This window comes from Pseudodesulfovibrio pelocollis, assembly GCF_030282845.1.
Taxonomy (GTDB): domain Bacteria; phylum Desulfobacterota; class Desulfovibrionia; order Desulfovibrionales; family Desulfovibrionaceae; genus Pseudodesulfovibrio; species Pseudodesulfovibrio pelocollis.
The window spans coordinates 1-43,567 of the sequence record NZ_JASTWE010000033.1 but is presented as its reverse complement, the minus strand read 5'-3'; the positions used below and the strand labels follow the sequence as shown (position 1 = coordinate 43,567).

38 protein-coding genes are annotated in these 43,567 nt (G+C 65.5%); 17 read left to right on the top strand and 21 right to left on the bottom strand.

Translation table 11 applies throughout. The features are described 5' to 3' along the window. Positions 1–339 (top strand): tetratricopeptide repeat protein (locus QQS14_RS11980; protein WP_285907236.1); only part of this gene is annotated, 339 nt, incomplete at its 5' end. Between the two features lie 6 nt (positions 340–345). Here QQS14_RS11980 and QQS14_RS11975 read toward each other — a convergent pair. After that, on the bottom strand, positions 346–1,551 hold the full coding sequence (locus QQS14_RS11975) for an aminopeptidase (protein ID WP_285907235.1): 1,206 nt from the start codon (positions 1,549–1,551) through the stop codon (positions 346–348). Between the two features lie 125 nt (positions 1,552–1,676). On the opposite strand from QQS14_RS11975, the gene QQS14_RS11970 reads away from it, so the two are divergent. Continuing rightward, complete coding sequence (locus QQS14_RS11970; protein WP_285907234.1) at positions 1,677–2,657, top strand: YheT family hydrolase; 981 nt, start codon at positions 1,677–1,679, stop codon at positions 2,655–2,657. A gap of 27 nt (positions 2,658–2,684) precedes the next feature. On the opposite strand, the gene QQS14_RS11965 is transcribed toward QQS14_RS11970, so the two are convergent. From QQS14_RS11965 to QQS14_RS11940, 6 genes are all read right to left on the bottom strand, one after another. After that, entirely contained in the window at positions 2,685–3,125 is a 441-nt protein-coding gene (locus QQS14_RS11965; protein WP_285907233.1) for a hypothetical protein, read from the bottom strand. Positions 3,126–3,148: 23 nt separating this feature from the next. Next, the gene (locus tag QQS14_RS11960; protein WP_285907232.1) at positions 3,149–3,523 is read right to left on the bottom strand and encodes a hypothetical protein; all 375 of its coding nucleotides are present in this window, start codon (positions 3,521–3,523) and stop codon (positions 3,149–3,151) included. 14 nt (positions 3,524–3,537) lie between these two features. Then, the gene (locus QQS14_RS11955; protein WP_285907231.1) at positions 3,538–4,716 is read right to left on the bottom strand and encodes an MFS transporter; all 1,179 of its coding nucleotides are present in this window, start codon (positions 4,714–4,716) and stop codon (positions 3,538–3,540) included. 77 nt (positions 4,717–4,793) lie between these two features. Continuing rightward, positions 4,794–7,391, bottom strand: coding sequence for an ATP-dependent chaperone ClpB (gene clpB, locus QQS14_RS11950; RefSeq protein ID WP_285907230.1), 2,598 nt, complete (start codon positions 7,389–7,391; stop codon positions 4,794–4,796). A 117-nt stretch (positions 7,392–7,508) separates the two neighbouring features. After that, positions 7,509–7,844, bottom strand: a complete 336-nt coding sequence (locus QQS14_RS11945) for a chaperone modulator CbpM (protein ID WP_285907229.1) — start codon at positions 7,842–7,844, stop codon at positions 7,509–7,511. A gap of 12 nt (positions 7,845–7,856) precedes the next feature. Then, a complete protein-coding gene (locus QQS14_RS11940) occupies positions 7,857–8,813 on the bottom strand; it encodes a DnaJ C-terminal domain-containing protein (protein WP_285907228.1) in 957 nt (318 codons plus the stop codon). Between the two features lie 149 nt (positions 8,814–8,962). Between QQS14_RS11940 and QQS14_RS11935 the strand changes: the two genes are divergently transcribed. Both QQS14_RS11935 and QQS14_RS11930 read left to right on the top strand, forming a co-directional pair. Then, complete coding sequence (locus QQS14_RS11935; protein WP_285907227.1) at positions 8,963–9,520, top strand: BON domain-containing protein; 558 nt, start codon at positions 8,963–8,965, stop codon at positions 9,518–9,520. Positions 9,521–9,579: 59 nt separating this feature from the next. Next, positions 9,580–10,896, top strand: coding sequence for a BPG-independent phosphoglycerate mutase family protein (locus tag QQS14_RS11930; RefSeq protein WP_285907226.1), 1,317 nt, complete (start codon positions 9,580–9,582; stop codon positions 10,894–10,896). Positions 10,897–10,972: 76 nt separating this feature from the next. On the opposite strand, the gene QQS14_RS11925 is transcribed toward QQS14_RS11930, so the two are convergent. Further along, on the bottom strand, positions 10,973–11,722 hold the full coding sequence (locus QQS14_RS11925; protein WP_285907225.1) for a rhomboid family intramembrane serine protease: 750 nt from the start codon (positions 11,720–11,722) through the stop codon (positions 10,973–10,975). Next, on the bottom strand, positions 11,719–13,497 hold the full coding sequence (locus QQS14_RS11920) for a dephospho-CoA kinase (RefSeq protein WP_285907224.1): 1,779 nt from the start codon (positions 13,495–13,497) through the stop codon (positions 11,719–11,721). Before QQS14_RS11920 ends, QQS14_RS11925 begins: the two co-directional genes overlap by 4 nt. Positions 13,498–13,674: 177 nt before the next feature. Between QQS14_RS11920 and upp the strand changes: the two genes are divergently transcribed. From upp to QQS14_RS11900, 4 genes are all read left to right on the top strand, one after another. Next, positions 13,675–14,301, top strand: a complete 627-nt coding sequence (gene upp, locus QQS14_RS11915) for a uracil phosphoribosyltransferase (RefSeq protein ID WP_285907223.1) — start codon at positions 13,675–13,677, stop codon at positions 14,299–14,301. 95 nt (positions 14,302–14,396) lie between these two features. Then, positions 14,397–15,767, top strand: a complete 1,371-nt coding sequence (locus tag QQS14_RS11910) for a uracil-xanthine permease family protein (RefSeq protein WP_285907222.1) — start codon at positions 14,397–14,399, stop codon at positions 15,765–15,767. A gap of 148 nt (positions 15,768–15,915) precedes the next feature. Beyond that, positions 15,916–16,674, top strand: coding sequence for a glycosyltransferase family 2 protein (locus QQS14_RS11905; protein WP_285907221.1), 759 nt, complete (start codon positions 15,916–15,918; stop codon positions 16,672–16,674). Positions 16,675–16,800: 126 nt separating this feature from the next. Next, positions 16,801–17,637 (top strand): mechanosensitive ion channel family protein, encoded by an 837-nt coding sequence (locus QQS14_RS11900; RefSeq protein ID WP_285907220.1) that lies wholly within the window; start codon positions 16,801–16,803, stop codon positions 17,635–17,637. A 51-nt stretch (positions 17,638–17,688) separates the two neighbouring features. On the opposite strand, the gene lpxB is transcribed toward QQS14_RS11900, so the two are convergent. Continuing rightward, the gene (gene lpxB, locus QQS14_RS11895; RefSeq protein ID WP_285907219.1) at positions 17,689–18,846 is read right to left on the bottom strand and encodes a lipid-A-disaccharide synthase; all 1,158 of its coding nucleotides are present in this window, start codon (positions 18,844–18,846) and stop codon (positions 17,689–17,691) included. 121 nt (positions 18,847–18,967) lie between these two features. On the opposite strand from lpxB, the gene QQS14_RS11890 reads away from it, so the two are divergent. Further along, positions 18,968–19,885 (top strand): Gfo/Idh/MocA family protein, encoded by a 918-nt coding sequence (locus tag QQS14_RS11890; protein WP_285907218.1) that lies wholly within the window; start codon positions 18,968–18,970, stop codon positions 19,883–19,885. A 74-nt stretch (positions 19,886–19,959) separates the two neighbouring features. Here the strand turns inward: QQS14_RS11890 and QQS14_RS11885 are convergent, their stop codons facing one another. From QQS14_RS11885 to QQS14_RS11865, 5 genes are all read right to left on the bottom strand, one after another. Next, entirely contained in the window at positions 19,960–20,556 is a 597-nt protein-coding gene (locus tag QQS14_RS11885) for a BON domain-containing protein (protein ID WP_285907217.1), read from the bottom strand. Positions 20,557–20,792: 236 nt separating this feature from the next. Then, positions 20,793–22,433 (bottom strand): ArnT family glycosyltransferase, encoded by a 1,641-nt coding sequence (locus QQS14_RS11880; RefSeq protein ID WP_285907216.1) that lies wholly within the window; start codon positions 22,431–22,433, stop codon positions 20,793–20,795. 5 nt (positions 22,434–22,438) lie between these two features. Then, on the bottom strand, positions 22,439–23,062 hold the full coding sequence (locus QQS14_RS11875) for a phosphatase PAP2 family protein (protein WP_285907215.1): 624 nt from the start codon (positions 23,060–23,062) through the stop codon (positions 22,439–22,441). Between the two features lie 9 nt (positions 23,063–23,071). Next, a complete protein-coding gene (locus QQS14_RS11870; protein ID WP_285907214.1) occupies positions 23,072–23,383 on the bottom strand; it encodes a hypothetical protein in 312 nt (103 codons plus the stop codon). A gap of 108 nt (positions 23,384–23,491) precedes the next feature. Further along, positions 23,492–25,273 carry a motility associated factor glycosyltransferase family protein gene (locus tag QQS14_RS11865; protein ID WP_285907213.1) on the bottom strand — a complete coding sequence of 594 codons (1,782 nt, stop codon included), beginning with the start codon at positions 25,271–25,273 and terminating at the stop codon, positions 23,492–23,494. A 201-nt stretch (positions 25,274–25,474) separates the two neighbouring features. On the opposite strand from QQS14_RS11865, the gene QQS14_RS11860 reads away from it, so the two are divergent. Then, positions 25,475–27,772, top strand: a complete 2,298-nt coding sequence (locus tag QQS14_RS11860) for a cysteine synthase (RefSeq protein WP_285907212.1) — start codon at positions 25,475–25,477, stop codon at positions 27,770–27,772. 106 nt (positions 27,773–27,878) lie between these two features. Here the strand turns inward: QQS14_RS11860 and QQS14_RS11855 are convergent, their stop codons facing one another. Further along, positions 27,879–29,138 carry a glutamate-5-semialdehyde dehydrogenase gene (locus QQS14_RS11855; RefSeq protein WP_285907211.1) on the bottom strand — a complete coding sequence of 420 codons (1,260 nt, stop codon included), beginning with the start codon at positions 29,136–29,138 and terminating at the stop codon, positions 27,879–27,881. Between the two features lie 327 nt (positions 29,139–29,465). Between QQS14_RS11855 and QQS14_RS11850 the strand changes: the two genes are divergently transcribed. From QQS14_RS11850 to QQS14_RS11830, 5 genes are all read left to right on the top strand, one after another. Beyond that, positions 29,466–30,119, top strand: coding sequence for a YfgM family protein (locus QQS14_RS11850; protein ID WP_285907210.1), 654 nt, complete (start codon positions 29,466–29,468; stop codon positions 30,117–30,119). Positions 30,120–30,157: 38 nt separating this feature from the next. After that, positions 30,158–31,993 (top strand): indolepyruvate ferredoxin oxidoreductase subunit alpha, encoded by a 1,836-nt coding sequence (gene iorA / locus QQS14_RS11845; RefSeq protein ID WP_285907209.1) that lies wholly within the window; start codon positions 30,158–30,160, stop codon positions 31,991–31,993. Between the two features lies 1 nt (position 31,994). Next, the gene (locus QQS14_RS11840) at positions 31,995–32,591 is read left to right on the top strand and encodes an indolepyruvate oxidoreductase subunit beta (protein WP_285907208.1); all 597 of its coding nucleotides are present in this window, start codon (positions 31,995–31,997) and stop codon (positions 32,589–32,591) included. An 11-nt stretch (positions 32,592–32,602) separates the two neighbouring features. After that, entirely contained in the window at positions 32,603–34,183 is a 1,581-nt protein-coding gene (locus QQS14_RS11835) for a sigma-54-dependent Fis family transcriptional regulator (protein WP_285907207.1), read from the top strand. A 108-nt stretch (positions 34,184–34,291) separates the two neighbouring features. Continuing rightward, positions 34,292–35,941, top strand: a complete 1,650-nt coding sequence (locus tag QQS14_RS11830; RefSeq protein WP_285907206.1) for a glycosyltransferase family 2 protein — start codon at positions 34,292–34,294, stop codon at positions 35,939–35,941. Positions 35,942–36,010: 69 nt separating this feature from the next. Here the strand turns inward: QQS14_RS11830 and QQS14_RS11825 are convergent, their stop codons facing one another. Together QQS14_RS11825 and QQS14_RS11820 are read right to left on the bottom strand one after the other, a co-directional pair. Continuing rightward, positions 36,011–36,562 carry a hypothetical protein gene (locus tag QQS14_RS11825; protein WP_285907205.1) on the bottom strand — a complete coding sequence of 184 codons (552 nt, stop codon included), beginning with the start codon at positions 36,560–36,562 and terminating at the stop codon, positions 36,011–36,013. A gap of 164 nt (positions 36,563–36,726) precedes the next feature. Further along, entirely contained in the window at positions 36,727–38,352 is a 1,626-nt protein-coding gene (locus QQS14_RS11820) for a glycosyltransferase family A protein (protein WP_285907204.1), read from the bottom strand. A gap of 104 nt (positions 38,353–38,456) precedes the next feature. Here QQS14_RS11820 and QQS14_RS11815 point away from each other — a divergent pair, with 104 nt between their 5' ends. Together QQS14_RS11815 and QQS14_RS11810 are read left to right on the top strand one after the other, a co-directional pair. After that, positions 38,457–40,193, top strand: coding sequence for a glycosyltransferase family 2 protein (locus tag QQS14_RS11815; RefSeq protein WP_285907203.1), 1,737 nt, complete (start codon positions 38,457–38,459; stop codon positions 40,191–40,193). Positions 40,194–40,231: 38 nt separating this feature from the next. Then, complete coding sequence (locus tag QQS14_RS11810; protein ID WP_285907202.1) at positions 40,232–40,555, top strand: hypothetical protein; 324 nt, start codon at positions 40,232–40,234, stop codon at positions 40,553–40,555. A gap of 95 nt (positions 40,556–40,650) precedes the next feature. Here QQS14_RS11810 and QQS14_RS11805 read toward each other — a convergent pair whose 3' ends face one another. The 3 genes from QQS14_RS11805 to QQS14_RS11795 form a co-directional block, all read right to left on the bottom strand. Then, positions 40,651–42,504 carry an ATP-binding protein gene (locus tag QQS14_RS11805; RefSeq protein WP_285907201.1) on the bottom strand — a complete coding sequence of 618 codons (1,854 nt, stop codon included), beginning with the start codon at positions 42,502–42,504 and terminating at the stop codon, positions 40,651–40,653. A 180-nt stretch (positions 42,505–42,684) separates the two neighbouring features. After that, positions 42,685–42,915 carry a cold-shock protein gene (locus tag QQS14_RS11800; RefSeq protein WP_345782800.1) on the bottom strand — a complete coding sequence of 77 codons (231 nt, stop codon included), beginning with the start codon at positions 42,913–42,915 and terminating at the stop codon, positions 42,685–42,687. A gap of 45 nt (positions 42,916–42,960) precedes the next feature. Then, the coding region (locus QQS14_RS11795; RefSeq protein WP_285907199.1) for an ATP-binding cassette domain-containing protein at positions 42,961–43,567 on the bottom strand (607 nt) is incomplete at its 5' end.

Below are 43,567 nucleotides of genomic sequence, written 5' to 3'. Positions count from 1 at the left end.
ACACTAGATATCAAGGAGCGCGTCCTCGGCAAGGACCACCACGAGGTGGCGGCCACATGCAACAACCTCGCTGGCCTCTACTACCAACAACAGCGGTTTGACGAGGCAGAGGGGCTCTTTCAAAGAGCCCTGGATATCAAGGAGCGCGTCTTCGGCAAGGAGCATTACGATGTAGCCATGACCCAACTCAATCTGGCGCTCTTCCATACAGCCCAAAACAACCCTGCCGAGGCGAAACCCCTGGCCCTGACGGCCCTGGCCACTTTCTCGAAGGTTTTCGGCCCGGACCACGAGTACACAAAAAAAGCGCAGGCACTCGTGGATGCGCTGCATGAATAGGTCGGTTCAGACCCGAAACTCCCCGCCCTCATAAATCAGCTTCGGCTCGCCGGTCCTCAAGATGGCCGTGACCCGTTTGGGTTGGGTGTTGACCAGGTCCCAATGCATGTCCGAGGCGTTGAAGCCGAGGGTCGCGGCCAGCTCCGGGGTGAGCAGCTCGGGGGGGCCGGTGAAGCTTTCGAGGACCGAGCCGCCCAGGGCGAGGTGGCAGTTGCCGCTTGGGCCGCCGAAGTTCTCGTCGAGCAGGGTGTGGGCCATGAAGCGGTCCACGCGGGAGAAGCGCTTGTCGGTCAGGGAGAACTCGCCCACCCGGCGCGCGCCGGAATCCGAATACATCTGATTTTGCAGGAAGACCTGGCCGCGCCCGGCCTCGACCCTGGCGGCCACGCCGTCGGTGAATTCGAGGGCCGCGCCCATGACCAGATGGCCGTAGCGCAGGGTGGGCTGGTCCGCATAATAGGTGCCGGACACGCCGCGCGCATCGGGCGCAAAGTATATCTCGTAGCCGGGGATATTGGCCCCGCTCACGCCCACGAAGCGGCGGTTCTCGCCCATTGGCACGGTCAGGTCCACGTCTGCGGACTCCACGTGCAATCGGGCGATGCCCAGCCCATCGAGCCATGCGCAAATCTCACTGACCTCGCGATGCAGCCGCCGCCACTCGCGCACCGGGTCGGGCATGTTCAGCCAGCAGGCGCGCAGCACGGCATGGGCGTATTCCTCAAGGGCCATGCCCGATGCCTCGGCCAGGGCCTGGGTGGGATAGAGACAGGTGGTCCAGCCCAGGGTGCCCGCGAGCCTGCGCCGCTCCAGGATGCGCCGATTGGGGCCGTCGGCCTTGCGGGCCTCGGCAATGGTGCGCGGGTCCACGGTCTGGAGGTGGGTCAGGTCTTCGGGGGCCAGGATGTTGATGGCCCCGGCGGCCCGGGAATAGAGCTCGGCCACGCCCGGCTGCTGGAAGACAAGCTGGCCGAAGCTGGAGTTGAGATAGCGCTCCATCTCCATGTAGGGCGTGGGCATGGCCACGGGCACGGGCATGAAGTGGGCGTCCATGAGCCGCGAGTACACGGCCTCGGCCAGGGCCAGCCCCGGGATGTCGTAGCGGATGAGGACCACATCGCCATTGCGCAGGGGCGCGGTCCGGGTCTGCGCCAGCGCCCAGACCATGACCTCGGCATAGTTCTCCAGATCAACGGCGTCGAAAAGCGGCACACAGACTCCTTGGCTTGCGAATACTTGCCGGGGCTTGCGGGGCGGCCCGTGCCGTCCCTGTTCCACACACTCTGCCCGGCCACTCGGATTTTGACAACCGGCTGGTTCGGACGTACCTCTCTCAAATGCCTGTTTTACCCACGCCTGACTACCGCCCCCCGCTCCCCTTTCGCAGCGGCAACCTGGCCACCCTCTACCCGCCGCTCATGCGCCGCATCCCGGCCTGCTCGCCTCGGCCCGAGCGCATCGAGACCCCGGACGGGGATTTTCTGGATGTGGATTTTCACCCGAGCCGCATCGGGTCCACGCGCAGGCTGGCTGTCATCAGTCACGGGCTGGAGGGCAGCTCGCGCCGAAAGTACGTGCTGGGCATGGCGGCCATGGTCACGGACCTGGGCCTGGACGCGGCCTGCTGGACCCAGCGCGGGTGCGGCCTTGAGCCAAACCGGCTGCCCCGGCTCTATCACTCGGGCGAGACAGGCGACCTGCACACGGTGATCGCCCACAGCCTGGGCACCGGCCAGTACGACGAGGTGGTGCTCATCGGCTTCAGTATGGGCGGCAACCAGATTCTCAAGTATCTGGGCGAGGCCCCGGACCGGGTGCCGCCCCAGGTCAGGGGCGCAGCCGTCTTCTCGGTGCCGTGCGATCTCTCGTCGGCCGAGCGGGTCATCAGCCGGGCCGCCCTGGGCATCTATCTGGAATACTTCATGCGCGGCCTGCGGGCCAAGGTGCGGGCCAAGGCGGTGGAGTTTCCCGACATCTACGACGCGTCGCGGCTCAGGGGCATCGACTCCCTGCGCCGCTTCGACGACCGCTACACCGCGCCCATCAACGGCTTTTCCGATGCCGAGGACTACTACGCCCGGTCAAGCTGCGCCCGCGTCCTCGACGACGTGCGCGTGCCCGCCCTGCTGGTCAACGCCCGCAACGATCCCTTCCTGACCAGCCGCTGCCTGCCCGTGGCCCAGGCCCGGCGCAATCCGTCCCTGCTGCTGGAGATGCCCCGCTACGGCGGCCACGTGGGCTTTGTGGCCCCAGGCAACGCCTATTGGTCGGAAACGCGCACCCGCCGATTTCTGGTCGAGCTGCTGGGACTGGGCTGAGGGCCGCCCGGCGCTTCTGCGGCGCGGCTACTCCCGAGGCCGGTGCTCCAGCACCCGCCTGGGGATGGGCGGAATCTTGTCCGCGCAGATGGCCATGAGCTTGCGCCGCGCTTGCTCCCAGGTCTGCTCGGTAAAGAAGAAGGTCTGCGGGATGGCGCGGACATTGCCGTCATACATCGTGATGAGCAGGCCATCTGCGTGGATCGGCAGCCACCGGGAAGCATGCCTGCGCCGATGCTCCTCGAAGGAAACAGCGGCCGCAAAGGTCAACTGAACCTGACAGCCGATGTCCCATCGCTGGTTTTCCGAATCAAGGTCATCCATGTCCGGAAAAAGCTCCACCAGGATCGACTCCACCCGGTCACAGGCAAGGATGAACGGCGCAGGTTCGTCTGCCTGCGCCAGACCGGGAAATCCCGCAGCCAGGGCCAGGAGGAGAAAGAGCTTTGGCAGGGTGCCTGTGTGCATGATCCTCAAGGCTCTGCCCCGCTTCACGGGATATGCGATGTGACTTTTTCGGGACACAGGCTCATTGCCGCATCCAGAGCCTCTGTCGGTGTTGCCCGCTCAATCGCAAACCAGTCTCCACCTGTGGAAATGGCAACTTTGGGGAGTTCGAGAGCTATGGCTTCAATATGTATCAGAATTGTGTCACGAGGACAGTCGGCAAGGACTTCCTTCAAATCGCTCTTTGTCGCATCCACCACCACGCTTGCGACATACAGCGTTTCTGTTTTTCCCCCGGGCAAATGCCGCCTCCCTTTGCCCACGTCAATCGCCACCACGCTTTCGCACGGCACATTCGCTTCACATGCCCACGTGACTTTGGCTGGGGTCAGCAACCACATAAGGATCATTGCAGCCATCAGGAGCATCCCCTTCATTCGCCTAACCCCGCCCGCTCCGGCCGCCGTCCAAAAAACCGGAGCATGACCCAGAGGATGGTCAGGGGCACCAGGGCGCCGATGACCGCGAGCTGGCCGACAAAGGCGGGCTTGGAGGGCCAGTCGAGCCCGATGAGGGCCATGGACCCGGCTCCGACGAAGAAGATCATGAAGGTCAGGATGGACGAGGCCGCGCCGATGTCGGTTTGCACTTGCTCAAGGCACATGTTGTTGCTGATGGGCCGAGACACGCCGATGGAGAAGGTGATGCAGAACATGAGCGCGGCCATGGTGACGGGCGAGGGCGCGCCGAACACGGCCAGGGCCGCCCCGGCGATCAGCACCCCGAAGAGCGAGACGAACAGGACGCGCACCGAGCTGACGGACACGGTCAGCCGGGTGCAGGCAAAGGAACCGAGCATGATCCCCAGGGCATTGACGGCGAAATAGGTGCCAAAGGCGTGCTCGGACACGCCGAATCCGGTGATGTAGATGTCCGGCGAGCCGCCGATGAAGGCGAAATGGGGCAGGACCATGATCGAGAAGGCCAGGGTCAGGGCCATGAACCGGCCGTTGCCAAGGACCATGCGGTAGCGGCCCATGACGGCCAGGAAACCGCCGCTGGTGAACTCGGTCAGCGGCTCCTTGAGGCGCGCCGCGCCATAAAGCGCCACCAGGGCCAGCACCCCCTGGCAGGCGAAGATCCACCGCCACGACGCCACCTGGAGCATCAGCCCGCCCAGAAAGGGCGCGAGCATGGGGCACACAGCCAGGATGACCCCGATATAGCCCAGGATTTTCTGACGCATGGGCCCCTCGTACAGGTCCTTGGACAGGGCAAGCGAAAGGGCCGAGGCGGCTGCGGCCCCGGCGGCCTGGACCACCCGGGCCACCACGAGCATGGTGATGGAATCGGCCACGGCGCACAGGCCGCAGCCCACGATGAAGAGCGTGATGCCCCCAAGGAGCACCGGGCGGCGGCCGAAGCGGTCCGAGAGGGGACCGTGCACCAGCAGGAACACGCTGAAGGCCATGAAGAAGACCACCAGCGACATGTTGGCCTCCACCACCGAGATGCCCCACAGCACCTGTAGCGTGGGCAGTGCGGGCAGATACATGTCCGTGGAAAGGGCCGGAAAGGCGGCGAGCATGGAAAGCAGGAGCAGGTTCGGCATCAGCGGTATCCTTGAAAATAAGACACCCTGTCATCGCGACAGGGTGCCTTTCTGATACGCCCCAAGATTTTGAAACGCTAGCTGAAAATCAGCTCCCCGTCGCGTTCGTCCACGGTGACGGTGGCGCCGTCGGCCAGTTCGCCGGAGATGATCAGCCGGGCCAGAGGCGTTTCCAGGCGGGTCTGGATGTAGCGGTGCAGCGGCCGCGCCCCGAAGTGGGGGTCGTAGGCGGACTGGGCGATGAAGGCCCGGGCCGCGTCGGTCATGGTCAGCCCGATCTTGCGGTCGGCCAGCCGACCCCGGAGACCGTCCACCATCAGGTCCACGATGGCCATGAGCTGGTCGAGGCGCAGGGGCTTGAAGAGCACGGTCTCGTCCACGCGGTTGAGAAACTCGGGCCGGAAGTGGCGGCGCAGCACCTCCATGACCTGATCGGCCACACCCTCGCGGAACCCGCCCTGCTCGTCGATGCCGTCGAGCATGTATTCGGCCCCGAGGTTGGAGGTCATGATGACGATGGTGTTCTTGAAGTCCACGGTGCGGCCGTGGGAGTCGGTCAACCGGCCGTCGTCGAGGATTTGCAGGAGCACGTTGAACACGTCGTGGTGCGCCTTTTCGATCTCGTCGAAGAGGACCACCGAGTATGGCTTGCGGCGCACGGCCTCGGTCAGCTGGCCGCCCTCGTCGTAGCCCACATAGCCGGGGGGCGCGCCGATGAGCCGGGCCACGGTGTGCTTCTCCATGTACTCGGACATGTCGATGCGGACCATGTTGTTCTCGGAGTCGAACAGGGCCGAGGCCAGGGTCTTGCACAGCTCGGTCTTGCCCACGCCCGTGGGGCCGAGGAAGATGAAGGAGCCGATGGGCCGGGACGGGTCCTTGAGCCCGGCCCGGGCGCGCAACACGGCGTCGGCCACGGCCTGCACGGCCTCGTCCTGGCCGATGACCCGCTCGTGCAGCACATCGGGCAGCTTGAGCAGCTTCTCGCGCTCGCCCTCCAGAAGCCTGGCGACCGGGATGCCGGTCCAGCGGGCGATGACCTGGGCCACGTCATCCGGGCCGACCTCCTCCTTGACCATGCGCGGCACATCGCCGGACTCCAGCGCCTCGTTGCGCTGGGCCAGCTCCCGCTCAAGGGTGGCCAGGGTGCCGTATTCCAGCTCGGCGGCGCGGTTGTAGTCGTGGATGCGCTTGGCCTCCTCGATGGCCCGGCGGGTGGACTCGATCTCCCCTTTGAGGGAACGCAACCGCTCGATGCCGGACTTCTCGTTCTCCCACTGGGCCAGCAGGGCGGACTGGCGCTCCTTGAGTTCGGCCAGGTCCTTTTCCAGCTTGCCCAGCCGCTCGCGCGACGCCTTGTCGGTCTCGCGCTTGAGGGCCTCGCGCTCGATCTCAAGCTGCATGATGTGGCGGTTGGCCTTGTCCAGCTCATAGGGCTGGGAGTCGATCTCGGTACGGATCAGGGCTGCGGCCTCGTCGATGAGGTCGATGGCCTTGTCCGGCAGTTGGCGGTCGGTGATGTAGCGGTTGGAGAGCACGGCGGCCTCGACCACCGCGCCGTCGGAGATACGCACGCCGTGGTGGACCTCGAAACGCTCGCGCAGGCCGCGCAGGATGGAGATGGTGTCCTCCACCGAAGGTTCTTCCACCAGCACGGTCTGGAAACGGCGCTCCAGGGCCGGGTCCTTCTCGATGTACTTGCGGTACTCGTCGATGGTGGTGGCGCCGATGCAGTGCAGTTCGCCGCGCGCCAGCATGGGTTTGAGGATGTTGCCCGCGTCCATGGCCCCGTCGGTCTTGCCCGCACCCACGATGGTGTGCAGCTCGTCGATGAACATGATGATCTGCCCGGCCGACTCCTGGACCTCCTTGAGCACGGCCTTGAGCCGCTCCTCGAACTCACCGCGATACTTGGCCCCGGCGATGAGCGCGCTCATGTCGAGACTGAACACGGTCTTGTCCTTGAGCCCCTCGGGCACGTCCTGGGCCACGATGCGCTGGGCCAGCCCCTCGGCGATGGCCGTCTTGCCCACGCCCGCCTCGCCGATGAGCACCGGGTTGTTCTTGGTGCGCCGCGAGAGGATGCGGATGACGCGCCTGATCTCGCTGCCCCGGCCGATGACCGGGTCGAGTCGGCCCTGGCGGGCCTCCTCCACCAGATCGCGGCCGTATTTCTTGAGAGAGTCGTAGGTGGCCTCGGGGCTGTCAGAGGTGACGCGCTGCTTGCCGCGCACCTCGCTCAAGGCGGCGAGCACCTTGTTGGCGTCCAGGCCGAACTGCTTGTTGACACGGCCCACGCCCGTGGACGGCGGCTCGTTCATCAGGGAGAGAAAGACGTGCTCCACCGAGACGAACTCGTCCTTGAGGCGGCGGGCCTGATCGTCGGCCGCCACCATTACGGACTGGAGCCGCTGGGTGACCAGTATCTGATCGGGCCGCGCGCCGGGTCCGGAGACGCGGGGCAGCCTGGCTATCTCGGCGTCCACCGCGCCCAGGTAGGCGTCCGGGGCCGCGCCGAGCCTGCGGAGTATCTGGGGCACCAGCCCCTGGTCCTGCGCCACCAGGGCGTGCATGAGGTGTTCGCAGTCCACCTGCTGGTGGCCGTGGCGGATGGCGAGGTTCTGGGCCTCGGACACGGCCTCCTGGGTCTTGCGCGTGAATTTGTTGGGGTCCATGCGTGGTCCTCCTTGTTCACCTGTTCAAGTGGCGACTGGCTCAACGGAGCGAAACATCGTGCCCGGGCGGGCTGGTCATGCCCGATGGCCCGGCCCTGCCCGGCCCTGCCCGATGGATCAGACAAGCCGCCTGAGTTCCTCTATTTCCTTTTCCAGTTCCTCGATGCGCTCCAGCAGGTCCACGATGATGGACCCGCCGTCAAAGGAGATGTCGAGGTCCTTGACCAGCCGCATCAGCTTGTGGATGCGGTAGACATCGCGCAGCCGGAAGAGATACTCCGCCGCCCCGGTCCTGGCCGGGGTGATCCAGCCGAGGTCCACCAGCTCCGCCACCTGGGCCGGTTCGATGCTGGTCAACTCCACCAGTTGCGCCCAGGCCACGTATTCGCTTCGCTCCGGCAGGTTCAGGCCGGGCAGCCGCATCATGATCTGTTCCAGTCGTTTGGTGGTCATGGTCGATATCCTCTAGAAATTCCTGGGTGTGAAGGACGAAGCCTCCTTGAGTTCCTCCCACAGTCGCCGCTCATCGCCCGAGAGCCTGTCGGGCGACTGGATCATGATGCGCACGTACTGGTCGCCGCGCCGCGCGCCGCTGCCCAGCCCGCGCCCCTTGATGCGCAGCTTCTTGCCCGAGCCGATGCCCGGCGGAATCTTCATCTCCACCGGACCGTCCAGGGTGGGGATGCGTACCGTGGCCCCGAGCACGGCCTCCCACGGGGCCAGGGGCAGGTCGAGGACGATGTCGTTGTCCTTGACCTTGTAGAGGTGGTGCGGCATGAGCCTGATGCGCAGGTACAGATCGCCCCTGGTCCCGCCGCTCAGGCCGGGGTTGCCCTGGCCCGCCAGCCTGATCTTCTGGCCGTCCTTGACCCCGGCGGGCACCTTGACCTCCAGGGTCTTGGTGGTCATGCGCGGGATGCCGTCCGGCCCGGCCACCTGCTCCTGCAGGGTGATGGACTTGGTGCCGCCCTGGTAAGCCTCCTCCAGGGTCAGTTCGTACACGGCCTCGGAATCGCTGCCGCGCCTGGGGCGCGAATGGAAGCCTGAGCCGCCGAACCCCTGGGAGAAACCGCCCTGCTGGAAGCCGCCGCGAAAGCTCCCGCCACCCCCGCCGAAGATGGTCTCGAAGAAGTCCGAGAAGCCCGCACCCTCGAAGTTGACGTTCTCGTAGCCCGGCGGGGGCTGGAAGTTCTGCCCGTGCTCCCAGTCCGAGCCGAACTGGTCGTAGAGCTTGCGCTTCTTCTCGTCTTTGAGCACCTCGTAGGCCTCGTTGATCTCCTTGAACCGGCCCTCGGCCGCGGCGTCGTTGGGATTGAGATCGGGGTGATACTTGCGGGCCAGCTTCTTGAAGGCCTTGCCGATCTCATCCTTGGTCGCGGTCCGGGACACGCCAAGCAACTTGTAATAGTCTTTGTATTCCATGGGGCAAAGATTCCTCTGCTTGGTCAAAAAACATTTTATTGAATCAGGATTGTAAGGTAATATGCTTTCAAAACGTGTCAAGAAAGGAACCGGTCCTGACCCGACATTTTTTCCACAATCTTTTCCACAGCCGACAAAGGAACAGTCCGATGACACACGCCTCCAAAGCCATCCCCTGCGTCCTGCTCATCACCCTGGCCCTGGCCTGCGTCGCCTGGACCCCGTGGGGGGCCATCTACGGCAGCGCCCGAGACGAGCGCAGCGTCGGCGATCAGGCTGCGGACAAGAAGATATCCCTGACCATCAAGGGCGCCATGGCCGACCGCGACGCGAAGATGGCTCTCAAGATACACGTCTATTGCTTCCTGCGCCACGTCTACCTGGTGGGAGCCATTGATGATCGGGACTTCCGCGACTTTGCGGTGGAAACCGCCAAAGGGACCGAGGGTGTCTCCCAAGTCTACACCCACCTGGTGAACGAGACCGACACCATGAGCGCCGACCTGGAGATCGCGGCCAGGGTGCGCGCCGCCCTGATCGCGGAAAAGGCGCTGAGTTCCACCCAGATCGAAACCGAGACCATGAACGGCGAGGTGGTCATGGTCGGCATGGTGCGCAGCGAGAAGGATGCCCAACTGGCGGTGCGCATCGCCCGGGGTGTTCAGGGCGTGCGCAAGGTGACCTCCTACCTGATCCCGCCCAGATAGCCCAAGGCCCGGCACACGACAGCCTACACGCGAACCAACCACATCCATTCGGAGAGACCGTGCCAAAGACCTGTGTCATGATCGTGCTTGACGGCCTGGGCGACCGGGCCCATGGAGAACTCGGCCACCAGACCCCCTTGCAGGCGGCCGAAACCCCGACCCTGGACCGCCTCGCAGCCCTGGGCAGCACCGGGCTGTACCACGCGGGCAAACTGGGCCGCCCCATGCCCAGCGAGGACGCCCACTTTGCCATGTTCGGCTCACCCAGGGAGGAGTTTCCCGGGCGCGGACCGCTGGAGGCGCTGGGAGCCGGGGTGGACCTGGACGACGACATCATCGCCATGCTCGCCTATTTCACCTGCGTGCTCGAATCCCTGGAGGGCCATCTCATCGTCAAGCACGACCGCATCTGCGGCACGCCGGACGAGATCGACGCCTTTCACGCGGCCGTGGCCAATTATTCGCGCGACGGCATCGCCATCGACCTGCACCGCACCGGCGGCATGTCCAGCGTGCTGACCATGCGCGGCGATGTTTCGCCCTACATCACCGACTGCAACCCCATGGCCGACGGCCGGTTCGTCGCGGCCGTGCGGCCCCTGGCCTCCCACGCCGACGACCCTGCCGCGGTGCGCACGGCCGGGGCCCTGGCCGAATACCTGCGCTGGGCCTACGCCCGGCTGTGCGAGCTGTCGCAGAACAAACAACGGGTGCGCCAGACCCTGCCGCCCATCAACGGGCTGGTCACCCAGCGCGCAGGCAGGCTCACCTCCCGCGTCACGATGCGCGACCGCTACGGGCTGCGCGCCCTGTCCATGGCCAGCGGCTTCATGTACAAGGGCCTGGCCGCCTATCTGGGCCTGGATTTCCGCAAGGTGCGCGACAGCCGCGACCCGGCCCGCGACCTGGCCGAGCGGGTGCGGCTGGCCACCGAGTGTGTGGACCGCTACGACCTCATCCACATCCACCACAAGGCTGCCGACAGAGCCGCCCACACCAAGAGCCCCCGGGGCAAGGTCAAGGCCATCGAGGCCCTGGACCGGGGCCTGGGCGAGACCGTGGACCCGCTGCTGGCCAACGAGGATGTCCTGCTGGTGGTGACTTCGGACCACTCCACCCCGAGCCGGGGCACGCTCATCCACTCGGGCGAGCCGGTGCCGGTCCTGTTCGCGGGCGAGGGCGTGCGGCGCGATGCAGTGGCCGCTTACGACGAGGTGAGCGTTGCGGGCGGTGCGCTGGGCCTGTTGCGCGGCGACGAGATGATGCACATGATCCTCAACTACCTGGACCGAGCCCGCATGGTCGGCACACACGACTCGCCCAACGCCCAGGAATTCTGGCCCGGCGACTACGACCCCTTCCTGGTCCGACCCTAGCCGCGACAGGCCGGACGTCAGCGGGAAAAGCCGTGGAATGAAGCGGCACGGGCCAGAGCGGGCACCCCGCTCCGGTTTACTCGTCGTCCAGCTCAGGGGCGTCATCAAGTTCCGGGTCATAATCCTTGGTGGTCGGATTGTAGCAGTAGCGGCAGCGGCCGGGCCGCCGGAACCAGTGGATCAGGCCGCTTCCGGCCACGAAGCCGCCCACGTGGGCCCACCAGGCCACGTTCTGGGCACCTTCGGCGCTCGAGATCAGCCCGGCCACCAGCTGGGACAGGAACCACACGGCCAGGAAGAGGCCTGCGGGTATCCGCAGGAAGAGCGGTATGAAGAGGATGGGCACCAGGGTCAGCACCCGGCCGTGGGGATAGAGCATGATGTACGCGCCCATGACACCGGCCACGGCCCCGGACGCGCCGATGATGGGCACCGACGAGGACTGGCCGAAGAGCATCTGTAGCCCGACTGCGGCCAGCCCGCACAGCAGATAGAAGATCACGAAGCCGGAATGGCCGGTGACGTCCTCGATGTTGTCGCCGAAGATCCAGAGCATCCACATGTTCAGAATGACATGGACCCAGCCGCCGTGCAGGAACATGTAGGAGACCAGCGGCCAGCCCAGGGTCTCGGGATACCCGGCCCCCATGGCCCAGGAAGGCTCGAAGAACCGGGCCGGGACCACCCCGTGGACATGAAAGAGATGGGCCAGGGAGCGCGGGTCAAGCCCGAGGCTGTATAGAAAGATCGCCGCATTGAGGAGGATGATGACCGTGACCGCCACGGGCAGGGTCACCCGGGGCACGTTGTCCCGGATGGGTATCATTGATCGTCGTCCTCACCCGGGTCCGCAGACCATTCGCCCTCCCCGATCCCGTCCGCCTCTTCCGCCTCGTCCCCCTCGGCCTCCTCGGCCATCAGGGCCAGTTCTCCGGCAGCTTCGCGGTCCATGGTCGCGGCCAGCTCGGGCCACAGGCCGTCGAGCCAGGCTCCGGTCCCGGCCATGCGCTCCTCGAACCGGGCCAGGGCCAGTCCGTGCAGCCGGACGGCCTCGGCCTCCAGCCGGGCCAGCCCGGCGTCGTTGTCCAGAACCACGTGACAGGCGGCCAGCTTGTCCGCTTCGGGCCATTGCCAGGAGTCGAACACGGCCAGGGTCTCGGCGTCCAGGCCGCGCGCCCGGAGCAGTTCGCCGGTGCGCAGGGCGTCCGGGCAGCGCACCCCGGCCACCATGTCCACCATCCCGTCGGTGTGCCAGCCGCCTTCAAGCAGCAGCGGCACCTCGGCATAGGCCACGGGGGCGTCGCGATGGGCGCGGAAAAACATCTCGCACTGGTGGCGGACCATGGGATGGATCATGTCCATGACCTCGCGCCGCAGCCCGCCTGACCCGCGCATGGCCGCAAAGAGCGCGGGCCGGTCCACCCCGCCGTCCTCGCGCAGGTACGCGCCGCCGAACCGGCTGCCGAGCATGGATGCGCCGTCGCCGCCCGGCTCGTAGAGCCAGCCCACGGCCTCGTCCGCGCTGAAGCAGGGATGCCCGGCCCGGCGCAGGAACCCGAGCAGGGCCGACTTGCCGCTGCCCGGCATGCCCACGATGCCCACCCGCAGGCACTCCCGGGGCAGGGCGGCCAGCAGGGAGCAAAAATCATCGGGCGGCTCGCGCCACAGGATGAGCGGCGCGGCCGTGGCCGGATGGCGCAGGGCAAGATGAAAGGCATGGAGCATCTGGCGCGGGGCCAGCCCGGCCAGCCTGTCCGGCCTGCGCGACCACTCGGCGTTCTCGCGCGAACCGTAGGCCGCGTCCCCCAGCAGGGGATGGCCGATGTGGGCCATGTGGACCCGGATCTGGTGGGTGCGTCCGGTGTGGATGCGCACGGCCACAAGGCTGGCCAGGCCGCGCGGGCCGGTCCACAGCACCCGGTAGTCGCTCAGGGCCTCGCGTCCGCCCCTGGGGGTCACAGCCATGCGCGTCTTCTGGTTCGGATGCCTGCCGATGGGCTCGTCGATACTCCCCCTGGCCGGGTCGGGCCGCCCGTGGACGATGGCCAGATAGACCTTGCGCACCCGGCGCGCCGCGAAATCGGCGGCCAGCCGCAGCCTGACAGCCTCGGTCCGGGCCACGGCCATGAGGCCCGAGGTGTCCTTGTCCAGCCGGTGGACAATGCCGGGCCGCTGCCTGTCCATGCCCGAGATGTCGGCCGCCATGTCCGGCCAGCGGTGCAGCAGGTGATTGACCAGGGTCGGCCCCGGCTCGCCGGGCGCAGGGTGGGTGGTCAGCCCGGCCCGCTTGTCGATGACCATGAGATGGTCGTCCTCGAAGACCATGGCCACCTCGCCGGGCACGGCCCTGGCCTCGTCATCGACCGCGGGCGCGCCGCCGTCGCCGATGCGCAGGGTCTCGCGGCCCGTGAGGACATGCTTGCCCCGGGTCACGGCCTCGCCGTCCACCAGGGCCAGCCCGGCCTCGATCCACTCCCTGACCCGGCCACGCGACACGCCCTCGCCCGCCAGCTCGCGCGCCCAGAACTTGTCGAGCCGCACCCCCTGATCGGACGGCTCGGCCATGCGCTCCCAACTTCGTTTTTCCGCTTTCGTGCTCATGCCCCACGATATACCGGGAATCATTGGAAAGTAAAATTCATTTTCCCGCGAGTTCCCGCAGGCGGCCAATTTGGCCTTGACCCGACCGGGTCTGGGGACTAGAAAAGGAAAGTTTTGCGCAGGCGGCATGAAGCCGTCGTTCTATATCCAACCCACATCGCACAAAGGGGAAGTTTCGTGGCCCTACACGTGGTTGACCACCCGCTCATCCGGCACAAGATCGGCATTCTTCGCAAGCATGACATTTCCACCAGCCGCTTCCGCCAGTTGGCGAACGAGGTCACCCGGCTCCTGACATACGAGGCCACCAAGGACTTCGAGACCGAGAAAATCACCATCCAGAGCTGGGCCGGTGACGTGGAGGTGGACTCCATCAAGGGCAAGAAGGTCACGGTGGTGCCCATCCTGCGCGCCGGGCTGGGCATGATGGACGGCGTCTTCGACATGATCCCCGGGGCCAAGGCCTCGGTGGTGGGCTTCTACCGCGACGAGGAGAGCCTGGAGCCGGTCCAGTATTACGTCAAGCTCGCCAGCCAGATGGAGGAACGCACCGCCTTGATCCTGGACCCCATGCTGGCCACCGGCGGCACGCTCAATGCCACCATCAAGCTGCTCAAGGACTCGGGCTGCAAGTCCATCCGGGGGCTGTTTCTCTGCGCCGCGCCCGAGGGCATCGAGCGCATCCTGAGCGAACACCCGGATGTGGAGATATATGTGGCCGCCGTTGACGAGAGGCTCAACGACATCGGCTACATCATCCCCGGCCTCGGAGACGCCGGGGACAAGATATTCGGCACCAAATAGGGAGTCGGGCACGCCGGGCGGCGTGCCTTTTTTTTGGGGGAGTCATATCGGGGCCGGCGGGGGCGTCGGCCGCAACCACGAGGAGGAGTCGAGAGATGCGTGACGTTCATTCCACTGAATACAGTTTCAAGCCCAAGGACGCGCTGCTGGGCGCCCAGATGCTCTTCGTCGCCTTTGGCGCGCTGGTGCTGGTGCCCCTGCTCACCGGCCTCGACGCCAACGTGGCCCTGTTCACGGCGGGCGCGGGCACCCTGGTCTTCCAGGTCATCACCCGGGGCAGGGTGCCCGTGTTCCTGGCCTCAAGTTTTGCCTTCATCGCGCCCATCATCTACGGCGTGCAGACCTGGGGCATCCCGGCCACCATGTGCGGCCTCTTTGGCGCGGGCGTGCTCTACATGATCATCAGCCTGCTGGTGCGCATCTTTGGCGTGGGCATGCTGCGCCGCATCCTCCCCCCGGTGGTCACCGGCCCGGTGATCATGGTCATCGGCCTGGTCCTGGCCCCGGTGGCCGTGCACATGGCCATGGGCCGCACCGGCGACGGCTCGGCCTGGCTCGTGCCCAGCGCCACGGCCATGATCATCGCGGGCGTGGCCCTGGTCACCACGGTCTTCGCCTCCCTGCTCGGCCGGGGCTGGATCAAGCTCATCCCCATCCTGCTCGGCATCGTGGCGGGCTACACCACCTCGCTGGTTCTTGATTTCACCGGCTTCACCGCCGCCACCCAGGCCGTCTTCGACCCCGGCCAGCTGCCCAACTGGACCGGGACCGCCCTGATCGGTTTCGACGCGGTGGCCAAGGCCCCGCTGCTGGCCGTGCCCAACTTCGTCTTCCCGGAATGGAGCGCCGAAGCCCTGCTGTTCATCGTACCCGTGGCCATCGCCCCGGCCATCGAGCACTTCGGCGACATCCTGGCCATCGGCGGCATCTCGGGCAAGGACTACGTCAAGGACCCGGGCATCCAGCGGACCATGCTCGGCGACGGCGTGGCCACCTCCCTGGCCGCCACCCTGGGCGGGCCGCCCAACACCACCTATTCCGAGGTCTCGGGCGCGGTGGCCCTGACCCGCGCCTTCAACCCGGCCATCATGACCTGGGCGGCCATCACGGCCATCGTCCTCGCCTTTGTGGGCAAGCTCGGCGCGATCCTGTCCACCATCCCCACCCCGGTCATGGGCGGCATCATGATCCTGCTCTTTGGTGCCATCACCGTCATCGGCATCAACACCCTGGTGCGCGCGGGCAACGACCTGATGCTGCCGCGCAACCTGGCCATCGTGGCCATCATCCTGGTGGTGGGCATCGGCGGCATGACCTTTGACATGGTCGTGGTCAAGCTGGGCGGCATCGGCCTTGCGGGCATCGTTGGCGTGGTCCTCAACCTCGTCCTGCCCTGCAAGGACTGCAACGACCCCTTGCCCGACGAGATCTCCCCGGCAGGCCCTGACCACCGCACCGACCTCTAAGCCTCAATCCGACTCGACACCACCGGCCGGGAACGCGCGACGTTTCCGGCCGTATCGGTTTTGCGGCCCGGGCCATTGCCGGCATCTTTGCATTGGACCGAACCGCACGAACCCGATATGAGAAACGAGCCACCCAAGGGAGACGACAATGCGCGAAACCGTGACCGGACTGGTCCTGACCCTCAACGGCGAGCGGCTGCTCGAAAAATGCCTCACGTCCCTCGACTTCTGCGACGAGCTGCTGGTGGTGGACTCCGAATCCACCGACCGCACCCGCGAGATCGCCGAGTCCTGCGGGGCGCGGGTCATCGTCAACCCCTGGCCCGGGCCGGTGGCCCAGTTCAAACTCGCCCTGGCCGAGGTGCGCACCGACTGGATCGTGTCCCTGGACCAGGACGAATACCTGACCGACGAGCTGCGCGCCGCCATCATCGAACGGCTGGCCATGCAGGAGCCGGTGGCGGGCTACCATGTATCGCGCAGTTCTTTTTATTTCGATCGATTCATGAAGCATTCCGGCTGGTATCCGGATCTTCTGCTGCGCGTGTTCCGCACCGGCCAGATGGACGTCTCGGCCAGCGGCGCGCACTACCACTTCACCCCGCGGGGCAAGACCGGCAGGCTCATCGGCGACATCCGCCACTTCCCCTACGAATCCTTCAGCCAGCACATGGAGAAGATCAACTACTACGCCGAGGAAGGGGCCAAGGCCCTGCGCGAGAAGGGACGCCGGGGCGGCCCGGTCACTGCCCTGCTCCACGGCGCGGCCCGCTTCCTCAAGCTCTACCTGCTCAAGCTCGGCCTGCTCGACGGCCAAGCCGGGTTCTACAACGCCATGGCCGGATTCTACTACACCTTCCAGAAATACATCCGCATCGAGGAAACCGGCAAGTGGGGCGACAACTGACCACTTTCCCGTATTATTTCGCCAGCCGTATTCCGCACCGCACCGTCTTGTGATAGGGATTCCCATAGCGCAAGGCGCAGCGCGCTCTCACCCATCTCTCGACCATCACCCACTTCAGGAGGCGTCATGAATTTCTTCAACCCCGAGACCATCCAGTCGCTGCTCGAACAGGCCGTGACCCTTGTCTCCATCCACGGCCTCAACCTCGTCATCGCCCTGATCGTCTTTTTTGCCGGCCGGGCAGCGGCCAACAAGATCGCGGCCCTGGCCCGGGCCATGATGATCAAGGCCCATGTGGACGACACCCTGCGCTCCTTTTTGCGCAACATCATCTACTACGCCCTGATGGCCGCAGTGACGGTCATGGCCATCGGGCAGGCCGGGTTGAACGTGACCTCGTTCCTGGCCGTGCTGGGTGCCGCCGGTCTGGCCGTGGGCCTGGCCCTCAAGGACTCCCTGTCCAATTTCGCGGCCGGGGTCATGCTCATCATGCTCAAGTTCTTCAAGCGCGGCGACTGGGTGACCGTGGCCGGGGAATCGGGCACGGTCACATCCGTGAGCATATTCAACACCATCCTGACCACGGCCGACAACCGCGTGGTCATCGTGCCCAACTCGGCCATCCTCTCAAGCACCATCGTCAACGTCACGGCCAACGAGACTCGCCGGGTGGATCTGGTCATGGGCATCGGCTACGGCGACGACCTGCTCAAGGCCAAGGAACTGCTCCGCAAGATCGTCACCGAAGACCCGAGGGTGCTGCCCGCCCCCGCGCCAGTGGTGGAGGTGCTAGAACTGGGCGAGTCGTCGGTCAATTTCGTGGTCAGGCCGTGGGTCAAGACCTCGGACTACTGGCCCACCTACTTCGCCATCACCGAAAAGGTGAAGCTCGTCTTCGACCAGGAGGGCATCTCCATCCCCTTCCCGCAGCGCGACGTGCACCTTTATCCTGCCGAAAAATAGAAAAAGGGGAGCCGCGAGGCTCCCTTCGTCTTTGCGGGCAATCGAAAGAGATCAGGAATTCATGGAGGCCAGATCATCGAGGATGACCCCGGCGGCCCGCGCGGCAGCCCCGGGCTCGCCCACCATGGTGCGCAGCCCGGCCAGATCGCGCCTGACCGCGGCGAGCTTGTCCGGCGAATCGAGCCAGGCGGCTGCGGCTGCGGCCAGATGCGGGGCCGTGGCCCGCTCCTGGATGTGCTCAGGATATATCTCGCGGCCCGCGATGAGGTTGGGCAGGCTGATGTGCGCCACCCTGACCAGCATCCGGCCCACCATGGCCGAAAGGGCGGAAACCTGATAGGCCACCACCACCGGGGTGCCGATGAGCGCGGTCTCCAGCGTGACCGTGCCTGCGGCGGCCAGCATCATGGTGCAGGCGCGAAAGGTCTCGTACCGGGCCTCGGGCTCGACTATCTCAACCGGGATGTCGCTGTCCCACAGCGAGAGCAGCCGCTGGCGCTCCATACCCGGGGCGCGGATGATGACAAATCGCAGATTCGGGCGCTTTTCGCGCAGCAGCCTGGCCGCCCCGGCAAACTCGGGCAGCAGGGTCGAAACCTCCCGGGTCCGGCTGCCGGGCAGCAACCCTATTAGGGTGTCGTCCACGGCCATGGCGTCGAGCCGCTCAAGGGGCAGCACGTCCATGAGTGGATGGCCCACATAGTCCACGGCCATGGCGTGGCGCGCGTAGAATTCTTTCTCAAAGGGCAGGATGCAGATGACCCGGCGGACATGCTCGCGCAGGAATTCCACACGCTTGGGCCGCCAGGCCCACAGTTGCGGGCTGATGTAGTAATAGACCGGAATGCCCAGCGCCCGGGCCATCTTGGCAACGCGAAAGTTGAACTCCGGACAGTCGATGAGCACCACGGCCCGGGGCCGCACGGCCTTGAGCGCGAGCCGGATGCGCCGCAAAAGCAGCAGGATGCGCGGCAGGCCGGAAAGGATCTCGGTGATGCCCACCAGCGAGATGAGGCCCATATCGTACCGGGCCTCGAACCCCTGGGCACCCATGGCCGGGCCGCCAATGCCGGTGAAGCGCAGGCCGGGGTCCCGGTCGCGCAGGTGTTTCATCAGCTCGGCCCCGTGCAGGTCGCCGGAGGCCTCGCCAACGCTGATCCAGATGGGGGCGTGTGAATTGTCCGTCAGCATGTCCGCTGAGTATCCCATGTGCGGCCTGGGGGCAAGGCGGGTGTCACCGCGTCGCCCGCTCATGCCGGGGTTGCCAAGCGCGCACCGAGCGGGTAGTAAGGCGGGCGCGAACACCAACTCTCAACAAGGAATTGATGCGATGCTCAAAGTCGGAGTTGTAGGTCTGGGCTGGATGGGCCGCGTCCATCTTCGGAATTACACCGAAATGGCCGGGGTCGAGGTCGTCGGCGTGGTCGATGTGGACCCCAAGGCGCGCGAGGAAGTCACCGCCCGGTTCGGCGTGACCGCCTACGCCACCCTGGACGAACTGCTCGAACACGAACTCAACGCCATCAGCGTCTGCGTGCCCACCAGCCTGCACCATGAGACCGGCCTCAAGATCATAGAAAAAAAGATCAACCTGATCATCGAAAAGCCCCTGGCCGCCACCGCCGCCGAGGGCGAGGAACTGGTCCGCCGGGCCGCTGACATGGGCGTGGCCCTCATGGTCGGCCATGTGGAGCGCTTCAACCCGGCCGTGGCCCGGGTCAAGGAACTGGTGGGCGACGACGTCATCTCCATCCAGATCGAACGCGTCGGCCCCTATCCGCCGCGCATCCAGGACGTGGGCGTGGTCAAGGACCTCGGCTCCCACGATATCGACCTCATCCGCCACATCACCGGCTCGGAGTTCAGGTCGGTCAACGCGGTCATGTCCACCACCCTGGGCAAGCACGAGGACAGCGCCCTGATCACCGCCCAGATGGAAAACGGCGCCCTGGCCAGCATCTCCACCAACTGGGTCACGCCCTACAAGAGCCGCAAGATCCTGGTGGCCTGCGAATCCAAATACATCGAGGCCAACCTGATCACTCAGGAGGTCAAGGAATACTCTGCCTTCTCCACCTACGACAAGAGCTACTCGGTGCGCGAGTGGCCGCTGATGTTCCGCGAACCGGTCAAGGAGGAGCTGACCCAGTTCCTTGCCGCCCTGCGCAACAACACCCCGGTGCCCATTCCCGGCGAAGACGGCCTGGCCGTGCTCAGGGTCTTCGAGCGCATCTTCAGCGCCAGGTAGCCCCCACGCCCCGAATGCAAACGGCCCCGCTCTCCGTCAAGGAGGGCGGGGCCGATTTCGTTATCGGCGAAAATTCAGTTGCGGGCCACCCGGGCGGGCTGGCCCGGCTGGGCGGAATGGGCGGACTGGACGGCCGGGTTCACGGCGATGTAGTCCACCACATCCCGAACGCCCCAGACCTCCCCGGCAATGGCCAGGGCAGCGGTTTTTTGACTGTGATCGACTGTGGAGCCGATGAGAATGGCCGTGCCGCCAATGACCTCCACCCGCAGGTCAATGTTCTCAAGCCGTTTGGTCTCGGCCAGCTTCCTGCTGACCGTGTACAGCAGCGAGGCGTCACTCTTGGCCTCGGCAGGGGTCGAGCGCGGGAAGAACTTGCAGGTGACGAGTTTGAGCCCCTCCACGGACCGGGCCGTGGACATCGCCCTGTCTGCCTGGACCTGGCTGTCCAACCGGCCCACGAGATAGGCGTGGCCGCCGATGACGTGGGCCGAGAGCTGGGGAACGCCGCCCATGACCAGCCGCTCGCGCAGACGGCGTTCAAGCATCCTGTCGGAATCGCAGACCAACTGGCCGCCCTGCACGCTGGTCTTGGGGATGTGGTTGTCGGCCAGGACCACGGCGTCGTAGCCGGTCATGGCCCCGCTGGCCACCTGGACCGCAGGATACACGGCGCACCCACCGAGCAGGGAGGCCAACGCGAGGACGGCAAGCAACGCGGCCGTAACGGCCACGACAGAACCACGGCCACGGCCTGGGGCCGCGCCTGGGGATCGATCAAACGGAGTCGGCTTGCGTTTCATGCTTGGGCTGCGCCGTGAGCGACTTGTCTGGACTTTCTCTAACACCCTCTGCCTCAAGTCTCCACTTCGGTCAAGCACAATGCAAGAAGCGTACACACAAGATGTCAGTCGCCCACCGCCAGCAGGTAGGTCATACCCGCGATATTCTGCCGGTCGATGACGCGCAGCCCGGCCGGGCGCTCGGGCCACTCGTCCCAGTGCCTGTCGCGGATGACGAGGATCACGCGGTCCCGCTGCCCGATGAGGGCGGCCAACTCGTCGAAGTCGCCCGTCTCCTCGATGTCGTGCCCGGCGTAGTAGGTGAAGATGCCCGAGTAGACCTTGTAGGCCAGGGGCGCGTAGCCCTGGTCGACGTGCTCGCCGATCATCTGCGCCTGCCGTTTGGGGCTCATGGCGTCGTCCAGTGACGGGGCCACCATCAGGCCCACGGGGTAGAGCCACAGGGTCACTGCCAGAACCGACCAGAGCAGGCAGGTCTTGCTCCCCCGGCGGCGCAACAGGAAAAGTCCCACCCCTCCGACCAGCAGCAGACAGGCCGAGAGGCCCAGCCCGCGCACCGGCACCGGGAACGGCAGCAGATCGCCCGCCACCAGCAGCCCGGCTCCCAGCACCAGCCACAGCCCGGCCACCCAGGTCCAGAACCGGGCCGAGCGGGCCACGTCGAGCCGGGTCATGGCCTGGGCCGTGAGCAGGGCCAGGGGCGGGAACATGGGCAGGATGTAGATGAGCACCTTGCCGCTTAAGCTGGAGAGAAAGACAAAGGTGGACAGGACCATGATCCACAGGAAGACGGTGGGCCCGGCCTCGCGCCGCCCGCCCCACGCCTCGCCCCACGCCTCAAGGGAAAAAAGCCGCCGCGCCGGGGCGGCCACGGCAAAGAGCGTCCACGGCAGCCAGGCCAGAGGCAGGGCGATGAAATAGTAGGTGAAGGGCTCGCGATGGTGGAAGGTGTGGGTGGCCCGTTGCAGGACATGCTTGCCCAGCACCGTGTCCATCAGGAACGACGGCCCCTCGGCCAGCATGACCCCGCCCACCCAGGCGACCAGCATGGCCAGCATGGCCAAGAGCCCCAGGCCCATGGCCCGGGTGAAGAGCCTGCGCACCTCGCACCGCCAGAGCAGGTAGAGGGTGAGGGTCAAAAGCGGCAGGATGAACCCGATGGGTCCCTTGGTCAGGGTCGCCAGCCCGGCCAGAGCGAAGGCGGCCAGCGGCCACGCTCCCTGCCTCGGCCCGGACACGGCCCGGAACAGGCAGGCGTGGCTCAGGATGATCAGCCCGGCAAAGAGCAAATCCATGCGCGAGTAATGGAACAACCCCACCAGAAAAAAGTTGGCAAGGAGCATGAGCGCGCCGGCGAGACACACGGAGCGGTCGAACCCCAGCGTCCGGGCCAGCACATGGGCCGAGACCACGAAGAAGAGCCCGGACAGGGCCGCGCCCAGGAAGAACACGGCGGGCATGTCTGCCGGGGTCAGGGTGTCGATGAGCCACAGGAACCAGAAATACACGGGCGGCTTGTCCGGATAGGGCTGGCCGTTGAGGGAGAGGACCAACCATTTCCCCCGCTCCACGAGGTTCTGGTAGGCGTTGGCGTAGCGCACCTCGTCCGAGAACCACAGGGCGCGGTTGCCCAGGGTGAACCAGGTCTGGGCGGCCACGGCCAGGATCATGGTCAGCCACGGATGGTTCCGAAGCAGGGACCACAGGCGCGAGGCCAAGTGCTGATGGGCGTTGTTTTGGTCCATGGGTGTCACGCCTTTTTCCGAAGCAGTGAGGAATCCGCCAGCACCATGGTGGCCAGCCCGCCGAAGCTGCCGAGGAGCCAGCCGAAGAAGACGTCGCTTGGATGATGCCAGCCGAGATAGATGCGCGAAAGCCCCACCAGGGCGGCGGCCAGACCCAGCAGCACGGTCAGGCCGGTCCGGCCAAGGCGCAGGGCAAAGGGCGTGGCCCAGCCCATGAATTCCGTGGTGTGGCCCGAAGGCAGGGAATGGAAGGCCCCCCGGGTGGTGATGGGGTCGAACCACGCCCCCTGGCCCGGCCTGGGACGGCCCACGGTGTGCTTGATGAAATGGACGGCCAGCCCGGCCACCACCGCCTGCACGGCCAGCAGGATGCACACGAAGCGCAGGGTCTCGCGGTCGCCCGAGCGCCACGCCCGCACCAATATCCAGCCGAACAGGCCGTAAAAGACCGGGTTGCACCAGTCGGTGATCAGCGTGAAGGCACGGGTCAGGCCGGGATGCGCCTCGCGATGGTCGCGGAAGAACCCGGCCACCGCCTCCTCGGACGGAAACACGAGCCAGAGGGCGGCAAGCAGCACCAGAAGCGGGACCGAAAGCAGGGCCAGATGTCGCAGATGGGAAAGACGCATGCGGGTTTCTTAGGCCATCGGGGCCGGATGGGCAAGATCGGCTTCCGAGGGCGACAGCGGCTCGACGTCCGCATCGGAGTCAGACTCGACGCCCTGCTCGTCCGGCTCTTCGTCAAAGGCCACCGCCTTGACCAACCCGCCTGACGCCGGATGGGCAAGGTTGGTGTAGGCGGCCCATGTCGCTTCATCCACGCCCAGTTCGGTCAGGATGTCGGCCAGGGGGCGGCCCTCCTGTTTCCAGTATTTGTAGCCGTGGTCGGCGCACTCGAAGGGGATGACCAGGGTGCCGTCCTCGTCCAGATGGGGTTTGGTCTTGTCCATGGACGGGGACTCTTTCACCTTTCGCGGAAAAATTCAACCGAACTCGCGCGCCCCGGCGGGATGCGCGAGTCCGGTCGCAAAATGGTGCCAGGCCCTGCGGCCCGCAGATCAGGCCACGGCCTGCCCCTGGTCCGGGCGGGACTCGGCCATGCAGACCAGCCGGTCGATCTCGCGGACCTTCTTGAGCACGCAGCGCACGATGCGCCGGAATTCCGGAAAATCGCGCTGCGCGTAGTGCTTCCTGGCCCGGGTCAGCCCGGCCAGATCGACCAGTTCATTATAGAGATACGGGGTGTACAGCGGATCCTGGTTCAGGAATATCTCGACCCGGCCCATGGCCTCGTGCACCTCGGTCTGGTTGGCCGCAAGGTTCCGAAAGAGCTTGCCCAAATGCTTCTCGATGTTGCGCAGCGAGGTGGACCAGGCGGGTCCGCGCGGCTCGAAGCGCACCGGGGTCATGGTGCCCCGGCTGGCCGCAAGCTCGGCCATGAACCGCTCCACCCCGCCCGGGACAGAGGCGAACAGCCCCTCGGCGTAGGCGGTTTCCAGGTCCACCACGCGGGTTCCCTCGATGGGCACGCCGCCGCCGTAGACGTTGAAGACCGGCACCGGGGATTCCTTCAGATCGGCCTCCAGCTCGCGCTTGGCGGTCATGTACTGGACCGTGGTCAGGATCTCCTCGCCTTCCATGTTGCGGGTGGTCTGGTGGTAGCTGCGGCGGGTCGTGCTGGTGGTGTGGTTGTGGTGCCCGGCCGCGTGGGAGCGGTCCTTGAGCCAGGCGTAATCCTGGCCGATGAGCACCATGTGGCTCACCCCCATCCAGCGCAGCAGGCGCGAGATGGTCACCGAGACGTTGCCGCCCGCATCGATGACCAGATCATGCTCCTTCATGACGTAAGTACCCATGCCGCCCACGGTCCACAGGGGCAGGGTCGGCCCGGCGTAGCGGGCCACGGCCTCGGGCAGGACCTTGGTGGAATAGATGAGCGGGATGCCCTGCACAAAGTCGGGGTCAAGCCGGTCGAAGAGTTTGAGCATGGACTTGTCGTAGTCAATGGCCACGCAGAAATGGGGCCTGATGCCCAGGGCCTGGAGCGTGGGCACGGTCTGCAGGGCGCAGATGTACAGGGCGTGGCCCGGATTGTCGCGCAGGCTCTGGGCCGCGTCCTCAAGGCTCGGCCCGGCGCCGAGGATGACGCCGCCCAGCCCGGCCGCCCGGCCCTCAAGGCCCCGGATGGAACCCTCGGCCATGGCCCGTCTGAAATTGTGCACCTCGTTGGCGACCATGACGTCCTGGCGAAAGCGCAGGGTCGAAAGCTCCAGCGAGAAGTTCTCCAGCTTGTGGCGCATCCAGGTGGCCCAGCGGGCATACTCCGGCCCCAGCTGCTGGCTGGGCAGATCGCCCTTGAGATGAATCTGGCCGTAGACGAACTGGAGGTCGAGGTTCTTAATCACCTCGTGGATGTAGCGCTCGTCCGGGACCAGGATGTGGAACTTCCTGGCCTCGAAGAAGGGACGGTAGTCGGTCTGGCCCAGGCAGGCCAGGAGCATTTCGGGCCGGGGTTCCAGCAGCATGACCTTGTGGCTGTCGGGCGTGTTCTTGAGCACGTGGTTGACGCCGTAGCCCAGGTTGCAGCCCACGATGAAGGTGGCCGAGGTCTCGGGCTTGTCGCCATTGGTCCACGAGGAATAAAGCCCCACGGGCGGCAGGGCCTCGAACATGCCCTTGCCGTTTTCCATGCGCCAGTCGTGGATGCCGTATTCGTTGATGAACAGGTTGGAGAGCAGCGCCTCCTCGCCGAAGGGGCGGGTGGAAAGCCACTGGAAGACGGGATGCCCCTTGGCCTGCAAATACTCGATGTTGTCCTTGAGAAAGGGATATGCGGTCATGGGTTTTCCTTTTCGCGCCGGGGCGCGGTGTGCTGACTGCCTGCCGGGGTCCGCGCCCGGCCTGCGTGTTCGGGCCGCGTATTCGGGCCGCCTGCTCGGACAGGAAATTGCATGATGCGTGCCAGTTGCACCCCCCGGGATTTTGCAATACGGTGCCTGGGTCGAACACGAATCCTTTTTCCGTTATTTCAGGGAACTGTCATGAACAACGATCTGCTTTCGCTCATCGGGAACACCCCGCTGGTGGAGATTCGCCATCTCAACCCGAACCCGAGCGTCAAGATTTTGGCCAAACTCGAGGCGCAGAATCCGGGCGGTTCGGTCAAGGACCGCGTGGCCGCGGCCATGATCGAGGCGGCCGAGCGCTCGGGCGAACTGACCCGGGACAAGATCATCATCGAGGCCACCTCGGGCAACACCGGCGTGGGGCTGGCCATGGTGGCGGCCATCAAGGGATACCGCATCAAGCTGCTCATGCCCGAGACGGCCAGCGAGGAGCGCAAGATGATCATGGCCGCCTACGGAGCCGAGCTGGAGCTGACCCCCGGCCACCTCTCCACCGACGGGGCCATCGAGCGCGCCTACCGCTACGCCCGCGAAGAGCCTGATACCTATGTGCTCATGGACCAGTTCAACAACCCCGCCTCCATCGACGCCCACTACACCGGCACGGGTCTGGAAATCTGGGAGCAGACCGGCGGCGCGGTGACCCACTGCGTCATGACGCTGGGCACCTCGGGCACGGCCATGGGCATCGCCAAGCGGCTGCACGAAATGGGCCGGGTCCATGTGGCCGCCGTGGAGCCCTACGCAGGTCACAAGATCCAGGGCCTGAAGAACATGCTCGAATCCTACCCCCCCGGCATCTACGACAAGACCTGGCTCGACGAGGTCCTGCACGTGGACGACGAGACCGCCTTCGAAAACTGCCGCAGGCTGGCGCGGGCCGAGGGCATCTTCGCGGGCATGAGCTCGGGCGCGGCCCTGGGCGGGGCCATCCAGCTGGCCGAGCGGCTCGAATCAGGCCTCATCGTGGTCATCTTCCCGGACTCGGGCGAGCGCTACCTGAGCACCCATCTCTACCGGCAGCAGGCGGGCAGCGGCATCACCCTCTTCGACATGGCCTCGGGCGCGACCAAGCCCCTGCGGACCCAGACGGGCCTGGGCCTCTACTCCATGGGCCCGAGCCTGGACAACCCGGACGGACTCGACGCCTGGCGGCGGGTGGTGGTCCTCGACGTGCTGGCCCGGCATCTGCGATCAAGCGGGGTGGATGTCCAGGCCGCCGTGGGCCTGACCGACATGGACGACCGCACCCTGGCCGCAGCCCGGCACACGGACGCCAACCGGGCCGCCTTTGCCCTGCACCGCCGGGCCATGATCGTGGACCGCGCCCGCGACATGGGCGTGGGAATGGCCGCAGACGGCGACCCGGGCGTGGCCTTCCCCCTCTCGTCGGGCGGCGAGGACAAGGCCCTTGAACTCTGCCGCAAGCTGCTCGGCAAGGGGCTGGCCTACGAAAAGCTGCGCTCGGTCTATTTCGACGTCTTTCGCGACAAGCGCTACGGCGAGATCGGGGCCATGGACATGGACAAGGTCTCGGGCGGGCGCACCGTGGACCTCGACGCCTACGTCAAGGACAACCCGCTCGATTTCACGCTGCTCAAGCGGGCCACCCTGCTCGACCTCAAGCGCGGCGAGGTGCTGGAGACCGAATGGGGCAATGTGCGCCCCTCCTGGTTCCTGCAGCACGCGGCCACGGCCCTGACCAGTCTGCCCCGCATCGACGTGATGATCGGCAGCGAAAAGCATCGCTTCCCCCATCTGGAAAATCTCCGGGCCATCTGGTCTGCGGCCGGGCGCGAATTGCAGGCGTGGCTGCTCAACCATCAGGCCACGGAATGCGCCGACGAGACCCTGGTGACCGTGGCCGAAAAGCTCGGCGGCTACCGGGCGGCCCGGTTCTGGCTGCTCTCGTCCTCCTGCCGCAAGCCCCTGTGCGCCAGCGCCGAGAACCTCGCCATGTGGGCGCGCAACTGGCGGCGTGTGCAGGAGACGGCCGCCGCCCTCATGGCCGGCCGCGCCGACAGGGACGAGGCCGTGGCCAGCGAGGTCAGCCAGGCCGCCTTTGACCTGCGCGCCGGATTCAAGACGGCCATGAGCGAGGACCTCGCCCTGCACCGTTTCTGGCCCGTGCTCTTCCGCTTCGTCAAACAGGTCAATGCCTGGGCAGCGGCCGCGACCATGACCGGGGCCGAGGCCGCCACCTGCCTCGAGGAACTGCTGGCCGTGGATTCCATCCTGGGCATTCTCGACCACACCCAGATGCCGCTCACCCTCTCCGAGCTGCCCCTGGAAGTGCAAGGCATGCTGGCCGACCGCCAGAAGGCCCGCGAAACCCGCGACTTCGCCGCCTCCGACGCCCTGCGCGACATGATCGCCGAGGCCGGATTCCGCCTGGAGGACACGGCGGGCGCGCCGAGGGTGTTTCGGATGTGAATCGAGCCGACGACCGACAGCCCAATCAAAGGCCGCCGTTCCCACGAGAACAGCGGCCTTTGATTTGTAAGAGATATGATCGGCCAACAATCCGAAGCCGCCCGTCCTACTCCCGCACCTGCCCCTCGCCCAGGAGGACGAATTTGGCGCTGGTCAGCTCCTGCACGCCCATGGGGCCGTAGGCGTGGAGCTTGGAGGTGGAGATGCCGATCTCGGCACCCAGGCCGAGCTGGGCGCCGTCGTTGAAGCGGGTGGTGGCGTTGGCCACCACCAGGGAGGCGTCCACCTCGCGGATGAAGCGCATGCAGTGCTCGTAGTTCTCGCTCAGGATGGCCTCGGTGTGGTTGGAGCCGTGCTCGGCGATGAAGTCCAGGGCCTCGTCCAGGGAATCCACCACCCGCACGGCCAGGACCAGATCGAGAAACTCGTATCCCCAGTCGCCCGGCATGGCCGGTTCGGCACCATCGCCCAGCAGAGGCAGGGAGCGCGGGCACGCCTTGAAGCGTACGCCCTTGGCGGTCAAAACCTTGTCCACCCGGGGCAGGAGCACTTCTGCCACATCGCGATGCACCAGCAGGCATTCCAGGGCGTTGCAGCCGCTGGGGTACTGGGTCTTGGCGTTGTCGATGATGGGCACGGCCCGGGTGATGTCGCAGGAGGCATCGGCAAAGAGGTGGCAGACGCCCTTGTAGTGTTTGAGCACCGGCATGGTGGCCTGCTCGGTCACGGCGCGGATCAGTCCCTCGCCGCCGCGCGGGATGACCACGTCAATGAAGTCCGAGAGCTTGAGCAGTTCGGCCACGGCCTCGCGGTCCGTGGTGGCGGGCACCTGGACCGCGTCGCGCGGCAGCCCGGCCTGCTCCAGGGCGCGGTGCATCAGCCCGGCCAGACAGGCGTTGGAGTGGAACGCCTCGGACCCGCCGCGCAGGATGACCGCGTTGCCCGCCTTGAGGCAGAGGATGCCCGCGTCCACCGTGGCGTTGGGCCGCGACTCGTAGATCATGGCCACCACGCCAAGGGGCACGCGCATGCGGCCCACCAGCATGCCGTTGGGCCGTCTGGTCATGGACTCGATGCCGCCCACGGGATCGGCCATGGCCGCCACCTCGCGACACCCGGCGATCATGGAGCGCAGCACCTTGTCGCTGATGGTCAGCCGCTGCACCCGGGCCTTGTCCAGGCCGCGTTCGGCAGCGGCGGCGAGATCCAGGGCGTTGGCCTCGGCCACGGCCCCGGACTCGGCCTCCAGCAGGTCGGCCAGGGCCAGCAGCGCCCCGCTCCTGGCCTTGCCCGACGCCTTGGCCAGCGCCCGCGACGCGCGCCTGGCGCGCCTGCCCATGTCGATCATCTGTTGGCGAATATCCATGCCCCCTCCCGTCAAGACTTGTCGAAAATGTCCGAAGAACCGGGACCGCCCCATGGCACTCCACCGGGTCCACCCTGCTAACCCCGGTCACGGCGAAAAGTCAAACCTGACGCCTCATTCTCGCGACCATGCCGAATAGACCGTTTTTCCCATTTTGTCATTTGACCAGCTGTTCATCCGAAATTCTGCCCGAAAAACGACCGCAAATCCCTGTTTCCACAAAATAGGCTTTGACCTTTTTTACAATTTTGCTTATCAAGCCCTCTGCGCCGTCAGGCCATTGACCTGAACGACATCCAGACATCCATACGGAGGAAACTGACACCAATGGTTGAAAACAAGACAGCCGGACCGGCCGCCCTCGACGAGATCGAGGCCCGGGTTCCCTCGTCCCTGCACCCCGTTCTCGAAGCGGCCTTCAAACACAGAAATGTGATCATGGCGAGCGTGGCGGCCATCATCCTCGTCGCTGCGGCCTACGCGGCCTACAGCGGCTACTCCGCCCGGGCGCTGGCCGAGGCCCAGAGCCAGCTCGGTGTCATCGTCATCGAGGCCTCGGGCCAGGACAAGCTCGACAGGCTCGAAGGGCTGCTGGACTCCGCACCCAAGTCGGCCAGGGCCGCCGTGCTGGCGGAGCTGGCCCAGTCGGCCATGAACCTTGAAGAATGGGACAGGGCCGCCGACGCCTGGGGCCGCCTTGCGGCTGCGGCTAACGACGAGTTGAAGGTCGTGGCCCGCCTTGGCGAGGCCAAATGCCTGCTGCTGGCGGGCAAGGCCAGCGAATCGATGACGGTGCTCAAGGCCCTGGCGGCCAGCGCCCCGGCCGGGTTCGCCGTGCCGGTCCAGCGCCAGCTGGCCACGGCGGCCGAGCAGGCGGGCGACACGGCCCAGGCCCTCCAGGCCTATCGCAGGCTTTCCGAGGAGCAGGTGTCCGACAAGCCCTTCATCGACCACAGGATCGCCCAGTCGGAAGCGAACTGATCCCGCTCACCCGATTCAATCAATTACGGAGAGACTTCATGGCACATTCCCTCCTGGCCGACGCGCCCGGCCACATCGACCTGCTGCTCGGCAACGAGGCCATCGTTCGCGGAGCCGTCGAGGCAGGCCTGCAGGTGGCCACCTGCTACCCCGGCACCCCTTCCTCCGAGGTACCCGATACCCTTTTCCGGCTCTCACCAGAAGCCAGGTACTCCTTTGAATACTCGGTCAACGAGAAGGTCGCCCTTGAAGTGGCGGGCGGCGCGACCCTGGCCGGGGCGCTGACGCTGTGCACCATGAAGCATGTCGGGGTCAACGTGGCCGCCGACCCGCTCATGACCCTGTGCTACACCGGCACCCCGGGCGGTCTGCTGCTGCTCTCGGCCGACGACCCCGGCTGCCATTCGAGCCAAAACGAGCAGGACAACCGCTACTACGCCCGGCTGGCGGGCATGCCGGTCCTCGAACCGTCCACAGCCCAGGAGGCCAAGGACATGACCCGCGACGGCCTGCTCCTGAGCAAGAAGCACGGCGCGCCCTTCATGCTGCGCACCACCACCCGGGTCAACCACCTGCGCGGCCCGGTGGAGTTCGGCCCGGTGCCCGACCCGGGCAAGCCCGACGGCTTCCAGCGCAACCCCTCGAAATTCGTCCCCATCCCGGCCTTCTCCCGGCCCATGCACGTGGCCCTGCTTGAGCGGCTCGAAGCCCTGCGCCAGGAGGCCGAGAACTCCCCCTACAACACCGTCACCGGCAGCGGCTCGCTGGGTATCGTCTGTTCAAGCATCAGCCGCGCCTATGTGGCCGATGCCCTGGCCCAGAGCGGTCTGGCCGACAGGGTCAAGGTGCTTGGGCTCGGCTTCAGCCACCCGCTGCCCGAGACCATGTGCCTCGACTTCCTTTCGTCGGTCTCCCGGCTCCTCGTGGTGGAGGAGCTGGAACCCATCCTCGAAAACGACCTGCGCGTGCTGGCCCAGAAGAACGGCCTGGACGTCGAGATTCTTGGCAAGGACGTGCTGCCCCGGTGCAACGAGTTCACCGTGAGCATGGTCGAAGACGCCATCTGTCGGCTCACAGGCGAGGCCGCCCCGGTGCGCGACGCCTGCCAGCCCGCCGCCCTGCCCATGCGGCCGCCCAACCTCTGCGCAGGCTGCCCCCATCGCGGCTCCTACTTCGCCGCGCGCAAGGTCTTTGGCGACGACGCCATCTACTCGTCCGACATCGGCTGCTACACGCTGGGGCTGCTGCCTCCGCTCAAGGCGGCGGACTTCCTGCTGTGCATGGGGTCGTCCATCTCGGCGGGCGGCGGCGCGGCCCTGGCCTCGGGCAAGACCGTGCTGGCCTTCATCGGCGACTCCACCTACTTCCACTCCGGGCTCACCGGCGTGGCCAACGCCGTGTTCAACAAGCACGACGTCCTCATCGTGGTGCTCGACAACCGGACCACAGCCATGACCGGCCACCAGCCCCACCCCGGCGTGGACAAGACCATCCTCGGCGACAACGACTCCCGGCTGGACATCGAGGCCTCTTTGCGCGGACTCGGCGTGACCGAGGTGCGCGAGGTCAACCCCTTCAACCAGAAGAAGACCATCGCCGCCTTCGAGGAACTCAAGACCATGAAGGGCGTGAGGGCGCTCATCGCCAAGGAGCCGTGCCCGCTGTTCACCCGCCGGATCTACAAAAAGGTCGCGCCCCAGGTGGCCTATGTGGCCGAGAGCTGCACCGGCCGGTTCGAATGTCTGGACACCCTGGCCTGCCCGGCCATGTACCGCGACGGCGACCACGCGGCGGTCAATCCCATCCTGTGCAACGGCTGCATGCTCTGCCTACAGGTGTGCGGACACATCAAAGCCAAGAAAAGGGGCAGCTAGAATGAACGACATCAAGCCCATCCGCATATTCATGACCGGCGTTGGCGGCCAGGGAACCCTGACCGCCACCACCATGCTTGCCAGGACCGTGCTCGCCGCCGGACTGCCCGTCACCTCCGGCGAAATCCACGGCATGGCCCAGCGCGGCGGCGTGGTGGAATCCACCGTGCTCATCGGCTGCAAATCGCCCAAGATCGGCCACGGCGAGGCAGACATCCTGCTGGGCTTCGAGCCCATGGAGACCGTGCGCGCCCTGCCCTACCTCAAGCGCGGCGGACTGGTGCTTTCCAGCACCGAGTTCATGCCCCCGCTCTCGGTGGCCATGGGCAAGCAGGCCTGCCCGAGCCTCGACGAGATCAAAACCCAGGTGGCCGCCTGCACCGATAAGGCCCACTACATGAACAGCCAGACCATCGGCATCGAGGCGGGCGCGGTCCAGAGCGGCAATATCGCCCTACTCGGCGCCCTGTGCGCCACGGGCGCGCTGCCCTTCGGACCCGAAGCCCTGGCGGCGACCATCAAGGCAAACCTCCCGGCCAAGCTCCAGGCCGTCAACCTCAAAGCGCTGGAACTCGGCGTGGCCGCGCTCGACGCATAAAGAACAAGCACATGGCACACACGACACAAGGCGACTCCGACCTCAGCTATCTGGTCACCCTCAAGACCATTCAGGAAACCCTCAAGCGGGACGCGCCCCTTGAGGAATCCCTGAACCAGCTCCTGAGGATACTGGCTCAGGACATGGAGTACGTCAGGGCGTTCATGGTCATCATGGACCCCAAGACCGAGAACCTGAAGCTCTCGCTCACCTACAGCCCGGCCCAGGCCGACGACGTGACCTACTCGCCGGGCCGGGGCGTCATCGGCAGAGTTTTCGGTTCGGGCCAGTCCATCACCGTGCCGCGCATGTCAGACGACAAGGAGTTCCTCAACAAGGCCTTTGGCCGCAGCGAGGAAGAGCTGCGCAAGCTCGGCTTCATCTGCGTGCCGGTCATCAACCGGGGTACGAGCGACCATGAGGTCATCGGCGCCCTCTCGGTGGACGTGCCCCTGATCCCGGCCGAGGACCTCGACGCCCACCGCCAGTTTCTCGAAGTGGTGGCCGGCATCATCGCGGGCCATGTGGCCCAGTTGCAGGAAGAGATGGCCGCCCAGAATCATCTGCTCACCCAGGGTCTGATGGCGAGCAGCGTGGACACCACCCCGCCCAAGGACTTTGTGGCCGCCAGCAAGGCCATGCGCCTGGTGCTCAGGCAATCACGCCAGGTGGCCCCCAGCCGGGCCACGGCGCTGCTGCGCGGCCAGTCCGGCACGGGCAAGGAATTGCTGGCCGAGGCGATCCATTCGGCCAGCCCCAGGGCAGACAAGCCCCTTATCCGGCTCAACTGCGCGGCCCTGCCCTCGGAACTCATCGAGTCCGAATTGTTCGGCCACCAGAAGGGTGCCTTTACCGGGGCCTTCCAGACCAAGCGCGGCCTGTTCGAGGTGGCGGACCAGGGAACCCTGTTCCTCGACGAGATCGGCGAACTGTCCATGGACGCCCAGGCCAAGGTGCTGCGCGCCATCCAGGAGAAGGAAATCCAGCGCGTGGGCAGCGAGCAGACCATCACGGTGGACGTGCGCCTCATCTGCGCCACCCACCAGCCCCTGGAGGAACTGCTCGAAAAAGGAAAATTCCGCGAAGACCTTTACTACCGCATCAACGTCTTCCCCATCTTCATCCCGCCGCTCCACGAGCGCCGCGAGGACATCCTGCCCCTGGCCGAGCATTTCCTGAGCGATTTCTCCAGCGAATACGGCAAGGAGGTCAAGCGCATCTCCACTCCGGCCATCGAGCTGCTGGTCATGTACCACTGGCCCGGCAACGTGCGCGAACTGAAGAACTGCATCGAGCGCGCCGTATTGCTGTGCGAGGAATCGGTCATCCGCACCTACCACCTGCCGCCAACCCTCCAGTCGGCCGAGAGTTCGGCCACGGGCATCAACCTCTCCTTTGGCGAGGCGGTGGCCAAGTTCGAGCAGGAGCTGCTGGTGGATTCCCTCAAGAAAACCGGCGGCAACATGCTCCAGTCCGCCCGCGATTTGCGCGTTTCCTACCGCATCGTCAATTACAAGGTGAAGAAGTACAGCATTGACGTGAAGAAGTTCTCGCAGACCAAGAAGAAGCCGCGCAAGAAACTGGAGAACTGATCCGGTCGGCAGCCTTCAAGAAGCATTGTTCAGCCCCTGGCACAAGCCTCTCCGCGAGGTCCTGGCCGGGGGCTTTCCCTTGCCGGGCCAAGTCTGCTACACCGGGGCATGGACAACGCCGCCCACCTCGTCTCGCGCCTCGTGACCCTGACCCGCAGCAGCGGGTATCTCGCCCCGGACCACGCCACGGCCGCGGCCGCCACCCTGCTCGAAGCGCGGCCCCTGACCCCGCCCCTGGCCGCCCTGGGCAGCGGTCTGGTCCGCCACGCCGCCATCTTCGACCCCTTTGACCGCGACACGCTCCGCCTGGCCGAGGACGTCAACCGCACCCTGGGCCACCCACCCATGGGAGACTGGCTGGCCAAGGCCCGACGACTGACCGCCGCCGAACCCGTGCCCGAGGCCATCAACCCGCCCGACCCGCGCGCGGCCGCGCCGGACGCCCTGCTGACCCATGTGCTGGCCCAGCCCGCCAACGCCCACCGCTACCCGGTGCTGCTCGCCCTGTGGCGCGCAGGGGCGCGCGAGCAGTTGATACGGGCCATCGAGATCATGGCTGCCTCGCCCTCGGGGCTGCTGGCCGGTCCCATGCTCGCCTGGGGTGCCTACGGCGCGGGCGAACCGCTGCTGGCGCAGATGCTCCTCGACGAGTCGGTCACGGCCTTCCCGGCCCACACCCTGCGCGCCCGCATGGCCCTGGACCAAGGCGACACGGCGGGAGCCCGCGACCATCTGCTGGCCACCCTGGACGCGGAGCCGTTCCAGCCCGCCGCCATCGAGCAGTTGGCCGGGCTTGCCGACGGCCACGCCGGGCCCGGGCCCACGCCCGGACCAAACACCCACATCTGCCTCTATTCCTGGAACAAGCCGGACATGCTGGCCCGCACCGTGGCCTCGCTGGCAGCCACGCGGCTGGGTCAGGCGCGGGTGACCATCCTGAACAACGGCACCACCACCTGCCCGCCGGACGAACTGGAGCGGCGGGTACGCGAGGCCGCGCCCGGACTTGCCGCATCCCTGGCCTTTGTCCATCTGCCGGTCAACGTGGGCGCTCCGGCGGCCCGCAACTGGCTGCTCGCCATGCCCGAGGTGCGCGCGGCCCGGCTGGTGGCCTTTCTGGACGACGACGTGCTCCTGCCGCCCCACTGGCTGTCCCGTCTCACGGCCACGCTGGCCCGCTTCCCCGAGGCGGCCGCCGCAGGGTGCAAGTGCGTCAACCAGGGGGTGCGGACCATCCAGTACGCCTTCCGCAATCTCTCCGAGGTCGGCGAGAGAAAAATCCGCTTCACGCCCAACGCGCCCACCCTCATGGACATGGGCCAGTTCGACGCGGCGCGCCCCTGCCTGACGGTCATGGGCTGCTGCCATCTGCTCCACAGGGAGCGCCTGGACCGGCTCAACGTGCCGGACTTCGGCGTGCGCTTCTCCCCGTCCCAGGTGGACGACATCGAGCACGACATGCAGATATGGAAGGCGGGCGGCCAGGTGATCTACGACGGCGGGGTCGCGGTGGTTCACCTCCAGGACACGGGCGGAGCGCGCACCCGGGCCTCCCTGGCCCAGGCCCACGCCAACCACCACAAGCTGGAGCACACCTTCAGCCACGACGACCTGCTGCGCATGGACAAGGCCACGGCCCGGGCCGACCGGCTCCACTTCACCCGCGCCCTGGGGACAGTCCTGCCCACCCTGGACGGCCCGGCCGGGGCCTTCTGGCGCATGCTCCACCCCCTGCTCCTCGAAGCCCTGGCCGACTGAGCCGCCACGCGAAAAAAGGCGGCCCGGAAACCCGGACCGCCCCTGATGGCAGTGGAATCGCGTGCAAGCCTACTTGAAGGAGCGGGCGAAGAGGTCGGCGATGGCCTTGCGGCCGTTGTCCTCAAGAAAACGGGTGCCGGTGCCGGTGAAGTGGGTCTCGGTGATCAGCGGATCGGTCACGGCCGCCCACTGGCCGGACTCCCAGCGGAACCAGCCGTTCTTCACCTGACCGAAGACATAAAGCTCCTTGTTGCAGATCTTGGCGAACTCCGCGCCCCAGCCGGTGCCGCCCCTGACCGTGCCATCCTCCTGGATGGTGCCGACAACAAAGACCTGATGGGAGGACTCCACCTGATACATGATGGTCTGGAGCACCTTGCGCATCTTCTCCGCGTTGGTGAACTTGCGGTTGAGGAGCTTTGCGACGTAGGTGAGGCTGACGTCCTTGCGGATCAGCTCCTCGTTGGTCAGGACACGGATGCCCCGGCTGCGCTCGATCTTGTGCCCCTCGAAGGTATAGTTGACCTCGGCCAGGCCATACTGCTCGGCCAAGCGGCCGAACTCGGCCTCGGCGCCCTGCGCACCGCCGCTGAACAGCGTGTGGGAATCGAATTTGGTCATGCGTTCTCCTTGGTATGGGTCGATATGCGTGGCGTTGACGGCCGTATCGACACGACCCGGGCTTCACCGGTGTTCATTATGCACACGCCGCGCACACGGAGCAATAGTCTGTGCATCATTTTTCCCCAAAAAGCCATTCTTTTTCCGGCCGCCAGGGAGGCGGGTCACTCCCCCAGCGCCTGCATCTTCACGGTCAGGTCGGTCAGCAGGACGCGATCCATGAGCCCGGCCATGCGCTCGAACTCCTCGGGCGCATACTTGCCCAGAAGCTTGCGCATGTTGGCCGCAGCCCCGGCCGCCTGTCCGCCGCCCACGTCGCTCTGCGCGCCCGAGACGCGCTTGTGGCGCACGGCCAGGAATCCCTGGTACACGGCGTAGCCGCCGCCAAGAACCATACGCAGGTCGCGCTCCAGGTCGTCGTACTGGGTGGGCGAGAAACGCAGGTCAAAGGGACCATTGTCCAGCAGCCGCGCCGTCCTGAAGAGATGAACGCAGCCCGTGACCGAGGCGCAGGGGCGGATGTAGTCCGCCTGGCCGAAGTCCGCCTCCTGGAGCATCAGGGTAGCCATCAGCGCCTGCTCGCGCCCGGCCGGGTCCGGGGTCAGGTTGTGCTCGCCGCACTGGACCCGGGCCGGTCCGTCGAAATCCACCACCTTGCACCCCCACACCCCGGCCTCGGGATAACGGCCCACAGCCCCGCCGAGGCGCAGCAGCCAGTCCGGCGGCAGGGCAATGTCGTCGTCGATGTAGGCGGTGAAGTCGCTGGCAGCCACTTCCGGCAGATGCATCAGCCAGTTGCGCGCCGCCGGAGCGCCCACGTTGACCGGCAGCCGGACCAGCCCGGCCCGGTCCGAACCGACCCTGTCGATGAAGCGGCGCACCACCTCGGCCGTGTCGTCGGTGCTTCCGTTGTCGAGGATGCGCACCTGGGCGTCGCCCAGATCGGAGCGGGCCAGGGAGTCGAGAGTCACGGCCAGATCGGTTGCCTTGTTCCAACTGTAGCCGAGGATCATCACCCGCCCGGGCAGGGGGCGCAGATCATTCGCCCCGTCCACGGCCAGTTCGAAGAGACGCAGCCACAACCCCGTGTGCCACGGCCGGGAATGGGCGCACTGGCGCAGCAGGTCGGTGCCCCCGTCGCGCTTGCCCGCCCGCAGCCAGGCCGTGGCCAGCCGCTCGCGCACCAGGGGCAGAGGCAGCGATTCCTCCAGATGGCGGTAGATTGCGGCCGCAGGCAGCGCCTCGCCCGACACCAGCAGGGCGTTGGCCTGGGCGTAAGCAAAGAGCGGACCGAGCCCCTCGGGCGTGACAACCGTGGTCAGGGTGGTGGTCAGAGCGGTGGAGAAGAGCGACCAGTCGCCCCGGATGCGGCAGAACTCGTAGAGATGATGCCACCAGAAGAGATTGCGCGGGGCGTGGCGCAAGTGCCCGGTGATGCAGGCCAGCTGGTCCCGGGGCGGCCCGGCCATGGCCAGCCGCGTCTCGGGCGTGACCTCGGGCTGCCAGTGGGCCATGACCGAGCGCAGGATGGGGACCAGCGGTTTGGGCAGAGCAGGCAGACGCCCTGCGGACTGGGCGAGCAGGGCCGCGCACTGGCCGTCGAACGGGTTCTCGCCCCAGGCAGCCAGCAGCAGATCGGCCCCGATCATGGAGAATCGGTCGCCCGGCGCGCGGCTGTGGGCCAGGGCCGTGGCCGCCGTGGCGTGCAGATGCACCCTGCCCGTGCAGCCCAGCAGCAGCGGACGCAGCAGATCGCCAGGAAGGGCAACAAGATCGCTGGAATGAGCCATGTTCACCACCTATGCGCCGCATGGCGAAAAGTCAACCGCGCGCCCCGGTCAGCCCGGGTCAGCCCCCTTCCTGTGCGTGCGGATTTCTGCTAGGTGTCGGCATCATGGACACGCCCGAAATCCCCGCCCCCCTGCGCCTCGACAAATCCGCCCTGCCCCCGTCCGCGTGGCCCGGAATCCTGCCCGCCTTCAGGGAGCGCTTCTCGGGCTGGCACCTGGGCATGGGCACGCCCGATGTCCTGGGCGGGCTGCTGCGCGGCCTGAACGCCCTGGGCGCGGAAGACCTCGGTTGCCGCGACACGGCCCGGGCCATGGGCCTGTGGGGCGCGCAGGCGCATCCCCTCTCGGCCCCGCTGGCAGCGGCCATACCTCCCGACGCCCTGGCCGGACACCCGGGGCTGACCGCTCTCCTGACCCGGCTGGCCGATACGCCGCCTCCCGAGCAGGCCGACGCCGAGGCGGCCGCCACCTGGCACGCCCTGGTCAGGGGCGACGACCACGATCTGACCCTGCATTTCCTGACCCTGACCCTGCGCGACCCGCTGCGCTGGCCCGCCTGGCTGCGCCACTGCTGGCAGGATCTGCTCTTTCTGAACCGGCCCGAACTGGCCCGGGCCGCCCTGGACATGATCCCCTGGGACGCGCCCTCCCTGCCCCTCAAGGCACGGCTCGCGGCCGAGCTGGCCTTTCACACCCGGCCGCCGGACGAGGCGCTGCCCCTGGTCGCCGGGCTGGACCCCGCCCTGTGGGGATTCTGGCGCGCCTACGCAGGCGGCGAACTGCTGCTGCGTCTGGGAGAAATCGAAAGAGGCCGGGACGGTTTGGCCATGCTCTGGCAGGCCATGCCCTGGCACGTCAACCTGACCCTCAAGCTGCACGACCTGTACGCCCCGCCGCCAGCGAAGACGACGGACGGGGAAACCGCCTCCGTGGCCGTGCTCCTCTATTCGTGGAACAAGGCGGACCTGCTGGCCGCGACCCTGGAGAGCCTGGCCGCCAGCGACCTGGGCCGGGCGGGCGTGTTCGTCCTGGACAACGGGTCTACGGACCACACACCCCAGGTGCTTGAGCGGATGCGCGGGCTCTTTGGTCCAGAAAACGGTCGCGCCGGGCTGCAAGTGACCACCCTGCCGGTCAATGTGGGCGCTCCGGCAGCGCGCAACTGGCTGCTCTCCCTGCCCGAGGTGCGCCGCTGCGCCTGGGCCGCCTTTCTGGACGACGACGTGGTCCTGCCGCCCGACTGGCTGACCCGGCTGCTGGGTGCGGCGCGGGAGCATGGCGGCGCGGACCGCATCGGGGCCGTGGGCTGCCGCATCACCTCGGCCACGCCGCCCCACGGGCAGCAATCGGCGGACTACAATCTCTTCCCCAGGCCGCCCAAGGCCCCGGAGCCGGGCGCGCTGCCCAACCGGGTGGCGGTCTTTGACAACTGCGCCGGGTCGCCGGACACCGGGCTGTTCACCTATGTCCGGCCCTGCCTGTCTGTCTCGGGCTGCTGTCATCTGGTGTCCATGGCCGCCATAGCCAAGGCGGGCGGTTTCGACCTGCGCTACACACCCTCACAGTTCGACGACCTGGACCGCGACATGCGCTCGGCCCTGGCCAGAATGCCCGCCCTGTATGCCGGAACCCTGGCCGTGCGCCATGTCCAGCATTCGAGCCTGGCCAGGGCGCAGACCCTGCGCCAGACCGGCCACATCATGGGCAACAAGCTCAAGCTCGACACCAAATACTCGGACGAGGAATTGGCCGCCCTGGCCCGCGACACCACCCGGCTCCTGTGGGACGACCTCGAAACAAAGCATGCCGCCCTGGTTGACCGGCTTGGCCGTGATGCTTAGTTCGGGGTTTGAACCATCAGCAGGACAGGAAGGGAATCATGGATGATGTCAGGGTCTACGGCGATTTTCACCGCGTCTCGCCGGAGCTGTTCGAACGGATCAAGGACGCCCTCCCCTTTGATCAGGTGGAGTACGATGGCGACGTGCTGCGCCTGGACCACGAGGGCGTGTACCTGATGATCGACGATTTTCTGGAACTGATGCGCGACTTGCTGCCCGAGGGCGGCTACGGCCACGTGGAATACATCGACAACCTCGAATGGGTGGTCATCCGCTACACCATCACCCCGGGCAGGATAGACGAAAAGCGCGTCCTCGTGGACAACGTCCTCGACGCCCACATGCGCGACCACGGGATGTAAGTGGGTCAGGCTATGAAGGTCCGATGTTACAGCACAGGGCAATGAGATTCCACGTAGACTATGCCGATATTTATTGGAGTGGTAGCCTTGAATCGTTAAACATTCACATGTTTCGCAATAGCATTAAACCACCCCATCACTTCTCCACCAGGATCACGTGCTTCAAGAAGTTCAGGAGTCATTGCCCGTACAGCTTCCGTGTTAAGCCACTTCTTGGCCCGACTACCTTTCTCTTTCTGCTTTTTGGGTTCCAGTTCAGCCCATCCTGTTTGAGCTCCTGAGACAAAGTGAACTGCTTTAGCAACTATTGTCGGCACATCATCACGATCTCCAAATTCCACAAGCCCAACAAGTTCCGACTTTACTGCAACAATTGCATCAACGTGGAGATAATTCTCCATCTCATATTTCTTGGTGCATAGTCCAATGCACCCCTCTCCTCGCTCAGAAACAGTTTGAGCCGTTATCTCATTTTGTTGTTTATCCCCATCGAAAAGATGAAACTCCGGACGATTGAGCCCGGCCAAACGATGTGCCCAAAGGGACAAATTTGTGCCACCGCAAGGGATAAATATAATTATACCTTTCTCGTCCAGCTTAACTAAGTCAGGGACATCAACCCCATTGGCAATCAACATTGTTGACATACTCTGCAGAAAATGGATGTCATTTACACCTTCGACACCAATAAACAACTTCACGTCATGGTCAGGAAGAACACCGAGGTCTTTAGCAAGCTTATTCAAAACCTCCCTCTCACCTCCTTCACCTTCAACAGACCGACACCCCCCATTGTCACATACATGGCGTATGCAGCTACTAGGAATTCTCCTGGCAAGCACTGGATTGTGTGAAGTCAACAACACCTGTCGACCTGGATTTTCCGAAAGTTCCAACAACGCGTTGAGAAGCAATTTTTGATTAGCTGGATGCTGACTTGTTTCTGGCTCTTCGATGGCATAGATTACTGGAACATCCTCACCTCGGTCATAAGCATTGGACTCTGCCTTGGCGCGGAAGAAATTCAACAGCACGAGCCGCCGAACACCACTCCCGCGCTTATTGAGTGGGATGTCTTCTTCGCCCGTAAGGCTAACTTTGAGAACCTTGCTCCAATTCGGCTCAGTGAAACGTGCCTTGAGTTCACCTGCAAGCTCTGGATGCATCTCACGGAGTTTCTCTACAGTCTTGTCCGCCGTAGATTGGACTTCATTTTTAACTTGATCAACTAAGGCATTCAGCTTTGGTTCCAATCCCTTGAAAGCCTCTTTCATTGCTGCGTTCATGGGGTCTTGAGCTTCGGGATCAGTGTCAGTACTGGAGCGGTCCGCCTTAAAAAGTGCAAAAGTTGGCAATGAAAGCTTGAGTTGTTCCCATAATTTTTTCCCGGAATCCTTGTCCAATTGCAGCAAACGGTCACAAAGGACTAAGTCGTCAACAGTGCTCCTTATTGCTCCCCTGAGTTGTGAACTCACCTTTTGATCGACATCAGAAAGATCCGCTCCAAGCTCTTTCGCACGACTTCTCAAGTCTGTTATCTTTAACTCCAGCAGATCATCAACTCTTTGTGCAGATGGATGATTAGCCATTGCATACATTGCAGCCTTGGGAGTCTTTTTCGTGCAGTCCCAAATTTGGTGAAGCTCTAATCGGCCTTCTTTATTAAGAAGAAACTCATTTTGGAGATTTGTTGGGTAGTCTTTGTCGATGACTATCTGCTCTGGAAAATCCTCAAACTCGCAGACAATCGCGACATCTGTGGGGTCTCCGCTCTTATTGGCATCATCTTGGTCAATCTTCCCGTCCCCAAAAAAAATATTCAACGCCTCAAATATTGTCGACTTCCCAGCGTCATTTCGCCCAACGATCATTGAGAGCTTGCCCAACTTAATCGTTGTTTCCTCTTTGTAGCATCTGAAATTTCTAAGTCTCACGCGTACAAGCTTCACAAAGATTCCCCTTTATCCCAAATGATTACCCGTTGCTACTTACTCCCCAAAACGATGGTGGCCTTTTCATCATGAGAAGGTTGGCATCAATTGATATCAGTAGTTGGTAAACATGCCAGATAATAGCCGGGATAGCCTACTGATTTTCTTGCACCTAAACAGGCTCATAATGCACGCATATCACAGCAGCGTCCGGCGCGCCCCTTCCTCGGCCAGATGCACGTCCACGGCCTTGGGGGCGATCTCCTCGTCGGTCACGGCGTAGCTGACGCGCTCGCCGGGCTCCAGGCTCTGGAATCCGTCGCGCACGATCTCGGTGTAATGGACGAAGACGTCCATCCCGTCGTCGCCGGTGATGAAGCCGAATCCCTTCTTGTCGTTGAACCAGGTCACTTTGCCTTCGCGCCGCACGGGAACCTCCGGTTTCATGAGCCGCCTTCAATGCAGTGAATCACCCTACCCCGCGACGGAATCCTTGGCAATGTCCGCGCCGCCCAAAGGGGCAAGACGCGCCTCGTAGGCCTCGCGGGTGCCGGAAAAGGCCACGCGGCCCGCTTCAAGGACCAGGACGCGGTTCACGGCGTTGATCATGTCGCTGGCGTGGTGGGTGACGAGGATGAAGGGCACCCCGGCCCCGGCCAGCCGCTGCAACACTTGACGCATGAGGGTGCGCGAGGGTGCGTCCAGCCCGGTCAGCGGCTCGTCGAGCAGGAGCAGGTCAGGCCCCGGGGCCATGGCCCGGGCCAGGAACACCCGGCGCTGCTGCCCATAGGACATGCGCCGCAGGGGACGGTCCGCCAGATGGGCCAGACCCACCCGCGCCAGCCACTCGCGGGCCATGACAAGCTCCTCGCCCGTGGGTTCGTCGAGCATGCCCACGCTGCCCCGGAACCCGGATAGCACGGTCTCCAGAGCGGACACCTCCCAGCCCAGTTCCCGGGCGTATCCGGCCTGGAGGGCGGGCGAGACCACCCCAAGACGCGGCCGCGCCTCGTCCATGGGCATGCCGCCCAGCCGCTTGACTGTCCCGATCTTGGGCCCCATCCCGGAGTCGTCGGCATAA

Bases quoted from the DNA above. Each gene is read 5' to 3' on its own strand.
- QQS14_RS11970 (WP_285907234.1), top strand. From the start codon at position 1,677: ATGCCTGTTTTACCCACGCCTGACTACCGCCCCCCGCTCCCCTTTCGC.
- QQS14_RS11965 (WP_285907233.1), bottom strand. From the start codon at position 3,125: ATGCACACAGGCACCCTGCCAAAGCTCTTTCTCCTCCTGGCCCTGGCT.
- QQS14_RS11960 (WP_285907232.1), bottom strand. From the start codon at position 3,523: ATGGCTGCAATGATCCTTATGTGGTTGCTGACCCCAGCCAAAGTCACG.
- QQS14_RS11955 (WP_285907231.1), bottom strand. From the start codon at position 4,716: ATGCCGAACCTGCTCCTGCTTTCCATGCTCGCCGCCTTTCCGGCCCTT.
- clpB (WP_285907230.1), bottom strand. From the start codon at position 7,391: ATGGACCCCAACAAATTCACGCGCAAGACCCAGGAGGCCGTGTCCGAG.
- QQS14_RS11945 (WP_285907229.1), bottom strand. From the start codon at position 7,844: ATGACCACCAAACGACTGGAACAGATCATGATGCGGCTGCCCGGCCTG.
- QQS14_RS11940 (WP_285907228.1), bottom strand. From the start codon at position 8,813: ATGGAATACAAAGACTATTACAAGTTGCTTGGCGTGTCCCGGACCGCG.
- QQS14_RS11935 (WP_285907227.1), top strand. From the start codon at position 8,963: ATGACACACGCCTCCAAAGCCATCCCCTGCGTCCTGCTCATCACCCTG.
- QQS14_RS11925 (WP_285907225.1), bottom strand. From the start codon at position 11,722: ATGATACCCATCCGGGACAACGTGCCCCGGGTGACCCTGCCCGTGGCG.
- QQS14_RS11920 (WP_285907224.1), bottom strand. From the start codon at position 13,497: ATGAGCACGAAAGCGGAAAAACGAAGTTGGGAGCGCATGGCCGAGCCG.
- QQS14_RS11910 (WP_285907222.1), top strand. From the start codon at position 14,397: ATGCGTGACGTTCATTCCACTGAATACAGTTTCAAGCCCAAGGACGCG.
- QQS14_RS11905 (WP_285907221.1), top strand. From the start codon at position 15,916: ATGCGCGAAACCGTGACCGGACTGGTCCTGACCCTCAACGGCGAGCGG.
- QQS14_RS11900 (WP_285907220.1), top strand. From the start codon at position 16,801: ATGAATTTCTTCAACCCCGAGACCATCCAGTCGCTGCTCGAACAGGCC.
- lpxB (WP_285907219.1), bottom strand. From the start codon at position 18,846: ATGGGATACTCAGCGGACATGCTGACGGACAATTCACACGCCCCCATC.
- QQS14_RS11890 (WP_285907218.1), top strand. From the start codon at position 18,968: ATGCTCAAAGTCGGAGTTGTAGGTCTGGGCTGGATGGGCCGCGTCCAT.
- QQS14_RS11880 (WP_285907216.1), bottom strand. From the start codon at position 22,433: ATGGACCAAAACAACGCCCATCAGCACTTGGCCTCGCGCCTGTGGTCC.
- QQS14_RS11875 (WP_285907215.1), bottom strand. From the start codon at position 23,062: ATGCGTCTTTCCCATCTGCGACATCTGGCCCTGCTTTCGGTCCCGCTT.
- QQS14_RS11870 (WP_285907214.1), bottom strand. From the start codon at position 23,383: ATGGACAAGACCAAACCCCATCTGGACGAGGACGGCACCCTGGTCATC.
- QQS14_RS11865 (WP_285907213.1), bottom strand. From the start codon at position 25,273: ATGACCGCATATCCCTTTCTCAAGGACAACATCGAGTATTTGCAGGCC.
- QQS14_RS11860 (WP_285907212.1), top strand. From the start codon at position 25,475: ATGAACAACGATCTGCTTTCGCTCATCGGGAACACCCCGCTGGTGGAG.
- QQS14_RS11855 (WP_285907211.1), bottom strand. From the start codon at position 29,138: ATGGATATTCGCCAACAGATGATCGACATGGGCAGGCGCGCCAGGCGC.
- QQS14_RS11850 (WP_285907210.1), top strand. From the start codon at position 29,466: ATGGTTGAAAACAAGACAGCCGGACCGGCCGCCCTCGACGAGATCGAG.
- iorA (WP_285907209.1), top strand. From the start codon at position 30,158: ATGGCACATTCCCTCCTGGCCGACGCGCCCGGCCACATCGACCTGCTG.
- QQS14_RS11840 (WP_285907208.1), top strand. From the start codon at position 31,995: ATGAACGACATCAAGCCCATCCGCATATTCATGACCGGCGTTGGCGGC.
- QQS14_RS11835 (WP_285907207.1), top strand. From the start codon at position 32,603: ATGGCACACACGACACAAGGCGACTCCGACCTCAGCTATCTGGTCACC.
- QQS14_RS11830 (WP_285907206.1), top strand. From the start codon at position 34,292: ATGGACAACGCCGCCCACCTCGTCTCGCGCCTCGTGACCCTGACCCGC.
- QQS14_RS11825 (WP_285907205.1), bottom strand. From the start codon at position 36,562: ATGACCAAATTCGATTCCCACACGCTGTTCAGCGGCGGTGCGCAGGGC.
- QQS14_RS11820 (WP_285907204.1), bottom strand. From the start codon at position 38,352: ATGGCTCATTCCAGCGATCTTGTTGCCCTTCCTGGCGATCTGCTGCGT.
- QQS14_RS11815 (WP_285907203.1), top strand. From the start codon at position 38,457: ATGGACACGCCCGAAATCCCCGCCCCCCTGCGCCTCGACAAATCCGCC.
- QQS14_RS11810 (WP_285907202.1), top strand. From the start codon at position 40,232: ATGGATGATGTCAGGGTCTACGGCGATTTTCACCGCGTCTCGCCGGAG.